This window comes from Pseudomonas sp. JL3 (genome assembly GCF_031570575.1).
GTDB lineage: Bacteria > Pseudomonadota > Gammaproteobacteria > Pseudomonadales > Pseudomonadaceae > Aquipseudomonas > Aquipseudomonas cucumis.
In genome coordinates this window covers 456553-513980 of sequence record NZ_JAKWJK010000003.1, presented here as the reverse complement: position 1 = coordinate 513980, position 57428 = coordinate 456553, and the positions used below count along the sequence as shown (strand labels likewise).

At 59.4% G+C, this 57428-nt stretch carries 50 protein-coding genes and 1 tRNA gene (2 of these 51 only partly in view); 29 read left to right on the top strand and 22 right to left on the bottom strand.

Features of this window, described 5'->3' with window-relative positions:
* On the top strand, positions 1-785 hold the 3' portion of the coding sequence (locus MMG91_RS08695; RefSeq protein WP_074874856.1) for a transglutaminase family protein. It extends 25 nt beyond the left edge of the window; the window shows 785 of its 810 coding nt (coding positions 26-810); the start codon falls outside the window, past its left edge; its stop codon occupies positions 783-785.
* 124 nt (positions 786-909) lie between these two features.
* Here MMG91_RS08695 and MMG91_RS08690 read toward each other — a convergent pair whose 3' ends face one another.
* Positions 910-1731, bottom strand: a complete 822-nt coding sequence (locus MMG91_RS08690; RefSeq protein WP_310659410.1) for a cytochrome c — start codon at positions 1729-1731, stop codon at positions 910-912.
* Between the two features lie 508 nt (positions 1732-2239).
* Positions 2240-2374, bottom strand: a complete 135-nt coding sequence (locus tag MMG91_RS08685; RefSeq protein WP_310659345.1) for a hypothetical protein — start codon at positions 2372-2374, stop codon at positions 2240-2242.
* On the opposite strand from MMG91_RS08685, the gene MMG91_RS08680 reads away from it, so the two are divergent.
* From MMG91_RS08680 to MMG91_RS08670, 3 genes are all read left to right on the top strand, one after another.
* The gene (locus MMG91_RS08680) at positions 2373-3578 is read left to right on the top strand and encodes an acetyl-CoA C-acetyltransferase (RefSeq protein ID WP_310659344.1); all 1206 of its coding nucleotides are present in this window, start codon (positions 2373-2375) and stop codon (positions 3576-3578) included. The genes MMG91_RS08685 and MMG91_RS08680 overlap by 2 nt on opposite strands.
* A 38-nt stretch (positions 3579-3616) precedes the next feature.
* Complete coding sequence (locus tag MMG91_RS08675; protein WP_310659343.1) at positions 3617-5761, top strand: 3-hydroxyacyl-CoA dehydrogenase NAD-binding domain-containing protein; 2145 nt, start codon at positions 3617-3619, stop codon at positions 5759-5761.
* A gap of 107 nt (positions 5762-5868) precedes the next feature.
* Positions 5869-6582, top strand: coding sequence for an amidotransferase (locus tag MMG91_RS08670; RefSeq protein WP_310659342.1), 714 nt, complete (start codon positions 5869-5871; stop codon positions 6580-6582).
* A gap of 68 nt (positions 6583-6650) precedes the next feature.
* Here MMG91_RS08670 and MMG91_RS08665 read toward each other — a convergent pair whose 3' ends face one another.
* The 3 genes from MMG91_RS08665 to MMG91_RS08655 form a co-directional block, all read right to left on the bottom strand.
* On the bottom strand, positions 6651-7622 hold the full coding sequence (locus MMG91_RS08665) for a magnesium and cobalt transport protein CorA (RefSeq protein ID WP_310659341.1): 972 nt from the start codon (positions 7620-7622) through the stop codon (positions 6651-6653).
* A gap of 145 nt (positions 7623-7767) precedes the next feature.
* The gene (locus MMG91_RS08660) at positions 7768-8490 is read right to left on the bottom strand and encodes a 1-acyl-sn-glycerol-3-phosphate acyltransferase (RefSeq protein ID WP_305448908.1); all 723 of its coding nucleotides are present in this window, start codon (positions 8488-8490) and stop codon (positions 7768-7770) included.
* Positions 8491-8703: 213 nt separating this feature from the next.
* Positions 8704-9393 (bottom strand): crotonase/enoyl-CoA hydratase family protein, encoded by a 690-nt coding sequence (locus tag MMG91_RS08655; RefSeq protein WP_123496361.1) that lies wholly within the window; start codon positions 9391-9393, stop codon positions 8704-8706.
* Between the two features lie 308 nt (positions 9394-9701).
* Between MMG91_RS08655 and MMG91_RS08650 the strand changes: the two genes are divergently transcribed.
* The 8 genes from MMG91_RS08650 to MMG91_RS08615 all read left to right on the top strand — a co-directional run bounded on the left by MMG91_RS08650 (position 9702) and on the right by MMG91_RS08615 (position 13196).
* Positions 9702-9791, top strand: a tRNA-Ser gene (locus MMG91_RS08650).
* A gap of 245 nt (positions 9792-10036) precedes the next feature.
* Entirely contained in the window at positions 10037-10357 is a 321-nt protein-coding gene (locus MMG91_RS08645; RefSeq protein WP_038979872.1) for a YbjQ family protein, read from the top strand.
* Positions 10358-10579: 222 nt separating this feature from the next.
* Positions 10580-10774 (top strand): hypothetical protein, encoded by a 195-nt coding sequence (locus tag MMG91_RS08640; protein WP_008072999.1) that lies wholly within the window; start codon positions 10580-10582, stop codon positions 10772-10774.
* 348 nt (positions 10775-11122) lie between these two features.
* A complete protein-coding gene (locus MMG91_RS08635) occupies positions 11123-11488 on the top strand; it encodes a glycine zipper domain-containing protein (protein WP_038979874.1) in 366 nt (121 codons plus the stop codon).
* A gap of 186 nt (positions 11489-11674) precedes the next feature.
* The gene (locus MMG91_RS08630) at positions 11675-12100 is read left to right on the top strand and encodes a hypothetical protein (protein WP_052965390.1); all 426 of its coding nucleotides are present in this window, start codon (positions 11675-11677) and stop codon (positions 12098-12100) included.
* A gap of 127 nt (positions 12101-12227) precedes the next feature.
* Positions 12228-12398 carry a hypothetical protein gene (locus MMG91_RS08625; RefSeq protein ID WP_310659340.1) on the top strand — a complete coding sequence of 57 codons (171 nt, stop codon included), beginning with the start codon at positions 12228-12230 and terminating at the stop codon, positions 12396-12398.
* 107 nt (positions 12399-12505) lie between these two features.
* Positions 12506-12730 carry a hypothetical protein gene (locus tag MMG91_RS08620; protein WP_305448910.1) on the top strand — a complete coding sequence of 75 codons (225 nt, stop codon included), beginning with the start codon at positions 12506-12508 and terminating at the stop codon, positions 12728-12730.
* A 103-nt stretch (positions 12731-12833) separates the two neighbouring features.
* The gene (locus MMG91_RS08615) at positions 12834-13196 is read left to right on the top strand and encodes a hypothetical protein (protein WP_310659339.1); all 363 of its coding nucleotides are present in this window, start codon (positions 12834-12836) and stop codon (positions 13194-13196) included.
* Positions 13197-13317: 121 nt separating this feature from the next.
* Here MMG91_RS08615 and MMG91_RS08610 read toward each other — a convergent pair whose 3' ends face one another.
* Positions 13318-13710 carry a hypothetical protein gene (locus MMG91_RS08610; protein ID WP_310659338.1) on the bottom strand — a complete coding sequence of 131 codons (393 nt, stop codon included), beginning with the start codon at positions 13708-13710 and terminating at the stop codon, positions 13318-13320.
* Positions 13711-13712: 2 nt separating this feature from the next.
* Positions 13713-18581, bottom strand: a complete 4869-nt coding sequence (locus tag MMG91_RS08605; protein ID WP_310659337.1) for an RHS repeat-associated core domain-containing protein — start codon at positions 18579-18581, stop codon at positions 13713-13715.
* Between the two features lie 263 nt (positions 18582-18844).
* On the opposite strand from MMG91_RS08605, the gene MMG91_RS08600 reads away from it, so the two are divergent.
* Positions 18845-19540, top strand: coding sequence for an HAD-IA family hydrolase (locus MMG91_RS08600; protein WP_007902125.1), 696 nt, complete (start codon positions 18845-18847; stop codon positions 19538-19540).
* Positions 19541-19614: 74 nt separating this feature from the next.
* Here MMG91_RS08600 and MMG91_RS08595 read toward each other — a convergent pair whose 3' ends face one another.
* The gene (locus tag MMG91_RS08595; protein WP_310659336.1) at positions 19615-20361 is read right to left on the bottom strand and encodes a 3-oxoacyl-ACP reductase family protein; all 747 of its coding nucleotides are present in this window, start codon (positions 20359-20361) and stop codon (positions 19615-19617) included.
* A gap of 124 nt (positions 20362-20485) precedes the next feature.
* Here MMG91_RS08595 and MMG91_RS08590 point away from each other — a divergent pair, with 124 nt between their 5' ends.
* Positions 20486-21409 (top strand): LysR family transcriptional regulator, encoded by a 924-nt coding sequence (locus MMG91_RS08590; RefSeq protein WP_310659335.1) that lies wholly within the window; start codon positions 20486-20488, stop codon positions 21407-21409.
* Positions 21410-21529: 120 nt separating this feature from the next.
* Here MMG91_RS08590 and MMG91_RS08585 read toward each other — a convergent pair whose 3' ends face one another.
* Positions 21530-22270: a phosphoadenylyl-sulfate reductase gene (locus MMG91_RS08585; protein WP_310659334.1), complete on the bottom strand. Its 741-nt coding sequence runs from the start codon at positions 22268-22270 to the stop codon at positions 21530-21532.
* Positions 22271-22443: 173 nt separating this feature from the next.
* Here MMG91_RS08585 and thrH point away from each other — a divergent pair, with 173 nt between their 5' ends.
* The gene (gene thrH, locus MMG91_RS08580; protein WP_008074130.1) at positions 22444-23061 is read left to right on the top strand and encodes a bifunctional phosphoserine phosphatase/homoserine phosphotransferase ThrH; all 618 of its coding nucleotides are present in this window, start codon (positions 22444-22446) and stop codon (positions 23059-23061) included.
* 128 nt (positions 23062-23189) lie between these two features.
* Here thrH and pabB read toward each other — a convergent pair whose 3' ends face one another.
* The 4 genes from pabB to MMG91_RS08560 form a co-directional block, all read right to left on the bottom strand.
* A complete protein-coding gene (gene pabB / locus MMG91_RS08575) occupies positions 23190-24527 on the bottom strand; it encodes an aminodeoxychorismate synthase component I (protein ID WP_310659333.1) in 1338 nt (445 codons plus the stop codon).
* 214 nt (positions 24528-24741) lie between these two features.
* Entirely contained in the window at positions 24742-25728 is a 987-nt protein-coding gene (locus tag MMG91_RS08570) for an alpha-L-glutamate ligase-like protein (protein WP_305448917.1), read from the bottom strand.
* Positions 25728-27263 carry an inactive transglutaminase family protein gene (locus MMG91_RS08565; protein WP_310659332.1) on the bottom strand — a complete coding sequence of 512 codons (1536 nt, stop codon included), beginning with the start codon at positions 27261-27263 and terminating at the stop codon, positions 25728-25730. Before MMG91_RS08565 ends, MMG91_RS08570 begins: the two co-directional genes overlap by 1 nt.
* A 5-nt stretch (positions 27264-27268) precedes the next feature.
* Complete coding sequence (locus MMG91_RS08560; protein WP_310659331.1) at positions 27269-27805, bottom strand: ATP-dependent zinc protease; 537 nt, start codon at positions 27803-27805, stop codon at positions 27269-27271.
* 298 nt (positions 27806-28103) lie between these two features.
* Here MMG91_RS08560 and MMG91_RS08555 point away from each other — a divergent pair, with 298 nt between their 5' ends.
* The 6 genes from MMG91_RS08555 (at position 28104) to prpD (ending at position 36618) form a co-directional block, all read left to right on the top strand.
* The gene (locus tag MMG91_RS08555; RefSeq protein WP_007902102.1) at positions 28104-28826 is read left to right on the top strand and encodes a GntR family transcriptional regulator; all 723 of its coding nucleotides are present in this window, start codon (positions 28104-28106) and stop codon (positions 28824-28826) included.
* Positions 28823-29713, top strand: coding sequence for a methylisocitrate lyase (gene prpB, locus MMG91_RS08550; RefSeq protein WP_305505526.1), 891 nt, complete (start codon positions 28823-28825; stop codon positions 29711-29713). Before MMG91_RS08555 ends, prpB begins: the two co-directional genes overlap by 4 nt.
* 42 nt (positions 29714-29755) lie before the next feature.
* Complete coding sequence (prpC, locus tag MMG91_RS08545; RefSeq protein WP_310659330.1) at positions 29756-30883, top strand: 2-methylcitrate synthase; 1128 nt, start codon at positions 29756-29758, stop codon at positions 30881-30883.
* A 207-nt stretch (positions 30884-31090) separates the two neighbouring features.
* Complete coding sequence (gene acnD, locus MMG91_RS08540; RefSeq protein ID WP_305448920.1) at positions 31091-33685, top strand: Fe/S-dependent 2-methylisocitrate dehydratase AcnD; 2595 nt, start codon at positions 31091-31093, stop codon at positions 33683-33685.
* Between the two features lie 51 nt (positions 33686-33736).
* On the top strand, positions 33737-34927 hold the full coding sequence (gene prpF / locus MMG91_RS08535) for a 2-methylaconitate cis-trans isomerase PrpF (RefSeq protein ID WP_310659329.1): 1191 nt from the start codon (positions 33737-33739) through the stop codon (positions 34925-34927).
* 206 nt (positions 34928-35133) lie between these two features.
* The gene (gene prpD, locus MMG91_RS08530; protein ID WP_305505528.1) at positions 35134-36618 is read left to right on the top strand and encodes a 2-methylcitrate dehydratase; all 1485 of its coding nucleotides are present in this window, start codon (positions 35134-35136) and stop codon (positions 36616-36618) included.
* A 134-nt stretch (positions 36619-36752) separates the two neighbouring features.
* On the opposite strand, the gene MMG91_RS08525 is transcribed toward prpD, so the two are convergent.
* Positions 36753-37571 (bottom strand): pyruvate, water dikinase regulatory protein, encoded by an 819-nt coding sequence (locus MMG91_RS08525; RefSeq protein ID WP_007902088.1) that lies wholly within the window; start codon positions 37569-37571, stop codon positions 36753-36755.
* A 174-nt stretch (positions 37572-37745) separates the two neighbouring features.
* On the opposite strand from MMG91_RS08525, the gene ppsA reads away from it, so the two are divergent.
* The 8 genes from ppsA (at position 37746) to MMG91_RS08485 (ending at position 45859) form a co-directional block, all read left to right on the top strand.
* Positions 37746-40121 (top strand): phosphoenolpyruvate synthase, encoded by a 2376-nt coding sequence (gene ppsA, locus MMG91_RS08520; RefSeq protein WP_310659328.1) that lies wholly within the window; start codon positions 37746-37748, stop codon positions 40119-40121.
* Positions 40122-40224: 103 nt separating this feature from the next.
* Positions 40225-41214 carry an alpha/beta fold hydrolase gene (locus MMG91_RS08515; protein ID WP_305448924.1) on the top strand — a complete coding sequence of 330 codons (990 nt, stop codon included), beginning with the start codon at positions 40225-40227 and terminating at the stop codon, positions 41212-41214.
* Positions 41215-41388: 174 nt separating this feature from the next.
* Positions 41389-41880, top strand: a complete 492-nt coding sequence (rraA, locus tag MMG91_RS08510) for a ribonuclease E activity regulator RraA (protein WP_305426119.1) — start codon at positions 41389-41391, stop codon at positions 41878-41880.
* 25 nt (positions 41881-41905) lie between these two features.
* On the top strand, positions 41906-42901 hold the full coding sequence (locus MMG91_RS08505) for a zinc transporter ZntB (protein WP_038979912.1): 996 nt from the start codon (positions 41906-41908) through the stop codon (positions 42899-42901).
* 63 nt (positions 42902-42964) lie between these two features.
* Entirely contained in the window at positions 42965-43213 is a 249-nt protein-coding gene (locus MMG91_RS08500) for a hypothetical protein (protein WP_007902080.1), read from the top strand.
* A 2-nt stretch (positions 43214-43215) separates the two neighbouring features.
* Positions 43216-44040 carry a mechanosensitive ion channel family protein gene (locus MMG91_RS08495; protein WP_253551686.1) on the top strand — a complete coding sequence of 275 codons (825 nt, stop codon included), beginning with the start codon at positions 43216-43218 and terminating at the stop codon, positions 44038-44040.
* A gap of 86 nt (positions 44041-44126) precedes the next feature.
* Positions 44127-44717: an RNA polymerase sigma factor SigX gene (gene sigX, locus MMG91_RS08490; RefSeq protein ID WP_032830573.1), complete on the top strand. Its 591-nt coding sequence runs from the start codon at positions 44127-44129 to the stop codon at positions 44715-44717.
* Positions 44718-44824: 107 nt separating this feature from the next.
* Positions 44825-45859: an OmpA family protein gene (locus tag MMG91_RS08485; protein WP_310659327.1), complete on the top strand. Its 1035-nt coding sequence runs from the start codon at positions 44825-44827 to the stop codon at positions 45857-45859.
* A gap of 172 nt (positions 45860-46031) precedes the next feature.
* Here the strand turns inward: MMG91_RS08485 and cobA are convergent, their stop codons facing one another.
* The 8 genes from cobA to MMG91_RS08445 form a co-directional block, all read right to left on the bottom strand.
* Complete coding sequence (gene cobA, locus MMG91_RS08480; RefSeq protein ID WP_310659326.1) at positions 46032-46799, bottom strand: uroporphyrinogen-III C-methyltransferase; 768 nt, start codon at positions 46797-46799, stop codon at positions 46032-46034.
* 10 nt (positions 46800-46809) lie between these two features.
* On the bottom strand, positions 46810-49524 hold the full coding sequence (locus tag MMG91_RS08475) for a molybdopterin-dependent oxidoreductase (RefSeq protein WP_405046523.1): 2715 nt from the start codon (positions 49522-49524) through the stop codon (positions 46810-46812).
* Complete coding sequence (gene nirD / locus MMG91_RS08470; RefSeq protein WP_007902067.1) at positions 49524-49841, bottom strand: nitrite reductase small subunit NirD; 318 nt, start codon at positions 49839-49841, stop codon at positions 49524-49526. Before nirD ends, MMG91_RS08475 begins: the two co-directional genes overlap by 1 nt.
* A complete protein-coding gene (nirB, locus tag MMG91_RS08465; protein WP_310659325.1) occupies positions 49838-52306 on the bottom strand; it encodes a nitrite reductase large subunit NirB in 2469 nt (822 codons plus the stop codon). Before nirB ends, nirD begins: the two co-directional genes overlap by 4 nt.
* A gap of 403 nt (positions 52307-52709) precedes the next feature.
* Positions 52710-54380 (bottom strand): bifunctional protein-serine/threonine kinase/phosphatase, encoded by a 1671-nt coding sequence (locus MMG91_RS08460; protein WP_305448930.1) that lies wholly within the window; start codon positions 54378-54380, stop codon positions 52710-52712.
* 7 nt (positions 54381-54387) lie between these two features.
* A complete protein-coding gene (locus MMG91_RS08455) occupies positions 54388-55599 on the bottom strand; it encodes a NarK/NasA family nitrate transporter (protein WP_305448931.1) in 1212 nt (403 codons plus the stop codon).
* Between the two features lie 259 nt (positions 55600-55858).
* Complete coding sequence (locus MMG91_RS08450) at positions 55859-56434, bottom strand: ANTAR domain-containing response regulator (protein WP_008006986.1); 576 nt, start codon at positions 56432-56434, stop codon at positions 55859-55861.
* A gap of 15 nt (positions 56435-56449) precedes the next feature.
* On the bottom strand, positions 56450-57428 hold the 3' portion of the coding sequence (locus MMG91_RS08445) for a CmpA/NrtA family ABC transporter substrate-binding protein (protein ID WP_310659324.1). Its footprint extends 233 nt past the window's final position; only the last 979 of its 1212 coding nucleotides appear in the window; the start codon falls outside the window, past its right edge; it ends in the stop codon at positions 56450-56452.

Genomic DNA, 57428 nt, shown 5'->3' with positions numbered 1-57428 from the left:
CCACCTATCACTACGAAGATCAGGTGCGGGCGAGCATCCAGTACCTGCGACTGACCCCACACGACAGCGAGCGCCAGCATGTGCTCAGCTGGCAGCTCGACTTGCCGCGCCCGGTGCGTGCGCAACTCGATCCGTTCGGCAACATCCTGCACGTGCTGACCATGGACGAGCCTCACGAGGCCATCATCATCGGCGCCCGGGGCCAGGTGGACATCGACGAATTGCGTGAGGCGGAACATGAAAGCCAGTCGGCGCTGCCGTTCCTGCGCTTCACGCGCCTGACCGAAGCCGACGAAGCCTTGCGCGCATTCGCCGAGAAGGCCTGCAAGCAACGCCGGGATCGTACGGCGCTGATCGATTTGATGCATGGCCTGAACCAGCACATGACCTACACGCCGGGTTCCACCGAAGTGGACACCAGCGCCGCCCAGGCATTCGCCGGGCGTTCCGGGGTCTGCCAGGACCACACCCATGCGTTTCTCGCCTGCGCTCGCAGCCTGGGCATTCCATCGCGTTATGTGTCGGGGTATTTGTACAGCGAGAACAGCGAACACCTGGCCAGTCATGCCTGGGCTGAAGCCTGGCTGGATGACGCCTGGTACAGCTTTGACGTGACCAACGAACTGGCCCGCCCGGAGCGTCACCTGAAACTGGCTGTGGGCCTGGATTACCTCGACGCCTGCCCGGTGCGCGGCATGCGCCGTGGTGGCGGGTGCGAGCAGATGCATGCGAAGGTGTTTGTCTCACCGACGCCGGCGCCGGTGATCTCCGTCCAACAGCAGTAACCTACACCGATCATTCCCACGCTCCGCGTGGGAATGCCTCCACGGACGCTCCGCGTTCGGCTTTGGATGTGACGCAAAGCGTCACGGGCTGCATTCCCACGCGGAGCGTGGGAACGATCACTGACTATGGCTTCACCTTCCGTCCCGCCATATGCTTCAAATACCCCACCAACAACTCCAGATCCCCCTCCGGCAACACCGTCGTCGCGAACGCCGGCATCTTCGCCTGTGGCCACTGACGCAAGCTCTGCGGATCACGAATGTAGCGCTTGAGGAAATCCGCGCCGAAGTACTCGGTCGGGTTGAACGGAATATTCAAGTCCGGCCCGAACTGCGAATCTCCCGCGCCATTCAATCGATGACAGGCCAGGCAGTTCTTCTGAAACAGCGCAAAGCCCTTGTTCACCGGATCGTCCGCCTTCAGCGCAGGATCGGGCAGCAGGGCAGGGAAGCGCTCGGTCACCGGGGCCATGCGCTTGATGCTCGCTACTTGGAACGGCCATTGCTCGGGGCTGATGTTGCCCGCCTGCGGATCGGTCCAGACCAGATAAAACGGCCCCGCACTGTGTTTGCCCTCTGACAACGGCGGCCACGGCTGGGCCGGTTCTTCAATCGCCAACCAGGCCCGCGCGCCTTGGGTATTGAGCAACGGCGCGGCGGCCAGTTCGGCGGCAAAACCGTCCAGGGCCACGGCTTGCAGGTGATCGCCAGGCTTGGTGCCCGTCAACAGCGCCGCCAACGGCACGGCGCGATAGCTCATGTCCCGTTTGTAGGAAACGTCGTTAGTGATCGTGATGGTCTGAACCTGAGGATGCTTGAGCAATTGCTCGGTCTGCCAGGTGCGAGAACTCGCGCCTAGCTCCAGACTCAGCTGTGCGGCAGACAGAGGCATGCTGAGCAGCAAGGCCCCAAATAGAGTGAGCGCTTTCAAGTGATCGCCGTCCATGTCGTGGAAGTGCCGCAAAGGTTGGCACAGCCACGCTGACCCGGGTAGCGAGTCAATCACATTTTTATCAGGCGAAACGAAAACCCTGATGCCCGATCAGCCAATCACCTTGGTCAGGTTCGGCAAAATCAACAACAGTGTTGTGGCGAATAGAATAAGCCCGGCTTGACGTACTTTCGAATGCTTGAACATGGCTTGACCGCCTTTTTTGTTATTTCCTGGTGCCTGCCTGCATATCCATGACGGCAGAGCGCTGCACTTCCTGTAGGACGAGTGCCTCGGCAAAACCCGACGACAACTTCGTACAGGTTTACCTTAGGGCCCGCGTCACGCTTGGCTTAGATCCATTTCGTATGTGTTGAGCACTCATCGCTGTAAAAAAGCATGAGGCTTATGGCCAGCTTCTTGGGCGCCCGTTTGCTAGACAGCTTGGTGATGGGAATCGGTTTATCCGATAGCAGACTACCGTTCGTCTGAGCGTGACCGTCAATGCCAATGAGCACTGCGGTCATTGAATCCACGGCTGCTCAGCATAAGGTGAGGGCATAAAGATCAGGTTCACACGGGCTTCTGTGGGCACCGCCGAAGGCTGGCGATCTTTGATCTTTTGATCTTCATTCACCGTCAGGTTCGAGGACGTCATGACCCAAGCTTTCATATTCGACGCGTTACGCACGCCCCGTGGTAAAGGCAAGGCCAATGGCGCCTTGCACAGCGTCAAGCCAGTGAATCTGGTGGCCGGGCTGCTGACAGCGCTGCAGCAGCGCACGTCCCTGGACACCAGTCAGGTCGATGATGTCGTGCTCGGCTGCGTGACGCCCGTCGGCGATCAGGGTTCCGACATCGCCAAGACCGCCACGCAGGTGGCCGATTGGGACGTCAGCGTGGCCGGCATGCAGCTCAATCGCTTCTGCGCGTCGGGGCTGGAGGCGGTGAACCTCGGTGCGATGAAAGTGCGTTCCGGTTTCGAAGACCTGGTGGTGGTCGGTGGCGTCGAGTCAATGTCCCGCGTGCCCATGGGCAGTGACGGTGGCGCTTGGGCGCTGGACCCGGAAACCAATTTGCACAACCACTTCACGCCCCAGGGTGTGGGGGCCGACCTGATCGCCACGATTGAAGGCTTCAGCCGTCAGGACGTCGATGCCTTCGCCTTGCACTCCCAGCAGAAGGCGGCGCGGGCGCGGGCGAACGGTTCGTTCAACAAGTCGCTGGTGCCGGTGCAGGACCAGAACGGCATCATCCTGCTCGATCACGATGAGTTCATTCGCGTCGAATCGACAATGGAAGGCCTGGGCAAACTCAAACCGAGTTTTGAAATGATCGGGCAAATGGGCTTCGACGCCACGGCATTGCGGGTTTACAGCCAGATCGAGCGGATCAACCACGTGCACACGCCGGGCAACAGCTCCGGGATTGTTGATGGCGCGGCGCTGATGCTGATCGGCTCCGAGGCCAAGGGCCGGGCGCTGGGCTTGCAGCCGCGAGCGCGCATCGTCGCCACGGCGGTCACCAGCACCGACCCGACCATCATGCTCACCGGTCCGGCGCCGGCCACGCGCAAGGCGCTGGCCAAGGCCGGGCTGCGGGTCGAAGACATCGACCTGTTCGAAGTCAACGAAGCGTTCGCTTCGGTGGTGCTCAAGTTCATCAAGGACATGGCCATCGACCCCGACAAGGTCAACGTCAACGGTGGCTCCATCGCCATGGGCCACCCGCTCGGCGCCACCGGCTGCGCGATTCTCGGCACGCTGCTCGATGAACTGGAAACCCGGCGCCTGCGCTATGGCTTGGCGACATTGTGTGTCGGCGGCGGCATGGGCATTGCCACCATCATCGAACGCCTCTGAGCCTGACTTTAAGAAAATCCGACTCAAGGAAAATTGCCATGACCCAAGCCATCCGTTACGAAAAGGGTCAGGACCAGATTGTCGTCCTGACCATCGACATGCCGGGCCAGAGTGCCAACACCATGAACGCGGTCTACCGCGAGGCCATGGCCACCTGCGTCGCCCGACTGGTCGCCGAAAAGGACGCCATTGCCGGCGTGATCATCACCTCGGCCAAGAAAACCTTCTTCGCCGGCGGCGACCTCAATGAACTGATCAAGGTCGGCAAACCCGAGGCCAAAACCTTTTACGACATGGTGCTGACCCTCAAAGGCCAACTGCGCACCCTGGAAACCCTCGGCAAACCGGTGGTCGCCGCCATTAATGGCGCGGCACTCGGCGGCGGTTGGGAAATCTGCCTGGCCTGCCATCACCGTGTGGCGCTGGACAATCCGTCGGTGCTGCTGGGCCTGCCGGAAGTCACCCTCGGCCTGTTGCCGGGCGGCGGTGGGGTAGTGCGCATGGTGCGCATGCTGGGCATTGAAAAAGCCCTGCCGTATCTGCTGGAAGGCAAGAAAATCCGGCCGCAACAGGCGTTGCAGGCGCGGTTGATCGACGAATTGGCCGCCGATCGAGATGAACTGATGGCCAAGGCGCGGGCGTGGATTGTCGCTCACCCGGTCGCTGTGCAGCGCTGGGACGTGAAGGGTTATCAGATTCCTGGCGCCACGCCATCGGATCCGAAGCTCGCGCCGATGCTGGCCATCACGCCATCGATCCTGCGCAGCAAAACCCAGGGCTGCCTGCCCGCGCCGGAGAAAATCCTCTGTGCCGCTGTGGAAGGCGCCCAGGTGGATTTCGATACGGCGCACCTGATCGAAACCCGCTACTTCACCGAGCTGACCACGGGCCAAGTGTCGAAAAACCTTATCGGCACCTTCTGGTTTCAGCTCAATGAGATCAACGCTGGCGGCTCGCGGCCCCAAGGCATCGCGCCTTGCGTGACGAAGAAAGTCGGCGTGCTCGGCGCCGGGATGATGGGCGCGGGCATCGCGTTTGTCAGCGCATCAGCCGGCATCGACGTGGTGCTCAAAGACATCAACCTCGCTGCGGCAGAGAAGGGCAAGGCCCACTCGGCGACGCTGCTGGACAAAAAGGTTGCGCGCGGTCAACTGAGCCGGGAACAACGCGAGGCGATTCTGACGCGAATCCATGCCACCGAGAACGATGCGGATCTGGCCGGCTGCGACTTGATCATCGAAGCGGTGTTTGAAGATCGCGAACTGAAAGCCAAGGTCTCATCAGCCGCGCAAGCAGTCGTCGGCCCGGATGCGGTCATCGCCTCCAACACCTCGACCTTGCCGATCAGCGGCCTGGCCACCGCCGTGCCGGACCAGACGAAATTCATCGGCCTGCATTTCTTCAGTCCCGTGGAGAAAATGCCACTGGTGGAAATCATCAAGGGCGTCCATACCAGCGACGAAACCCTGGCTCGAGGTTTCGATTTCGTCCTGCAAATCAAGAAAACCCCGATTGTGGTTAACGACAGTCGCGGCTTCTTTACCTCGCGGGTGTTCGGCACCTTCACCAATGAAGGCATCGCCATGCTCGGCGAAGGCGTGAGTGCGCCGATGATCGAGACCGAAGCGCGCAAGGCCGGCATGCCTGTCGGACCTCTGGCGATCTCCGACGAAGTTTCCCTCAGCCTCATGAGCCATATCCGCGAACAAACCGCCAAAGACCTGCGAGCAGAAGGGAAAACCCTGATTGAGCACCCGGCGTTTGCCGTGATTGACTTGCTACTCAAGGAATACAAGCGTCCGGGCAAGGCCGCTGGAGGTGGTTTTTACGATTACCCGGCGACAGGGCAGAAGCATTTGTGGCCAGAGCTGAAAACTCATTTCGAGAAAGCCGATGGGCAGATTTCGCCGAAGGACATACGCGATCGGCTGCTGTTCGTCCAAGCCATCGAAACCGTGCGCTGTCTGGAAGAGGGCGTGCTGACTTCGACGGCGGATGCCAACGTCGGCTCGATATTCGGCATCGGCTTCGCGGCCTGGACCGGCGGTGCGCTGCAGTTCATCAATCAGTACGGCGTGAAAGACTTCGTCGCTCGCGCCCAGTACCTGGCCGAGCAGTACGGTGAGCGCTTCACACCGCCTGCGCTGCTGCTGGAGAAAGCCGCCAAAGACGCGTTGTTTTAAGGGACGTTCCAAGGGACCGATGACGCGCTCCGGGGCTTGCCTTGCCACTGTGTTTCAAGGCAGGCTCTGGGGTGTGCATTATTCCCTTCATGTGTCAGGTATTTTTTATGTCGTTACGCATCTGCATTCTGGAAACCGACATCCTGCGTCCGGAACTGGTCGATCAATATCAGGGTTACGGGCAGATGTTCCAGCGTCTGTTTTCGCAGCAGCCCATTGCTGCCGAATTCACTGTGTACAACGTGATGCAGGGCGATTATCCCAGTGATGACGAGACCTTTGATGCGTACCTGGTCACCGGCAGCAAGGCTGACTCCTTCGGCACCGACCCGTGGATTCAAACCCTCAAGACGTACCTGCTGAACCGCTACGAACGCGGCGACAAACTGCTGGGCGTGTGCTTCGGCCATCAACTGCTGGCGCTGTTGTTGGGCGGCAAGAGCGAGCGGGCGACCCAGGGTTGGGGCGTCGGCACCCACAGCTACAAACTTGCGGCCAAGGCGCCGTGGATGAGCCCGCTGAGGGAGGAGTTGACGCTACTGATCAGCCACCAGGATCAGGTCACCGCGCTACCGGAAAACGCTACGGTCATCGCCTCGAGCGATTTTTGCCCGTTCGCCGCGTACCACATCAACGATCAAGTGCTGTGCTTCCAGGGGCATCCGGAGTTCATTCACGATTACTCACGGGCGTTGCTGGATATTCGTCAGCAGCATCTGGGCGAAGAGGTTTATCAGAAAGGTATGGCGAGCCTGGAGTATCCTCACCATGGAGCGACTGTTGCGGAGTGGATGATGCGGTTTGTGGCGCACAAGCCTTAGTCGGATGTTTGATCGTTCCCACGCTCCGCGTGGGAATGCATCCCGTGACGCTCCGCGTCACACCATACTCACAACCACCCCGACCGCTTGAAACTCGCCCACAAACCGACGCACCCAACAGCAATAAACCCCAACACACCGAAATACCCATAATGCCAAGTCAACTCTGGCATGTCCTCGAAGTTCATCCCGTAGATCCCGGCCACCGCCGTCGGGAACGCCAGAATCGCCGCCCATGCCGCAAACTTGCGCTGCACCACGCTCTGCCGTGACGCCTCCAGCAACACCCCGACCTCAATGGTCTGGCTGGCAATGTCCGCCAGCGTTGTCAGGTCTTCCATCTGCCGCGTGACATGGATCTGCACATCGCGAAAATACGGGCGCATGTTCTTGTCGATGAATGGGAAGCTCAGTTTCTGCAATTCCTCACCGATCTCCACCATCGGCGCCGCATACCGGCGCAAACGCAATACATCGCGGCGCAGGCTGTGGAGTTTCTGGATGTCGCGCTCGTTCAGGGAACCGCACATAACGTTTTCTTCCAGCTCATCGATCTCGGCATGGATCGCTTCGCCCATCGGCTGGTAGTTTTCAATCACGAAGTCGAGGATGGCATAAAGTACGAAATCTTCCCCATGCTCCAACAACAGCGGTCGTGCCTCACAACGTTGTCGGACGTACGCGTAGGACGCCGAGTGACCATTACGAGCGGTAATGATGTAACCCTTGCCGGCGAAGATATGAGTCTCGATGAACTCCAGTTTGCCTTCATTGCGGATCGGCGAATACGTAACGATGAACAGGGCATCACCGAAGGTTTCCAGCTTCGGTCGACTGTGTTTTTCCAGGGCGTCCTCGATGGCCAGTTCATGCAGGTTGAACTGGCGTTGCAGGTTGAACAGCTCCTGGGCGTTCGGCTCTTCGAGGCCAATCCACACAAAGTGGCCAGGCTTGGCAGCCCAGGCGGCGCCTTCGTCGAGGGTGATATTGGTGACTTTCTTACCGGCGCTGTAAACCGCAGCAGCAACGACTCTACCCATGATGGTGATTCACTTTTTATTAGCCGCTTTCTGTAAAGACTGGCGGTGCCAGGCAGGATTCAGCTTAACCTTGTCTGCTGCTTGAGAGTCAGCAAAATCTGTAGAGTTCGCAGGCAAAAGAAAACCCGCACAGGGCGGGTTTCTTTCAGGCGGCTTGCAGTTGCCGATCCATCGAGTCGATACACTCGCGCATCTGCTCGCGGCACTGGGCGATCAGCATCGGCATGTCATCCAGACTCAATCCAGCCGTAGGAATCGCCGGCAGCGAACGGATCAGAATCTTCCCACTGCGCCAGCGGTTCAATCGCATGTGTTTGACGTAACTGCTGACACACACCGGCACGATTGGCACGCCTGCCGCAATCGCCATCTGGAATGCGCCTTTCTTGAATGGCAGCAGCTCTTCGCCGAGGTTGCGCGTGCCTTCCGGGAAGACCCAGATCGAGGTGTCTTCATGTTGCAAGGTGCGAGTAGTGGTCAGCATCGACTGGCGTGCCTTGTGCGCATTGCCGCGGTCAATCAACACATTGCCGGCCAGCCAGAACAACTGCCCGAACAACGGCACCCACTTCAGGCTCTTCTTGCCAATGCACACGGTGCGGCGGGGCACCACGTTGCCGAACACAAACAGATCGTAGTTGGACTGGTGGTTAGCAATGATCACGCAGCTGTCAGGCTTATCCATCAACGGCCCGACGTCGGTCTTCACCCGCAAGCGCAAAATGCACATCGCCGGCCACGCATACAGACGCGCGCATAAACGGCTGTTGTCCGGATTAAACGGCCGGCATAGACCGAGGATCACCCCAAGCAGGCCGGCCAGAATAAAGTGCAAGCCCATCAATAACATACGAAACACAAACAGCATTTAAAGGCCCATCGGGACAAAAGGTGGCGCAGTGTACGGATGTGCACTGTTTTCGGCAATTGCCGCTATGGAAGTGGGAGATAGCCGATGTTTGAGCGCATGTTTCCGACTTATGGGTCAGATGCGGCCTAGAGCGCTTGTAAGGTTTTAAACCGGACACGTAAGAAAAAGCCCGACACGATGGTCGGGCTTTTCGGTGCAACGCGTAGGGGCTTAACCCATATGCTCCTGATCCAGGATGATCGCGTTGTCCAGCGTCTCCAACAACGCCTTACGCACTTTCAGTTTGGTGTTTTTGTGGGCGGTCATGTTGAGCTTCTTCAACTGACGAGCCGCCGCCAGCGCTGCGCCTTGCAGCTCTTCGGCCGATACCACCAGATCAAGGAAACCGGCATCCACAGCACTCTGCGGATTGAACATCTCGGCATTGATAACCGCACGATGAAACGCCGATTTGCGCAGACGATCACGCGCCAGCTCGATACCGGCGTGGTGCATGGTCATGCCGATCTGCACTTCGTTCAGACCAATGCTGAACGGGCCGTCGACACCAATGCGGTAGTCCGCCGACAACAGAATAAACGCACCCTTGGCCACCGCATGTCCAGGGCAGGCCACAACCACCGGGAACGGGTGCGACAGCAGGCGACGAGCCAGGGTCGAACCGGCAGCCACCAGTGCAATCGCCTCTTTAGGGCCGGCTGTCATCACCTTCAAGTCATAACCACCCGAAAAAATGCCCGGCTGGCTGGTAATGATCACCACCGCCCGATCCGCTACTGCCCGATCCAGCGCAGCGTTAAACGCAACAATCACATCCGGCGAGATGGCATTGACCTTGCCATTGCTCAAGGTCAGGGTCGCGATACCGTCTTCGAGATGGTAGGAAATCAACTCACTCATGACGCCAATCCTTCTAATAAAGTAGGGCAGACGTTACCCACCGCCGTAGGCCAGGTAAAGCGCCGTGACTGACCACCCGGTCACCCTTTTCCCCGCACGGCAAGCGTTGCCGGCCACGCCAGCCGCGCATTCCCCTCTATATAGAAGAGGGCGCGAAGCCGGAGATTGGCGGGTTTGCCATGGCACGGCACCCACCGGAACAACTAAATCGCTAACCGCATGAAAATTCTGCAAAAAAAGTTTGCCATCAGAAAAGCTTTCGACTACATTAGCGCGCCTCGACAGACAGAACATGTTTGAAGAGATACGGTGAAGTGTCCGAGTGGCTTAAGGAGCACGCCTGGAAAGTGTGTATACAGGAAACTGTATCGAGAGTTCGAATCTCTCCTTCACCGCCAAATTCGATATACACAAAACCCCTGATTTCGAGAGAAGTCAGGGGTTTTGTGGTTTCTGGTGTCCGGATTTTTCAATCATGGCTGCCACTTTTTCAAACCGCCCCCAACGCTGCGTTTCAGGCGTGTTCCGCCCTCCTGTTAGACTGGCAACCGCCCTCGGCGGGACTCGATCTCTATACTCAATTCTCGCGCCGCTTTTTCCGTCGGTTCACCCTATCGACGACAGCTCTGAACAAGGACATTTCATGATCACCACCACAACCCACACCATCGAAGGCCGGCAAATCACCGCTTACCTGGACATCGTCAGCGCCGAGTCGGTGCAGGGCGTTAACGTGATCCGCGACTTGTTTGCCGGGATGCGGGATTTTTTCGGCGGACGTTCTCAGACATTGGAGCGGGCATTGAAGGATGCGCGAATTCAGGCCACCGACGAGATCAAGGAGCGGGCGCGGGCGCTTCAGGCGGATGCAGTGGTAGGGCTCGATTATGAGATCAGCATGCCGTCCGGCAAGGGTGGAATGGTAGTGGTGTTTGTGACCGGCACGGCGGTCAAACTGCGGTAAGTGGTGTGAAGAAATCTTGAGGATGCCGCGGTGCCAAGGACGCGCACATTCTGTTTATTCGCCATCCGGTTTTGTAGGAAGCAAGCCCTGGCCATTCGTCGGGCACGTAACAATCTGAATCACAAGTCCGGGAATGACCGACTAGTCTCAAAATCCTGGGTGGTCGATATTTTCCAGGCAAATAGGGCTTGCCGGTATCGACCCGTTGAGAGGAGCGAAGATATGACTGAGCCGTATATCGAAGACGACGGGGCGGAGTTTCCAATCAATAATTGCGTGCAGTGTGGTCAGACGGACTATGTGCCGAGCTTCGGTGAAGACCGTATCAAAATCAACAAAATAAAATCTACGGTACCTCGAACTCGAGGGCCGAAGTCGAAATTCATGCCCAAGCTGGGTGCGCCTTCCAGGAAGTAAACAGTGATTCGTCGAGCCCCGCCATTGAGCGGGGTTTCTTGTTTTTGAAGGGTAGAAAGCGTGGCTTGGCGGCAATGCGGGAAAACGTCCTACAAACTTTACGAGCACCAGGTTTTTTTTCACAAACTTTTCACACCTGCCTACGTAGTCTCAGCTCATCCGTTAGAAAGCAGTACCCTGGCCCGTCTCCCCAGCGGGCTTTTTTTTGCCTGTCATAAAACCTTTTCCATAAATGCTGTCCAACCGTCGCCAATGACGAGGTTGTTCCGTGTTTGTGTCTGGACTTTGCCTCCTCTAAAGCATTCAATCTCCGGCCTTTCGGTTTCCCCCTTTTTTGAGGTTCTCGTTATGCGTTTGACACTGCCTGCTCTGGTTTTGGGCCTTTTGGTTGCTCAAGGTGCGATGGCTGCCGGTGACGGCACTGCCGCGCTCGGTGGTGGTCTGGGTGGCGCACTGGGTAATGTGGTCGGTCAGAAAATGGGCGGCAGCACAGGTGCAGCGATTGGTGCTGGTGTAGCGGGCGCAGCCGGCAGTGCTGTTGCAGCACGCAAAGGCAGCCGCACCAAAGCGGCCATTGGCGGCGGTGTGGGCGCGGCGGGCGGTTCGGTGATCGGTAACAGCCTGGGCGGCAAGACAGGTTCCACCATCGGCGCCGGCCTGGGTGGCGCATTGGGCGGCGGCGTGGGCAGCAATCTGTCCAAAAAGCGCCACTGATCCTAATGATCCGCTGAAAAAGCCCGGCTTGATGCCGGGCTTTTTCGTTTTGGAACGTTTTTCCATTGTACGGCTCAAATCTCGTACAGTCGGTATTTGCTTTGCTGTTCAACAGACGCAGATGCCAAGCTGACACTTATCCGCGGCACGATCTTCCCCCCGATGCGGAAATTAGAGGTTCATATCATGCGTTTGACATTGTCCACGGTGGTTTTAGGACTTTTGGTCGCTCAGGGTGCAATGGCTGCCGGTGACGGCACTGCTGCAGTGGGCGGTGGTCTTGGCGGCGCGTTGGGTAACGTGGTCGGCGGTCAATTAGGCGGCAGCACGGGAGCAGCAGTGGGCGCTGGCGTCGGTGGTGCGGCAGGGAGCGCGGTCGGTGCGCGCAAGGGCAGTCGAACAGAAGCGGCCGTCGGTGGCGGTATTGGCGCGGCGGGCGGCTCGGTAATCGGCAATAGTTTGGGCGGCTCCACGGGTTCGACTATTGGCGCTGGCTTGGGCGGAGCAGCTGGTGGTGCGGTGGGTAGCAACTTGGGTAATGACAGCGGCAGCTCGCATTCCGGTGGCGGCAAACACAAACACAAGCATAAAAATAAGTACAAGCATCGCTAACTCGATATCGAGTGACATAGAAACCCGGCCCAGCGCCGGGTTTTTCGTTTCTGTCCGTAGGACTCTGGAACGTTTGCCCTTAGGACGCCTCGAACTTCATACACCCCTGAACGTTGCGAGGCATGTCATGACTCCGAAAACCGAAGGCATCGAAGATGAAGGTCCGATCAACGATCCTGGCAACGAAGACCCGGGGTCTCTGATGGACGACGCCACGGTGCCGCTCAACGATGCCGATGACGCAGGCGATGTGGGCAATGTCGAGTACGACGAATACGACGAGGAAGACGACGAGTAACAGGGGTTGCGGTCGGACCGACCGATCGTCCCTCTGATCGAACTGCGTCTATCGTGCTGTCCTCGAAATGTCAGGATCTGCTTTTCAGGTCCATTGAGAGGTGCGTTATGAACGCTGATCCAAAAGAATCCGATATCGACGACGATACCCCCGAATATCCCCTGCCTTCACCCACCGACTCCCTGAGTCGCGATCAGCGCCCGCCCGACGATGACGACACCGGCGTGGAGCAGGTGCCCACCGATACCGATGATGTGAAGCGCGGTGATGTGGAAGCCGACCCCGAAGACCCGGACATTGCCGGGGACGATTTATCGGGAGAACCGAGCTGAAAGCCTGTGCAGCGTTCCACCGCCGCTTGTCGCTTGCGCGGTACCTTTAAAAAGCGACCGCTGCCAGACATCAGGTAAAGCACTCTTTAAAAGGAGGTGCGCCATGATCAGGTCAAAATTGACGACCCTGACGGTGGTCGGCTTATTGTCGATCAGTTCATCAGCGGCGTTTGCTCAATCTTCTGGCCGCGATGCGCCGGTCGACAAGGGCGGGATGCCACCTTATTCGGAAATGAATGCGGGTACCTCGGATGGAAAAAAGGTGCCGCCACCGGACACCATTGGTGGTGGGAATGGCGGCGATGCCAGCGGGAGTAGCACCAGCCCGGGGAAGGGGAGTGGGTCGATGAGCGATGGAAGTTCGATGGGGAGTGGTTCTGGAAGTGGGTCTGGAGAGTCAGGTGGTTCTGAGGGAGGTGGGAGTTCGGGGGGGACAGGCAGTGGCACTGGTGGGGCAGGTGGTTAGACGATCAAGGTATCAAAGCCCAGCAAACAGCTGGGCTTTTCGCATGCGTTGTTTTTACGTCTCTAGCCCCCCATGCTAGTGCATTAGCTAATCAAAGCGCAGAAATTTGGATGCATCGAGTTTATTTTTCTAATGACTCGACCCAGCGTTTGTAGAAAACCCTTTGTTGTTGAATGTCATGTGTGATGTCGTTTTCTTCATAGTCGAAGATGTTGACTGTATCTTCAGTTTCAGTTGATTTTCCCATGTGTAGTTCATATGCAACTAACCCGCTAGACATTTGCGACGACATGCGTGAAGGGTGAACGTTAAGCTTGGCACCTTTGCATAAAAAAAATACATCTGGAAAGTCGGCGCGCAAAAGACCAAGGCATGCGTAAAGATCATGGGCTGTGTAGGTTCTTTTTAAGCCATTTTTCATTATGAAAGTTAATGCCATTTTTTTTCGATCGCATTCGATTGCTGCTTTTTCGGTGACTCCATGAGTCCTTATAGATATTTCTATTGTTTTCATGATTATTTTCTGTACGGATTAGGGGTAGAGTAGCCCACATAGCTGCCATCGGCATTGACTGGTGTGACGCCGATAATGTCTCGGGTGTCAATTCCTCCCGGGAAAGCTATTTCAACCTCGCCCCTATGAGGGGACATCATGCCGAGTTTCTTATTCACATCTATGCCGCGAATATTTCTTATCACATAAACAAACCCGTCGTCATATCCGTAGCCCGTCGCGAACTTTATTGCTTCCTTTTCTGAGGTTGTAGTGCTGACAAATAGACTGGGAGGGCTTCTGTTGTCCAACGCATGCAGGTAGAGATCAGTACTGTCACCCAAAGGCTCAAACCCAGCCTCAAAAATCTCCCAGGATTCTCGCGAATCTCCGCGGTACAAGTAGCGATTTCTTTGTTTCGGGGTAGGAAGATCGGGTTCTCCCTGATCGGATCTGGCGCCTACCGCCGGATCCTCATCCCCAAACGACGGTTTCTTACACCCATCGCCCCCAGGGCAATCACTCAACCCCAACGGATCAACCCACCCCGTCGGATTGCGGGTGTACTGGCACTGGTTCAGCCCACCTGCCAACTTGCTCGGATCCGGCGTCAGGTACCGCCCGACCTCCGGATTGTAGTAGCGATGCCGGTTGTAATGCAGGCCGGTTTCCGCGTCGAAATACTGCCCTTGAAAGCGCAGCGGTTGATCGAGGACCTGATGGGTGTCGCGGTTGAGGCGGGTGAGGCGGCCATAGGCGGTGTATCGGGCGGCCCAGATGATGTCGCCGCTGTAGTCGGTGAGTTCTTGCGGTGTGCCGAGGTGGTCGAGTTGGTAGTAGAACGGGCAGGCTTGGCGCGGGCCTTTGCCGTCGAGCATGGCGAGGGGGCGGAAGGTGCCAGGTTCGTAGATGTAGCTGCGATGGTGATCCTGGCTGTGTTCGGCGACGAGGTGGTCGCCTTGCCAGAAAAATTCGGTGGTTTTGCCGTCGACGGATTTGCTGATACGGCGGCCGAAGGCGTCGTAGCGGTAAGTGGCTTGGCTGCCGTTAGGGAGGGTGGCGCCAATCAGCCGGTGCTGGCAGTCGTAGTGGTATTCGGTGACGAGTTTTTGCGCGGTACCGCGACGCTCGCGGATCAGGTTGCCGAAGGCGTCGTAGTCGTAATGCCGGTCGCCTTGCATCAGCAGGCGATTACCCAGTACCTTCGCAACGCCGGGGTGATCCTGCATCAACAGATTGCCCGCCGGGTCGTGGGCGAAGCTTTCTGGCGGTTGGTCACGGGAATGGCGGACGCGGATCAGGCGGTCGAGGGCGTCGTATTGGTAGCTGCGCTGGCCATGGCGGGTATCGGCGATGTGGTCGAGATTGCCGTTGGCGCTGTAGGCATAGTCGCGACGGTACAGCGGATGTTGAAGTTGGCTGACGGCATGGGCTTTCAGCCGGCCTTGTTCGTCGTAGGCGTATTCGCTGAGCAGCAGGCCCTGTTGGCGGTTTTGTTCGCGACCGAAGGCAAACTGGTGGGTGGTGAGGCGTGTGCCGTTGAGGTCAATGGCCGTCAGCACGCCGCCCTTGGCGTGGTGATAATCGAGTTTGCTGTTGTCCGGCAGGCGCAGGTGGTTGAGTCGGCCGCACGCGTCGTAGCGGTAACGCAAGGTGCCCCAACTTTGGTGCTCGGTGATCAGCCTGTCCTGGGCGTCGTATTCGAATTCCAGCGGATGGTCGTAGCCGTCGTCGACACGGACCAGTCGGCCCAGCGAGTCGTAGCGGTACTTGACCTTGACGCCATCGGGCAGGGTCTTGACCAGCAGACGTCCAGCCGAGTCCCGCTGATAGCCGGTGATCAGCTGTGAGTCGTCATCACCAAACTCGGTTTTCTCCTGCAGGTGGCCGTTGAGGTCATAGCTGTAAGCGGTGCGACGGTCGTCGAAGCCGGTTTCCTGTCGGATCAGGCCGGCGGGCGTGTAGTCCAGGCGATACTTTTCACCGGATTCATTTTCGATTTCCGTCAGCCGTAACTGCGCGTTGTCGTAGCGATAACGCAGTTGCGTGCCATCGGGATTGATCCGGCGGCTGACCAGGTGCAGATCGTCGGCGTATTCGTAGCGGGTGATGCGGCCCAATTCATCGCGTTCGGCGGTGATTTTGCCGTAGGCGTTGTAACTGAAGGTGCGAGTGGCGCCGGTAGGCAGCGTCGTCTGAACCAGTCGGCCGACGGCATCCCATTGGTACTGGGTGAGCGCACCGTGTTCGTCCTGACGAGTCGTCTGCCGGCCTAGCGCGTCGTAGGAAAAGCGCCTCTGACCACCGTCCGGCAAGGTCTCTTCGAGCAACTGCCCCAAGGCATTCCAGACAAACACATGCCGGCTGGTGTCCGGGTAGCGGATCGACAGCAAACGCCCCTGAGCGTCGTAGTGATAGTGGGTGACCTGCCCGTCCGGATCGGTCGCTTCGGTGACGTCCCCCTGAACATTGCGCTGATATTTCCACACCGTTTTGCCGCGATAGCGCGCGTGCAGGAAACCGTTGCGGTATTCGTAGGCTGTCGGCTCGTCTTGCGGCGGAATCAGCGCCACCAACCGTCCGACTTCGTCGTAGCGGTATTCAGTGACGGCGCCGAGCGGATCCTGCTCGGCAATCAGTCGACCCTGATCGTCGTAGGCCTTGAGCTGCTCGCCACCGTCCAGCTCAACCCGGCGCACCAGCCGTGCCTGGTCGTCGTGGACGTAAACCTCTTCGCTGCCATCGATGTTCTGGACCGTAACGCTACCTTGGTCATCCCAGGCATAGCGCGCTTCCATCTGCGCAAACGACGCCCAATGCCGGACGCAGCGCGCCGCCTTGCCGGACCGTTCCCACTCCCAGAAGAAACTCGCCCCACCGACCAGTTGTCGCTGCAGGATCACGTGTTGATCGTCGTAGTCGTAACGCTCGCTTTCCCCGGCAGCGTTGGTCGCTTCGATCAAGCGTTGGCGAGCGTCGTAGCGATAGAAAACCAGCGTCTGCTCTGTACGCCAGGCTTCGCCCAAAACATCGCAGGAGTGAAACGACTGGTATTCGACGGCAATGAGGTGCCTGCGCTCATAGCACAACAGCAGCGAACGACCGGCGCCGTTATCGAGGCGTTGAATGCGCTCCTGACGGTCGCGGGTGATGCGCAAGCGGTTGTTGTAGGCGTCGCTGATCGCCGTCAGCCGACCGTTATGAAAGTGGTAAAAACGCGTGTCGTCGCCAGCCTGGGCGAGGATCAGTTCGTCGGGCTCGTCCCCGAGGTAAATTGCCGCCCGCGACAGGCTATTGTGGATCGCCGGGCGCTCGACGCTCGGCAGCGGAAACGTCGTGCGGCGGTTTTCATGGTCGACCCAGACGACCTGTTCATCGTCCAGCTCTAGCCGCTGCGCCAGCGAATGGCTCCAACCCCAGCCCAGCCCGCAATCGATCTCGGCGGCGCTGGTGCGATAGAGCCGGGTGAAGTCGAACGGCAGGATGCCGTCCAGGGAACCGTCGGTGAGGGTCAGCAGTTCTTCACCGGTGACCATCGACACGGGGCAGCCATTTTTGCAGGTGGACGGCGCGCAAGTAGCGCTGTCGCCGTTAGGGTTTTTCGCCTGATCCGGGACGTCGTCGTGAGGTTCATGACGGCCGAGCCGGGTCATGGCTTCGGACTTGTCACGAGCAATGGCGACCGGATTGTTCACCTGTACGGCAGGAGAGTCGCCAGCATGGATCTGTAACGGAACCGTCGGTGCCGGTTTCAGTGGTGCATTCCGCGCGCTGACCACGAGCGGTTTGAGCACGCCAGCGTGGGTTGTCAGGTCAGATCTGGCCGTCAGTTCGGCCAACCGTAAACTGGCCGCCGCCAACCATTGCCGAGCCCGCTTGGACTTGACCTTGTCCAGGACTTTGGCGCTCATGCCGAGTTTCAGGCCCGTAGGGCCGGTGAGGCGCACCAGCAGGAAACTGATCAACAGTTCTGTACGAATTTGCGCCACGACTTCGGCGATGTACTGCGGCGGCAGCATCCTCAGCCAACTGGTAAAAGCCGCGAGATGGATGAACATCAACGGCTCATCGCTCAACATCAGCAGCACATTGGCGATGGCTTCAGCCGAAGCGTTCAGTAGCGTTTCAAGCTCGCCTTGGGTCAGGTACTCAAGGAGTTTTTCGCTGTTGGTTTGCAGGTCTGCCAGCAGGGCGTAGACCTGCTTCACGTCATCCCACAAACCGTGCAGCGAACGCTCGAAACCGCGCCAGTCGGCCTGTTGCAGCATGCCGTAGCGCTGGGTGAACCCTGCCTCGGAAAACCCTGCCCACAAGGGCTGGAATTCGCTCGACCATTCATTGCGCAACCAGCCTTCGAGCTCGCCGATCACGTCTTGATAGGAGGCATAGAGCGCTTTGACGTGATGAGCGGAAACATCGGGAAAGAAAGTGATGCGATAGCGCTGACCACGCCAGCATTCGGGGATTTCGAGGATGCCGCTGGGGCCGATGGTTTTGTGGACGGGCTCACCGAACGCCAGTTCGCCATTACGCTGCGAGATAACCGGTTCGAGCATCACTGGCGTATCACCGATCGGCACGAAACGCGCGGCTTCAAACAGGTGCACCAGGGTCAACGGACCGCTGGCGGGGCACATGGCGAGCGTCGAACTGACAGGGGCGTTGGAGTCCTTCGGTGCGCTGAGCCGGACTTCGTTACCGACCTTGAATACCTGCTCGACGTTCAGCGCCCCACCGGTCCAGAAGTTTTCCGCCCAGGCTTCGTAGTCGTTGAGGCAGAGTCGAAAATCACCGAGTAACGCTTCGACATCAGGCTGCTCGGGGTTCATGGCGGCGACCACCAGCAGGCCGATGGCATTGTTCAAGGCCAGGACCTTGTCAGGTTCGAACATTCGCAGTCCCTCGCGCTGATTAATCTGGAGCGCAAGACTTTGCGGGGGATCAACGAGGAAAGAAGTCGGGAAAGGAGGTGTTTGGTGTAGGGGAAATCGCTAAATCATCGCGGGCGTCTCGACACCGTTTTTTGTGTCCGCCTGGCATTGCCCGTTGCTCTCTGCCAACCGCGCTCGCTATGCTGCTGAACCCTTTAATCCATCACGGACCCGGTCGTGCCTGCGCCGCTCCTGGGATGTCATGAGAAAACGGATCAGATGCGATGAATGCACCCCTGGATGAGTTCGGCCCGATCAAGGCCGTGATTTTCGATATGGACGGCTTATTGCTGGACACCGAGGGCATTTACACCGAGGTCACGTCCATCATTGCCGGGCGTTATGGCCGGACCTTCGACTGGAGCGTCAAACAGAACATCATCGGTCGAGGCGCGGGTGATCTGGCGCGCTATGTGGTCGAGGCGCTGGACCTGCCGATTACAGCCGAAGAGTTTCTGGTGATCCGCGAACCGCTGATGCGCGAGCGTTTTCCGACGGCACTGGCGATGCCTGGCGCAGAGGAGCTGGTTCGGCACTTGAAGGCCAACAACATTCCTATTGCGGTGGGCACCAGTTCTTCACGTCAGTCGTTCGGCCAGAAAACCACCTTGCACCGCGACTGGTTCGCGCTGTTCGACTTCATCGTCACTGCGGATGACCCGGAAGTGGGCGCGGCCAAACCGGCGCCGGATATCTTCCTGACGGCGGCGCGGCGCCTGGGTGTCGCGCCTGAGGATTGCCTGGTGTTCGAAGATTCACCGTTCGGCGTCACCGCAGCGAAAGCGGCGGGGATGACGGCGATTGCGATTCCGGATGCGGCGATGGCCGACGAAAAGTACGCACACGCCGATGGCATTCTTCGTACGTTGAAGGCGTTCAAGCCCAGCGCATGTGGCTTGCCGGCACTTGAGTGGGCCTGACCTCTCGAGAATGACGGGCACAAAAAAACGCCGGCAACCTGTTGCCGGCGTTTTTGTTTCAATCGAACTGTGTATCAGGCGCCGAAACCACCGTCGATGGTCAGGCTGGCACCGGTGATGTAGCCGGCTTCGGGACCAACAAGATAAGCGACGAAGCTGGCGATTTCTTCCGCTCTTCCGTAACGACCCACGGCCATCAGCGGGATCAGGCTTTCAGCAAAGTCGCCGCTGGCGGGGTTCATGTCGGTGTCGACCGGGCCCGGTTGCACGTTGTTGATGGTGATACCCCGTGGGCCGAGGTCGCGAGCCAGGCCTTTGGTCAGGCCGACCAGCGCCGATTTGCTCATGGCGTACGGGCCACCACCGGCGAAGGGCATGCGCTCGGCATTGGTGCTGCCGATGTTGATGATGCGACCGCCTTCGGTCATATGTTTGGCCGCTTCCTGTGTGGCAATGAACACACTGCGCACGTTGATGGCCAGGGTCTGATCGAAGTCTTCAAGTTTGAAGTCTTCCAGCGGTGCAACGGCCAGAACGCCTGCGTTGTTGACCAGGATGTCCAGGCGACCGAAGGCTTCGACGGTGGCATTAACGGCATTGCGAATGGCGACGGCATCGGCGCTGTCGGCCTTGATGGCCAAGGCTTTGCCGCCTGCGCGGGTGATGCTGTTTTGCAGTTCTTCGGCTTTGACGGTAGAGCTGACGTAAGTGAAGGCGACGGTAGCGCCTTCTGCGGCCAGCCGTTTGACGATGGCAGCACCGATGCCGCGTGAACCGCCTTGAATCAGAGCTACTTTACCGCTGAGGTGTTGAGTGGTCATGTCGATCTCCATAAATTCAAGGCGGGCTGCCTTGTTGTCGGAGTTGAGTATCGGCCTCGCATTACCCTGCGGGTAGACCGCCGTTGCTATAGTCTGTGTAAACCAAAAGTTTATAGTGGCGCTTATGGAAACCTTCAGCAGTATCGAATGCTTCGTGCGTAGCGCCGAGGTCGGCAGCTTCGCCGAAGCTGCGCGGCGCTTGAGTCTGACGCCGGCGGCAGTAGGCAAAAGCGTCGCCAAGCTGGAGGCGCGATTAGGTGTACGGCTTTTTCAGCGCAGCACGCGCAGCCTGACGCTGACTGAGGCCGGCCAGCTGTTTCTCGGCGAAGTCAGCGCCAGCCTGCACACAATCCAGAACGCCGTGGCCAACCTGGCCAGCGCCGAAGGACGTCCGGCAGGCACATTGAAAGTCAGCATGGGCACGGTGTTCGGGCGTTTGTACATCGTGCCGTTGCTGGGCGAGTTTCTGCGGCGCTTTCCGGCGATCAACCCGGACTGGCATTTCGATAACCGCCAGGTCGACCTGATCGCCCAGGGTTTCGATGCGGCAATTGGTGGCGGATTCGAACTGCCTCAGGGCGTGGTAGCGCGCAAGCTGACGCCTGCCCATCGGGTATTGGTGGCTTCAACCGAGTACCTGGCGAAGCACGAGGCGATCGTCGAGCCCGATGACCTCAAACACCACGATGGCATCTTGATACGCTCGCCGCAGACGGGGCGCGTGCGTTCCTGGCAGTTGACCAGTCGCGCCCGGCAACACAGCCCGCTGACGCTCAAGGCGCGGATGACCATGAGCGATTCGGAAGCCGCTTGTGCCACGGCGGCCCAGGGTTTGGGCATCGCGTTGGTCAGCATGCCGTTCGCCGTCGGCTATCTGGATGCGGGGACGTTGCAGCGGGTGTTGCCTGACTGGTACGTCGACGACGGCAACATCTCCATCTATTACGCCGAACACAAACTGCTGCCGGGCAAGACCCGGGCATTTGTCGATTTCATCATTGAGCAGTTTGCGGAGCAGGGGTTGGGACAGCGGTTCAGTGCGCTTTGAACCTGGCTGAGACCGAGGTGCAGCGTTCGCGGGCAAGCCATATTCCCACAGGGTTTTGAGTCGTATCGTAATGATGTAGATGAGACAAAACCTGTGGGAGCGTGGCTTGGACTGTGATTTTTAAGCTTTGGATTTGCTGATGATGTTTCCGGCATGCAGCCCGCATTCTTTCTGCGTGGCTTCTTCCCACCACCAACGACCTTCGCGCTCATGCTGGTTCGGCAATACCGGGCGGGTGCAAGGCTCGCAGCCGATGCTGATGAAGCCGCGCTCATGCAGGCTGTTGTACGGCAGCTCCAGCATGCGGATGTAGCCCCAGATCTCTTCGCTGGTCATTTGCGCCAGCGGATTGAATTTGTACAGAGTGCGTTCCGGGGTGGAGAACGCGGTATCGATTTCCAGCACCGCGACCGCACTGCGGGTGCCCGGGCTCTGGTCCCGACGCTGGCCGGTGGCCCACGCCGTCACGCTGGACAGTTTGCGACGCAACGGCTCGATCTTGCGGATGCCGCAGCACTCGCCATGGCCGTCCTTGTAGAAGCTGAACAGGCCTTTTTCCTTCACGAAAGGTTCGAGTTTGGTGTAGTCCGGCGATACCACTTCGATATCGATCTTGTAGTGCTCGCGCACCTGTTCGATGAAGCGATAGGTCTCGGGGTGCAAGCGGCCGGTGTCGAGGCTGAACACTTTGACGTTCTTGTTCAGCTTCCAGGCCATGTCCACCAGCACCACATCCTCGGCGCCGCTGAAAGATATCCACAGGTCATCACCGAACTCGGCGAACGCGAGTTTCAGGATGTCCTGAGCGGATTTGTTGGCATAGGTCGTGGCGAGTTCCACGACATCGAACGATGGGCTCATCAGGGCGGCTTCCTACAGGTCGGTGGCGCTGGGCGCTCTATATGCGCCGATGGTAACAAAATCCTGCAGCAGCTGGTGCACCCTCTGCGTTGCACAGAGGAGGGCGAGTCGCTAGAGTTCGGCAGTCCTTTTGCTCGCTCGACTCAATAAACAGTACAAAATGGGAGTGTCTTGTGGAAATTGCCTGTCTGGATCTTGAAGGTGTGCTGGTCCCGGAAATCTGGATCGCCTTTGCCGAAAAAACCGGGATCGACTCCCTCAGGGCCACCACTCGGGACATTCCCGACTACGACGTGTTGATGAAGCAGCGGTTGCGGATTCTCGACGAGCACGGCTTGAAGCTTTCCGATATCCAGGAAGTGATCGCCACGCTCAAGCCTCTGGAAGGCGCCAGTGAATTTGTCGACTGGCTGCGTGAGCGCTTTCAGGTGGTGATTCTGTCGGACACCTTTTACGAATTCTCCCAGCCGCTGATGCGTCAACTGGGCTTCCCGACCTTGCTTTGCCATCGTCTGATTACCGACGATGCCGGGCGGGTCACGGGCTATCAGTTGCGTCAGAAAGATCCCAAGCGTCAGTCGGTGTTGGCGTTCAAGAGCCTCTACTACCGAGTGATCGCGGCGGGGGATTCCTACAATGACACGACGATGCTGGGCGAGGCCGATGCCGGGATTCTGTTCCACGCACCGGACAATGTGATTCGCGAGTTTCCACAATTCCCGGCGGTGCACAGCTTTGCCGAGTTGAAGCAAGAGTTCATCAAGGCTTCCAATAGGGCTTTGAGTCTGTAATTGCCGTTGCTGATCGTTCCCACGCTCTGCGTGGGAATGCAGCCTGGGACGCTCCGCGTCCCAAAGCGGACGCAGAGCGTCCATTGAGGCATTCCCAGGCGGAGCGTGGGAGCGATCATGGTGTCGGGTTACAGGTTTTGAAGGGTGTCGAGCAACACCTTCACCTTGGTTATCGATTCCTGATATTCCGCCTGCCAGTCCGAATCCGCGACGATCCCGCCGCCGCCCCAGCAGCACACCTGCCCATCCTTGACCAGCAAGCTGCGGATAGCGATGGAACTGTCCATCTCCCCGCGCACGTCCAGATACAGCAATGAGCCGCAATACAACCCACGACGGGTCGGTTCCAGCTCATCGATGATCTGCATGGCCCGAATCTTCGGCGCCCCGGTAATCGAGCCGCCAGGGAAGCTGCCGGCGATCAGATCCAGCGCATCCTTGTCATCCGCCAGCTCGCCGGTAACGCTGCTTACCAGGTGATGCACGTTCGGATAGCTTTCCAGGCTGAACAACTCCGGCACCCGCACCGAGCCGATGCGGCAGGTACGGCCGAGGTCGTTGCGCAGCAAATCGACGATCATCAGGTTTTCTGCGCGGTCCTTGGGGCTGGCCAGCAGTTCGGCGGCGTTCGCCGCATCTTCAGCGGCGGTCAGACCGCGGGGGCGGGTGCCTTTGATCGGGCGGGTTTCGACGTGGCGCTCGCTGACTTTGACGAAACGCTCCGGCGACAGGCTCAGCACGGCGTCGCCGTCGGGCAGGCTCTGGAAACCGGAAAACGGTGTCGGGCACGCCGCCCGCAGCGCGCAGTACGCCGCCCACGGATCACCTTGGCATTGCGCGCGAAAGCGCTGGGCGAAGTTGACCTGATAGCAGTCGCCGGCCTGGATGTACTGCTGAATGCGTTCGAAGGCTTGTCGATAGTCGTCAGCGCTCAGGTCGGCACTCATCGGGGCGTCCAGTTTGAAAGGCTCGATCTTCTGAGGTGCAGGCAGCGTGAACAGTTCGATCAGCCGCTGTCGTTCGCTGTCGATCAACGCCGGGTGGAACACCAGTTGGCTGGTGGCGAGGTGGTGATCGCTGATCAGGGCCCAGTCGTACAGCCCGAAACGTGCGTCCGGCAATTGCAAATCGTCCCGCGCCTGGCTCGGCAGGTTTTCCAGATGCCGGCCGAAGTCATAGCTCAGATAACCGATCAGGCCACCGGCGAAAGGCAGGTCGAAAGGAACACCGGCTTCGCCAAGTCGCGTCAGAGTGTCGCGAAGACGTTGCAGGAAATGGCTGCCGCTTTCATCCGGTAACACGGCCAGTTGCTCCTGCGGCCAGGCGCTGAGCAGGTCATAACGCCCACGCTCGGCGCTCGGCCGGCCGCTGTCGAGCAGCACGGCGCCGGGGGCATGACGAATCGCCGCGAAGTACTCGGCGGGGTTGGCACGATAGGGCAGCGGGTGTACAGAACAGGTCAACATGGGCGGGGCAGATCAGCCATCGAGGCGGGGGAGCGATTGTAGTCCTCTGCAGGATTCGCTCCTAGAGGGGATGTCGGGGATTGAACTGTTGGTGCCAGGGTTGAAAGATTGGGTGGCTGTTAGTCAGCCTTCGCGGGCAAGCCTTGCACCTACAGGTACAGCGGCGTCCTTGTAGGAGCGAGGCTTGCCCGCGAATGTCGCACCTCGGTCTTGATCAACCCTCAACCGCAGGAATATGCCCAAACATTTCCTGAACGAACTCCACGCGTTCCTGCACCGTTTCGGTTATCCCGCGGGCCTTCAATTCTTCCAGTCGCGCTTCGACCGCGTGGGTACGTAACGTCAACCCGCAATCGTTGGCGATCTGAATGTTCAAACCGGGCCGGGCGTTAAGCTCAAGAATCAACGGCCCTTTCTCCTGGTCGAGCACCATGTCGACACCGATGTAACCCAGCCCGCACAGCTCATAGCAGCCGGCAGCGAGCTTCATGAAACCGTCCCAATAGGGCAGTTGCACGCCGTCCACTGCGTTGGTGGTGTCCGGGTGTTTGGTGATGATGTTGTTCAGCCAGGTGCCGCGCAACGTCAGCCCGGTCGCCAGATCGACACCAACACCAATGGCGCCCTGGTGCAGGTTGGCCTTGCCGCCGGACTGGCGGGTCGGCAGGCGCAGCATGGCCATCACCGGATAGCCCATCAGCACGATGATGCGAATGTCCGGCACGCCTTCATAGCTGATGCTTTTGAAGATCTGGTCCGGGGTCACGCGGTATTCGATCAGTGCGCGGTCACGGTGACCGCCGAGCGAGTACAGGCCGGTCAGGATGCTGGAAATCTGGTGCTCGATTTCCTCGTGACTGATGATCTTGCCCGACACCGTGCGATAGCGGCCCTCGAAGCGGTCGGCGATCACCAGAATGCCATCACCGCCGGCGCCTTGGGCCGGTTTGACCACGAAATCGTTGCGCCCGCCGATGATGTCGCCGAGGTTGTCGATTTCCTTCTCGGTGGAGATCACCCCGTACAGCTCCGGCACGTGAATGCCGGCGGCGATGGCGCGCTCCTTGGTGATGATCTTGTCATCGACGATCGGGTACAGGCTGCGCTTGTTGTACTTGAGCACGTAGTCTGCGTTGCGCCGATTGATCCCCATGATGCCCCGGGCCTCCAGGGCTTTCCAGGTCTTCCAGAGACCGAACATCAGGCGTCAGCCTTCTTGAGGAAAGCCTTGAAGCGCACCAGTTCGGTCAGGCGGTAACCGCGATAGCGACCCATGGCCAGCATGAAGCCCACCAGAATCAGCAGAATCGCCGGGAAGGTGAACACGAAGTACACCAGCTCAGGCACGCTCATGATCAGGTGCGCCAAAGAGGCGGCGAACAGCGTGCCGATCGCCACTTTCATGGCATGGCCGCCACCACGCTCTTCCCAGGTGATCGACAGGCGTTCAATGGTCATGGTCAGAATCACCATCGGGAACAGCGCCACCGACAGCCCGCGTTCCAGGCCAAGTTTGTGACTGAACAGACTGATAGCCGCGATCAGCACCACCACGAAGGTCAGCACCACCGACAGCCTCGGCAGCATTTGCAGTTTCAAGTGTTCAAGGTAGGAGCGCAGCGACAGCCCCAACGTTGTGATGATTGTAAATAGCACGATGCCGAAACCGAGCTGGGTTTCCCGGAAGGCGAGGGCGATCAGCACTGGTGTAAAGGTGCCGAGTGTCTGAATGCCGATCAGGTTGCGCAGAATCAGGATCACCAGCACGCCGATCGGGATCATCACCATGATCATGAAGGTCTGCTGGGTTTGCAGCGGCAAGCCGTACAACGAGTATTCGAGGAAGTTGGCGTCGGAGTTTTCGTCGGTCAGCTTGGCCAGGCGAATGGCGTTCATTTCGCTGTTATTCAGGCTGAAAGTGACGTTGGCTTTTTTGCCGCCATCGACGGTGATCAGGTTTTCGTCGCCGGTCCACCACTGCAAGCGGTCGGTGGGCAGGCCCTGTTCGCCGGTTTCCGGGTTGAAGTACAGCCAGTCGGTGCCGTTGAAGCTGCGCAACCAGAGTTCAGGCATTTGTGGCTGATCGGCCACCAGGCGAATGGTGTGGACCTTTTCGATCGGCACGTGGGCGATGGACAGTACCAATTCGACGATTTTGGCTTTGTTCGCGGTGGACGGATCGCCGCCCAGCAGCAGTTTCACGTTGTCGTCGTTGAGGTTGTTAACGCGCTTGATGGCTTCGCCGATGAAGGTTTCGACGTCGGCCGAGTGCTGGCGGATCGGCGCGAGCAGGGCTTCGGCGGCGATTTTTTCCGGGCCTTCGACGGCGATGCTGTCGCGGAAGGTCGGGCCTTTGACCTTGGATTTTTCGCCGCTGTAGCGCTTGGTCAGCACCAGTCGGTAATAAAGGGTCTGGTTGCCCTTGGCCCGACGCGCTGACCAGGTGACCTTGCGGTTGCCGTCGACACGGTTCACCGCCACGCCATAATTATTGGAAATGAAACTCTCGTTGAGGCTCACGTAGTCGCGGCTCAGCGGCGGCACGAACATCTGGATCTTGATCGGATCCTTGGCGTTGGCGACGAACTCGACCTTGGCGTCGATGTTCCACAAGTCGTCGGTAGCGTCTTCGGTCACCGGAATTCCGAGCACGAAAATCTGATAGGCCGTAACTGAAATGCCCAGCACCACCAGGATGGCGATCAGCAATTTCAGATGGAGGGTAAGAGAGCGCATTGGAATTACTCTGCGGTATGTGCGTTGGTGGCGCAGGCGGGTTTGCCAGCAGCGTATTTAAGACTGGGGTCGACCAGCGCATCGAAGCGTTTGAGTGCTTCGGAGCCGATCAGGAGCGGGTATTGGAAGGCACTGCGGTCGGTCAAGTTCACTTCGATGCTACGTAAAGCCGAACCCATGCAGATATCCAGCTCAATGACCGGACGGGCGGTGTACTTCTTGCCTTCTTCCGGGTCGTAGTCACCGGCCCGGCGCTTGATCTTGCTGACACGGGCCAGCGGTCGTTCGATCGGGTGCGAATGCGCGGCGTCGATAGCCAGATAGAAGCGCACCCAGGATTCGCCATTGCGTTTGAAACGTTTGATGTCGCGGGCACTCAGCGAAGCGGTTTTCGCTCCGGTGTCGAGTTTGGCGGCGACTTCCAGATTGATGCCATCCAGCGAAGCGTACTCATTGAGGCCGTACACAGTCTTTTCCCCTGCCGCGGCGAAACCTGGCAGGCCAAAAAGACAAAGGAATGTGGTGAAGGGCTTGAGTCTCATAAATCCTGGTGCGCAGCGGTCCGTTCTTCAATTCAAGGCCCTGGCATTGCTGCACAAGCTCCCTCGTATGCCTATCCGCTTTTTATGACAGGCAATGCAGATGACAAGCAAATGCGGGCGGCATTCTAGCACGGTGGGTTTATGGCGCCAGCGCTGGCCGACGGCTATAACTTGAGGGGTTGCTGCCTTATGGTGCAAGGAGGTTATTAGACGATTGTCGACAATATCGATTTATCCTTTGACGTAATCAGCCATATTCGCTAGTTTTTGCGGCATTGGTTTTCAAGGTGTCGACAATATGCTGGATCAACTCGATCCCCCGGTCACAGTTCAGGACGACTCGGAAACACTTTCCGAAAACGTCTTCCGACGTATTCAGGCGGCCATCGTCAAGGGCGAGATCGCCCCGGGCAGCAAGATCTCCGAGCCAGAGCTGGCGCGCACCTACGGCATTAGCCGCGGGCCGCTGCGTGAGGCCATTCACCGTCTGGAAGGCCAGCGCCTGCTGGTTCGCGTGCCGCACGTCGGGGCGCGGGTGGTGTCGCTGAGCCACGCTGAACTGCTGGAGCTCTACGAGATTCGCGAATCCCTGGAAGGCATGGCGTGCCGTCTGGCGGCTGAACGCATGACCGTTGAAGAAATCGACGAACTGCGCCGGGTGCTCGAAACCCACGAACGCGATGCAGCGTTTCAGGCAGGCGTCGGCTATTACCAGCAGGAAGGCGATTTCGACTTTCATTACCGGATCATCCAGGGCAGCGGCAACCGCACTTTGACCCAGATGCTCTGCGGCGAGCTCTATCAACTGGTGCGCATGTACCGCATCCAGTTTTCCACCACGCCCAATCGGCCGCGCCAGGCGTTTGCTGAACACCACCGAATTCTCGATGCCATCGCCGACCGTGACGGCGAACTGGCCGAGTTGTTGATGCGCCGTCACATCGGCGCCTCCAAACGCAATATCGCCCGTCATTATCAGGACGGCGCTAACCCGACAGCCACTGAACGAGGTGAGTCATGAGTTCCAACAAGAGCACTCCAGGCCAGCGTTTCCGCGATGCGGTCGCCAGCGAACATCCGCTGCAAGTGGTTGGCGCGATCAACGCCAACCACGCACTACTGGCCAAGCGCGCCGGTTTCAAGGCTATCTACCTGTCGGGTGGCGGGGTAGCTGCCGGCTCCCTCGGCGTGCCGGACCTGGGGATTACCGGTCTGGATGATGTGCTGACCGACGTGCGTCGCATCACTGACGTCTGCGACTTGCCACTGTTGGTGGACGTGGACACCGGTTTCGGTTCCTCGGCGTTCAACGTCGCCCGTACCGTGAAGTCGATGATCAAGTTCGGTGCGGCGGCGATTCACATCGAAGACCAGGTCGGCGCCAAGCGCTGCGGTCATCGTCCTAATAAGGAGATTGTCACGCAGCAGGAAATGGTCGACCGCATCAAAGCGGCCGTCGATGCTCGCACCGACGACAGCTTCGTGATCATGGCTCGCACCGACGCCCTGGCGGTGGAAGGTCTTGAATCTGCGCTGGATCGCGCAGCGGCATGCATCGAAGCCGGCGCCGACATGGTGTTCCCGGAAGCGATCACCGAGCTTGAGATGTACAAGCTGTTCGCCAGCCGCGTGAAAGCGCCGATCCTGGCCAACATCACCGAATTCGGCGCGACGCCGCTGTACACCACCGAGCAGCTTGCGGCCGCTGACGTGTCGCTGGTGCTGTACCCGCTGTCGGCATTCCGCGCGATGAACAAGGCTGCGGAAAACGTCTACACCGCGATCCGCCGCGACGGCACGCAACAGAACGTCATCGACACCATGCAGACGCGCATGGAGCTTTACGATCGCATCGATTACCACACCTTCGAGCAGAAGCTCGATGCGTTGTTTGCCGCGAAGAAGTAAGTCGAGAACTCCCTGACAAATTCAAGAAAACTGGAGACAGCAATGGCCGAAGCAAAAGTACTCAGTGGCGCCGGGCTCCGTGGCCAGGTTGCCGGGCAAACCGCACTGTCCACCGTGGGCCTGTCGGGCGCAGGCCTGACCTATCGCGGCTATGACGTTCGCGACCTGGCGGCTGACGCACAATTTGAAGAAGTGGCTTACCTGCTGCTGTATGGCGAACTGCCGACCAAGGCACAACTCGCTGCCTATACCCAGAAACTGAGCAAGCTGCGTGACCTGCCGCAAGCGCTGAAAGAAGTACTGGAACGCATCCCCGCCGACGCCCATCCGATGGACGTGATGCGCACCGGTTGCTCGTTCCTGGGCAACATCGAACCGGAGAAAGACTTCTCCGAGCAACACGACAAAACCGACCGCCTGCTGGCCGCGTTCCCGGCGATCATGTGCTACTGGTATCGCTTCAGCCACGACAGCAAACGCATCAATTGCGTGACCGATGAAGCCTGCATCGGCGGCCATTTCCTGCACCTGTTGCACGACAAGAAGCCGAGCGAATTGCACGTCAAGGTGATGAACGTTTCGCTGATCCTCTACGCGGAACACGAGTTCAACGCCTCGACCTTCACCGCCCGAGTGTGCGCCTCGACCCTGTCGGATCTATATTCCTGCATCACGGCGGCCATTGGCTCCCTGCGCGGCCCGCTGCACGGCGGCGCCAACGAAGCAGCGATGGAAATGATCGAGCGCTTCTCGTCGCCTGAAGAGGCGGTCGAGGGCACCCTCGGCATGCTGGCGCGCAAGGAAAAGATCATGGGCTTCGGTCATGCGATCTATAAAGACAACGATCCGCGCAATGAGGTGATCAAGGGCTGGTCGAAAAAACTCGCCGACGAAGTGGGCGACACGGTGTTGTTCCCGGTTTCCGAAGCCATCGACGCAACCATGTGGGAACAAAAGAGACTGTTCCCGAACGCCGACTTCTACCATGCCTCGACCTACCACTTCATGGGCATTCCGACCAAGTTGTTCACACCGATCTTCGTCTGCTCGCGCCTGACCGGCTGGGCAGCGCACGTGTTCGAGCAGCGTGCCAACAACCGCATCATCCGCCCGAGCGCCGAGTACGTCGGCGTCGAACAGCGCAAGTTCGTGCCAATCGAACAACGCTGACCGGGGGAGCGCGCCGATACCGGTTATTGGGTGCAACGAAAAACCCTGTGGGAGCGGGCTTGCCCGCGATGACGGACTGACATCCAACATTGATGTCGACTGATACACCGCTATCGCGGGCAAGCCCGCTCCCACAGTGGAGTGTGTTTGCTTCAATAGCTGCGCCAGGCGCCCACCCTTTGTAACCACCGTGACCGAGTCCTGACGATGAACACTGAATTCCGCAAACCGCTGCCCGGCAGCCACCTGGATTATTTCGACGTCCGCGCGGCGGTCGATGCCATTGCACCTGGCGCCTACGACACCTTGCCGTACACCTCCCGCGTGCTGGCGGAAAACCTCGTGCGTCGCTGTGACCCGGCCACGCTCACTGAATCCCTGAAGCAATTCATCGAGCGCAAACGCGATCTCGATTTCCCATGGTTCCCGGCCCGCGTGGTGTGCCATGACATTCTTGGCCAGACCGCCCTGGTGGACCTTGCCGGCCTGCGCGACGCCATCGCCCTGCAAGGCGGCGATCCGGCGCAAGTAAACCCGGTGGTGCCGACTCAGTTGATCGTCGACCATTCCCTGGCCGTTGAACGCGGTGGCTTCGATCCCGAGGCGTTCGAGAAAAACCGCGCCATCGAAGACCGTCGCAACGAAGACCGTTTCCACTTCATCAACTGGACCAAAAAAGCCTTCAAGAACGTCGACGTGATCCCGCCCGGTAACGGGATCATGCACCAGATCAATCTGGAGAAAATGTCGCCGGTGATCCAGGTGCGCGACGGTGTGGCTTTCCCCGATACCTGCGTCGGCACCGACAGTCACACGCCGCACGTCGATGCACTGGGCGTGATTGCTATTGGTGTTGGTGGTCTGGAAGCGGAGAGCGTGATGCTCGGGCGCGCATCGTGGATGCGTTTGCCGGAAAGCGTGGGCGTCGAACTTACTGGCAAGCTGCAACCGGGCATCACCGCCACCGACATGGTGCTGGCGCTGACCGAATACCTGCGCAAACAAAAAGTCGTCGGCGCGTGGCTGGAGTTTTTCGGTGAAGGAGCTTCCGCGCTGACCCTGGGCGACCGCGCGACCATTTCCAACATGGCCCCGGAATACGGCGCCACGGCGGCAATGTTCTACATCGACCAGCAGACCATCGACTACCTGAAACTCACCGGCCGTGAAGACGAGCAAGTGCAGTTGGTCGAGAATTACGCCAAGCAAACCGGTCTCTGGGCTGACAGCCTGAAAGGCGCGCAATACGAGCGCGGCCTGACGTTCGACCTGTCCTCGGTGGTGCGCAACATGGCTGGCCCGAGCAACCCGCACGCCCGTGTAGCGGTTTCGGATCTGGCGGCGAAAGGCATCTCCGGGAAGTGGGAAGACGTACCGGGTCAAATGCCGGACGGCGCGGTGATCATCGCCGCCATCACCAGTTGCACCAACACCAGCAACCCGCGCAACGTGATTGCCGCAGGTCTGCTGGCGCGCAACGCCAACAAGCTCGGTCTGACCCGCAAGCCGTGGGTCAAATCCTCGCTGGCGCCGGGTTCGAAAACCGTGGCGCTGTATCTGGATGAAGCCGGCCTGACCAAAGAACTGGAGCAACTCGGCTTCGGCGTCGTGGCCTTCGCCTGCACCACGTGCAACGGCATGTCCGGCGCACTGGACCCGGTGATCCAGCAAGAAATCATTGACCGCGATCTGTACGCCACGGCCGTACTCTCCGGTAATCGTAACTTCGACGGGCGGATTCACCCGTACGCCAAAAACGCGTTCCTGGCTTCGCCGCCATTGGTGGTGGCTTATGCCATCGCCGGGACCATTCGTTTCGACATCGAAAAAGATGTGCTGGGCGTGGTTGATGGCAGGGAAATCCGCCTGAAAGACATCTGGCCGAGCGACGAAGAAATCGACGCGGTGGTCAAGGCCTCGGTGAAACCGGAGCAGTTCCGCCAGGTGTACATCCCGATGTTCGCCATCCACGAAGACACCGGTCCGAAGGTCACGCCGCTGTATGACTGGCGAGAGATGAGCACCTACATCCGCCGTCCGCCGTACTGGGAAGGCGCGCTGGCCGGCGCTCGTCCGCTCAAGGGCATGCGCCCGCTGGCGGTGCTGCCGGACAACATCACCACCGATCACCTGTCGCCTTCCAACGCGATCATGCTCGACAGCGCGGCGGGCGAATACCTGGCGAAAATGGGCCTGCCGGAAGAAGACTTCAACTCCTACGCCACGCACCGCGGTGACCACTTGACCGCGCAGCGCGCAACCTTCGCCAACCCGAAACTGTTCAATGAAATGGTTCAGGAAAACGGCAAGGTCAAGCAGGGTTCCCTGGCGCGGGTCGAGCCGGAAGGCAAAGTGATGCGCATGTGGGAAGCCATCGAAACCTACATGGAACGCAAGCAGCCGCTGATCATCATCGCCGGCGCCGACTATGGTCAGGGTTCGTCCCGTGACTGGGCGGCCAAAGGCGTGCGTCTGGCGGGTGTGGAAGCGATCGCCGCTGAAGGTTTCGAGCGCATTCACCGCACCAACCTGGTGGGCATGGGCGTGTTGCCGCTGGAGTTCCAGCCGGGCACCGACCGTCACACCCTGGCCATCGACGGCAGCGAAACCTACGACGTGATCGGCGACCGTACCCCGCGTGCGACGCTGACGCTGGTGATCAACCGCAAGAACGGCGAACGCGTCGAAGTGCCGGTGACCTGCCGCCTCGACACCGCCGAAGAAGTGTCGATCTACGAGGCCGGCGGCGTGTTGCAGCGTTTCGCTCAGGACTTCCTCGAAGAATCGGCGGTTGCCGTTTAACACGACGAGCCGCGCGGGATTTAAGTCCCGCGCTGGCCGAGAAGGATCAATATGGCTCACGCACCTCAAATTAAAATCCCCGCCACCTACATGCGCGGCGGCACCAGCAAAGGCGTGTTCTTCAGCCTGAAAGACCTGCCCGAAGCGGCACAGATTCCCGGCCCGGCTCGCGATGCGTTATTGCTTCGAGTGATCGGCAGCCCCGACCCTTACGACAAGCAAATCGACGGCATGGGCGGTGCAACGTCCAGCACCAGCAAAACCGTGATCTTGTCGAAAAGCATCAAGGCCGATCACGACGTCGATTACCTGTTCGGTCAGGTCTCCATCGACAAGCCTTTCGTCGACTGGAGTGGCAACTGCGGCAACCTGTCGGCGGCGGTCGGTTCGTTCGCCATCAGCAATGGCTTGGTGGACGCCAGCCGCATTCCGCACAACGGTGTGGCGGTGGTGCGCGTGTGGCAGGCCAACATCGGCAAGACCATCATCGCCCATGTGCCGATCACCAACGGTGAGGTCCAGGAAACCGGCGATTTCGAACTCGACGGCGTGACCTTTCCGGCGGCCGAAGTGCAGCTCGAATTCATGGACCCAGCGGCGGAAGAAGAGGGGGGCGGTGGTTCGATGTTCCCCACCGGCAATCTGGTGGATGACCTCGAAGTGCCGGGCGTCGGAACGCTCAAGGCCACCCTGATCAATGCCGGCATTCCGACCATTTTCATCAATGCCGAAGACATCGGCTACACCGGTACCGAATTGCAGGGAGCGATCAACGGCGACCTGAAAGCCCTGGCGATGTTCGAAACCATCCGCGCTTACGGCGCGCTGCGCATGGGGCTGATTGAGCATCTGGACGAAGCGGCCAAGCGTCAGCACACCCCGAAGGTGGCGTTCGTCGCCCCACCTGCGGATTACATTGCGTCCAGCGGCAAGGCGATTGCGGCCACCGACATTGACTTGCTGGTGCGTGCGCTGTCCATGGGCAAACTGCACCACGCGATGATGGGCACGGCAGCGGTGGCCATTGGCACGGCGGCGGCGATTTCCGGCACGTTGGTGAACCTGGCGGCGGGCGGCATCGAACGTAATGCTGTGCGCTTCGGTCATCCCTCCGGCACCTTGCGCGTGGGCGCCGAGGCCAGCCAGATCAACGGGGAATGGACCGTGAACAAAGCCATCATGAGCCGCAGTGCGCGGGTGTTGATGGAAGGTTACGTCCGGGTGCCGGGGGATTGTTTCTAAACCCGACCCTGAACCAAATGGGGGAGCGGGTTTGCTCGCGAAGGCGGTGTATCAGAGGGCAGTATTGATTTCGACTGACACGCCCTCTTCGCGAGCAAGCCCGCTCCCCCAGTTAATTGCATTTCAATAACAAGAATGGCGCCACCAACTAAGATTGATCCTGAACCGAGGTCCCATCAGCGAACCACTGACCGAGTGAATCGAACATGAGCGCCAACGTCGACCTGAACAATCGCCCCGACTACGACACGGTCCTGCAGGACATCGCCGACTACGTCCTCAATTTCAAAATCGAATCTACCGAGGCGCTGGATACCGCCCGCAATTGCCTGATGGACACCCTCGGCTGCGGTCTGCTGGCCCTGCGTTTTCCCGAATGCACCAAGCACCTGGGGCCCATCGTCGAAGGCACTGTCGTCCCCTTCGGTGCTCGCGTGCCGGGGACCAGTTACCGTCTCGATCCGGTCAAAGCCGCCTGGGACATCGGTTGCATCGTCCGCTGGCTCGATTACAACGACACCTGGCTCGCCGCCGAATGGGGTCATCCGTCCGATAACCTCGGCGCCATTCTCGCGGTGGCCGACCACCTGTCGCAAAAACGCCTGGCCAATGGCGATGCACCGCTGACCCTTCGCGTGGTGTTGGAAGCCATGATCATGGCCCATGAGATTCAAGGCGTGATTGCACTGGAAAACTCCTTCAACCGAGTTGGCATCGATCACGTCATCCTGGTGAAAGTCGCCTCGACCGCCGTCACCGCCAAGCTCATGGGCGCCAATCGCGAGCAACTGCTGTCGGCGTTGTCCCATGCCTTTGCCGACGGCCAGGCACTGCGTACTTACCGGCATGCGCCAAATGCCGGGTCGCGCAAATCCTGGGCGGCAGGGGACGCGTCCAGCCGTGGCGTGCGTCTGGCGGACATTGCGATGCGCGGGGAAATGGGCATTCCCGGTGTACTGACCGCCAAACAATGGGGGTTCTACGACGTGTTGTTCAGCCATACCAACAATGACCTGGCGCTCAAGCCTGAAGACAAACGTGCCTTCAGCTTTTCCCGGCCGTTCGGCAGCTACGTGATGGAAAACGTGCTGTTCAAGATCAGCTTTCCCGCCGAGTTTCACGCGCAAACCGCCTGCGAGGCCGCTGTCACCTTGCATCCATTGGTCAGGAACCGTCTGCACGAAATCGACAGGATCGTCATCACCACCCACGAATCGGCGATCCGCATCATCTCCAAGGTCGGCCCGCTGGCCAACGCTGCGGACCGCGACCACTGCATCCAGTACATGACCGCCGTGCCCCTGGTGTTCGGTAATCTGGTGGCCGAGCAATACGAAGACGACTTCCACGCCGTGCATCCGATCATCGACGTGCTGCGCGACAAAATGGTCATCGTCGAGGACCCGCGCTTCACCCGCGAATACCTGGAGCCGGACAAACGCTCTATCGCCAATGCGCTGCAGGTGTTCTTCAAGGACGGCTCCAGCACCGAGAACGTGGTGGTGGAATACCCGATCGGCCATCGTCGTCGCCGCGCCGATGGTATTCCGCTGCTGGAAGAGAAGTTCAAGGCCAACCTGGCGACGCGCTTCACGGCTCAGCGCAGTGCCGAGATCTTCGCGTTGTGCAAGGACCAGGCTGCGCTTGAAGCGACCCCGGTGAACCGGTTTGTGGATTTGTTCGTGATCTAGTCACACCGCGTCATTGTGCAATCGCGGGCAAGCCCGCTCCCACAAGTTCTCCATTGTTTGCAGATTTTGCATTCAACACAGATCCCTGTGGGAGCGGGCTTGCCCGCGATGGCGGTGTAACTGTCGCCGGATATTTACTTGAACCGCCGCTCCACACCTTTCTCTACTAAAATCTTCGCCGAAATCTCTTCCACGGAGAAATGCGTGGAATTGATGTGGGCGATGTTCTCGCGGCGAAACAGATTCTCCACCTCGCGCACTTCGAATTCACACTGCGCGTAGCTCGAATAGCGGCTGTTGGGCTTGCGTTCATTGCGGATCGCGGTGAGGCGGTCCGGGTCGATGGTCAGGCCGAACAGCTTGTGATGATGGGCGCGCAGGGCGGTTGGCAGTTGCAGGCGCTCCATGTCGTCTTCGGTCAGCGGGTAATTGGCCGCGCGGATGCCGAATTGCATGGCCATGTACAAACACGTCGGGGTTTTGCCGCAACGCGACACGCCTACTAGAATCAGATCAGCTTTATCGTAATAGTGGGTGCGGGCGCCATCGTCGTTGTCGAGGGCAAAGTTCACTGCCTCGATACGCTCCATGTAATTGGAGTTGCCGCCGATGGAGTGGGATTTACCGACGGTGTAGGAAGAATGCTCGGTCAGTTCCTGTTCCAGCGGGGCCAGGAAGGTCGAGAAAATGTCGATCATGAAACCATTCGACGTTGCGAGAATCTCACGAATGTCCTGATTGACGATGGTGTCGAAAATAATCGGACGAAAACCATCGTTTTCGGCGGCTTTGTTGATTTGTTGTACCATGGCCCGCGCTTTATCCGCGTTGTCGATGTAGGGCCGCGTGATCTTGCTGAAGGTAATGTTTTCGAACTGCGCCAGCAGGCTTTGACCGAGGGTTTCGGCCGTAATGCCCGTGCCATCGGAGATAAAGAAAGCAGATCGTTTCATTTGCACCTTGGGCCTTAAGCTAGTGACGATTCTTGGATATAGTAGGCGCGATTTGTCGGCCGCCAGTGGCCAGCATTCTCACTTATTTTCCAGGTCCAGGCCATACAGCCGGCAAATGCTCCCCCGAGTCGCCGGCTTCTGAGCTTTTCCAACACAGTTAGTGGAGAGATCACCTTGGTAGAGTACGTAGTTTCCCTCGATAAGCTCGGCGTCCATGATGTAGAGCATGTGGGGGGCAAGAACGCATCCCTGGGCGAGATGATCAGTAACCTTGCAGGTGCCGGTGTATCGGTGCCCGGTGGCTTCGCCACGACAGCTCAGGCGTATCGTGATTTCCTGGAACTGAGCGGTCTGAACGACCAGATCCACGCCGCCCTCGACGCGCTGGATGTCGACGATGTCAACGCCCTGGCCAAAACCGGTGCCCAGATCCGTCAATGGATCATGGAAGCCGAATTCCCCGAGAAGCTCAACGCCGAGATCCGCACCGCGTTCGCCACGCTGTCGGCCGGCAACCCTGACATGGCCGTTGCCGTGCGCTCTTCCGCTACCGCCGAAGACTTGCCGGACGCTTCCTTCGCCGGTCAGCAGGAAACCTTCCTGAACATCCGTGGCGTCGAAAACGTTATTCGCGCCGCCAAAGAGGTGTTCGCTTCCCTGTTCAACGACCGTGCAATTTCCTACCGCGTCCACCAGGGCTTCGACCACAAGCTGGTTGCCCTGTCGGCCGGCGTGCAGCGCATGGTCCGCTCCGAAACCGGTACCGCCGGCGTGATGTTCACCCTCGATACCGAATCGGGCTTCCGTGACGTGGTGTTCATCACCGGCGCTTACGGCCTGGGTGAAACCGTCGTACAAGGCGCGGTGAACCCGGATGAATTCTATGTCCACAAAGGCACGCTGGAAGCCGGTCGTCCGGCCATCCTGCGACGCAACCTGGGCAGCAAAGCCATCAAGATGATTTACGGCGAAGTGGCCACGGCCGGTAAATCGGTCAAGACCATCGACGTGGACAAGGCTGATCGTGCACGTTTCTGCCTGAGCGATGCCGAAGTCAGCGAGCTGGCCAAACAAGCGATGATCATCGAAAAGCACTACAAGTGCCCGATGGACATCGAATGGGCCAAAGACGGTGACGACGGCAAGCTCTACATCGTTCAGGCCCGTCCTGAAACCGTGAAGAGCCGCACTTCGGCCAACGTCATGGAACGTTACCTGCTGAAAGAAACCGGCACCGTGCTGGTGGAAGGTCGCGCCATCGGCCAGCGCATCGGCGCCGGCAAAGTGCGGATCATCAAGGACGTGTCCGAGATGGACAAAGTCCAGCCGGGCGATGTTCTGGTTTCCGACATGACCGACCCGGACTGGGAGCCGGTCATGAAGCGCGCCAGCGCCATCGTCACCAACCGTGGCGGTCGTACCTGCCACGCGGCAATCATCGCTCGCGAGCTGGGCATTCCGGCCGTGGTCGGTTGCGGCAACGCCACTCAGCTGTTGAAAGACGGCCAGGGCGTGACCGTTTCCTGCGCTGAAGGCGACACCGGTTACATCTTCGAAGGCGAATTGGGCTTCGACATCAAGAAAAACTCCGTGGATGCCATGCCGGATCTGCCGTTCAAGATCATGATGAACGTCGGCAACCCGGATCGCGCCTTCGACTTCGCGCAACTGCCGAACGCCGGTGTGGGCCTGGCCCGTCTGGAATTCATCATCAACCGTATGATCGGCGTGCACCCCAAGGCGCTGTTGAACTACGATGGCCTGCCGCCAGAAATCAAGGACAGCGTCGACAAGCGCATTGCCGGTTACAACGACCCGGTCGGCTTCTATGTCGAGAAACTGGTCGAGGGCATCAGCACCCTGGCGGCAGCGTTCTGGCCGAAAAAGGTCATCGTGCGTCTGTCGGACTTCAAGTCCAACGAATACGCGAACCTGATCGGCGGCAAACTCTACGAGCCGGAAGAAGAGAACCCGATGCTGGGCTTCCGTGGCGCTTCGCGTTATATCAGCGAATCGTTCCGCGACTGCTTCGAGCTCGAATGCCGTGCCCTCAAGCGCGTGCGCAACGAGATGGGCCTGACCAACGTTGAAATCATGGTGCCGTTCGTCCGTACCCTGGGCGAAGCGAGCCAGGTCGTTGACCTGCTGGCCGAAAACGGTCTGGCCCGTGGCGAAAACGGTCTGCGCGTGATCATGATGTGCGAACTGCCGTCCAACGCAATCCTGGCTGAAGAGTTCCTCGAGTTCTTCGACGGCTTCTCCATCGGCTCCAACGATCTGACCCAGCTGACACTGGGCCTGGACCGTGACTCCGGGATCATCGCGCACCTGTTCGACGAGCGTAATCCTGCGGTCAAGAAGCTGCTGGCCAATGCTATTCAGGCGTGCAACAAGGCTGGCAAGTACATCGGCATCTGCGGTCAGGGTCCTTCGGATCACCCGGATCTGGCAAAGTGGCTGATGGAGCAGGGCATCGAAAGCGTTTCGCTGAACCCCGATTCCGTACTGGAAACCTGGTTCTTCCTGGCTGAAGGTCAGGCTCCGGCCTGATTCGTGAATGAAGCCTCGGTCCAGTGGTAGTGTGGGTCGAGGCTTTAAGACTCAAGTAGGGCGGGCTCCATCTGGATGCCGCCCTTTTTTGTGCAAGAGCATTATGCAAAGCAGCAGCAACCTATTTCCTGTCGCCCTGATCAGCGCCGAGCGGCGCGGTGATCTGAGCGAAGACGTCTATCGTTTGAAACCCGGTAACAGCCCCGACGGCACCGTCGAACTGGCTGTGACACGCCTGGGCCTGGCCGACGAGCCGGCGGTGCGTGGCGTGCCGGTGATTTTGTTGCACGGCAGTTTTTCCAATCGACGGTTCTGGTTCTCTCCCAAAGGTCTGGGGTTGGGGGCTTATCTGACGCGTCTGGGCTTCGATGTGTGGATTCCGGAAATGCGCGGTCATGGCCTGTCTCAGCGCAACCAGAACTATCGCCAGAACCGCGTCGCCGACTACGCACGTTACGATTTGCCGGCCATTGGCGCGTTCGTGCGCGAGCAAAGCGGCCAGGTTCCACATTGGATCGGTCATTCGCTGGGTGGCATTACGCTGGCGGCGGCGCTGGGTGGGGAATACATCGGCGAGCCTGTCGTGGCTTCTGCTGCGTTTTTCGGTACGCAGGTCAGCCGCACTTACTGGCCGTTGAAGTTTCCTCCGGTGGAGTGGAGCGGGCGCTTCATTCTCAAGCGGTTTGCCCAACTGTCGGGTTCCCGGCTCAAGCGCGGCCCGGAGGACGAGCCAATAGGCCTGGCCTTGGAAAGCATGCGTTGGTACGGGCTGTTCGGGCGTTTTGGCGACGCCGACAAGGATTGGTGGGCGGGTTTGGCCGAGGTTCAGTTACCGGTGTTGGCCGTGAGCGCCGCGGGCGATCATCAGGACCCGACCTGGGCCTGCCGCAAGCTGTTCGATCAGGTCGGCTCCGAGCACAAGCAATTCATCACCCTTGGCCGCGAGCAAGGCTTTGGCGATAATTTCGGTCATGTGGAAATGCTGGTCAGCAAGTCTGCGCAGACCGAAGTCTGGCCGTTGGTGGCGCGTTGGCTGGCGGATCAACAGACACCTTTGCTGGGCGGGAAGCCGGATTTGGCCGCGGCCGTTTGAGTCTGATGCTCTAACAAGGGCATTTCGCTCTGAACGGCTTGCGGCTAAGATATGACGCATTAAGCAGTTCTGGTCACTTTTGGTGAACGATTCGATCGGCGCGTTTGCAGCCGTTCAACCTTGGCCCGCCTCTGCGGTCTACTCGATTGTCTTCCTTTTTACAGGAGTTTCTCGATGAACCATTACCTCACGCCTGACCTGTGCGACGCCTATCCGGAGCTGGTGCAGGTGCTGGAACCGATGTTCAGCAATTTCGGTGGCCGTGATTCTTTCGGTGGCGAAATCGTGACCATCAAATGTTTCGAAGATAATTCGCTGGTCAAGGAGCAAGTCGCGCTCAAGGGTAACGGTAAAGTGCTGGTGGTAGACGGTGGCGGTTCCCTGCGCCGCGCGTTGTTGGGCGACCTGCTGGCCGAGAAAGCCGCCAATAACGGTTGGGAAGGGCTGGTGATCTACGGCTGCATCCGCGACGTCGACGTCATCGCGCAAACCGATCTGGGGGTTCAGGCCCTGGCCAGTCACCCGATGAAAACCGACCGGCGCGGTGTGGGTGAACTCAATATTGCCGTGACCTTCGCGGGTGTGACCTTCCACCCGGGTCACTATGTTTATGCGGATAACAACGGCGTGATCATTTCGCCAAGCCCACTGAAGATGCCTGAATAAAGCGCGTTTCATTAAAGGGGTGAGGATGTTCGAGGAAGAAAACGCGCAGTGGGGGCTGGTGCATGCCCTGGTGCTGGACGGTAAAGGCGGTGCGCGTTCGATAGCCCGGACTGAACTCGATGACTTGCAGTTGCAGGCCCATGAAAGCCTGTGGCTGCACTGGGATCGCAGTCATCCGCAAACCCAGACCTGGCTGCGTAAATACAGCGGTCTGAGTGAATTTAGTTGCGACTTGTTGCTGGAAGAGAACACCCGGCCGCGTCTTTTGCCACTGCCGGACTCCGAGCTGTTGCTGTTTCTGCGCGGGATCAACCTCAATCCAGGTGCCGAGCCGGAAGACATGGTTTCGGTGCGGATTTTCGGTTCGGCCCAGCGGGTGATCTCCCTGCGTCTGCGGCCGTTGCGCGCCACCGACGAGTTGCTGGTGCAACTGGCCGAAGGCAAAGGGCCGAGAACCGCTTCCGAACTGATCCTTTATATGGCGCAATACCTCACTAACAAAGTGCAGGATCTGGTCAGCTGCCTCTCGGAAATCGTCGACGAGGAAGAAGAAAAGCTGGATACCGACGAACGGTATACACCGGAGCATGGCGCCGTTTTGCAGATCCGTCGCAGAGCAGCCGCACTGAAACGTTTTCTGGCTCCGCAGCGGGATATTTTCGGTCAGCTGACGCGGATAAAACTGCCATGGTTCGTTGAAGACGATGGCGATTACTGGAACGAATTGAACAACAGCCTGACCCGTTATCTCGAGGAGCTGGAATTGACCCGGGAGCGCGTGGGGCTGGTCCTGGAGGCCGAAGACCGGCGTCTGAGCGTGCGCATGAACCGCACGATGTACCGCTTCGGGATCATCACCGGGATCTTTTTGCCGATGAGTTTCCTGACCGGTCTTTTGGGCATCAACGTCGGCGGTATTCCGTTCTCCACCAGCCCTTATGGCTTCCTGATCGCCTGCTTGCTGGCAGGCTCGGTAGCGCTGGGGCAGTGGTGGCTATTCCGACGTTTGCGCTGGTTCTGAAGATGAGTCATGTGACCCGACCAAATTTGACCGCGTCTTTCACAGATATCACGAGAGGTGCGTATGCACGATCCGTTTGAACAATCTTTGCGTGACATGCTCAAAGCTTCGCCGTCCAGCCGTGACGACGATGCTTGCCTGGGTCGCGTGCTGAAAACCGCCAACCGCCAGGTCGGTGCCGGCGATCTGTTCAGTCTGCTGGGCCGCTGGTTGCCCGCGCTGATGATCGCCCTGAATAACGGATCGGCCCATATCTCGCCGGTTTCCCGTCTTCGTAAACCTACCGCACGCACTGCTGATAAGGCTGATTGAATATGGAACTTGATCTCTGGACTCAGAGCCTCGTCACTGCAATGACTGCGTTATGGACCAAGGTTGCGAACTTCATTCCCAACCTGTTTGGCGCACTGGTTGTGCTGCTGCTGGGTTTTGTCGTAGCCAAACTGCTGGACACGCTGCTCTCCAAATTGCTTGCCAAGCTGGGCCTCGATCGCTTGATGGGCGGCACCGGACTGACCAAGTTGCTGTCCCGCGCCGGCCTTCAGGTGCCTATCTCCACATTGATAGGCAAGATCGTTTATTGGTTCGTTCTGCTGATTTTTCTGGTTTCTGCCGCAGAATCACTTGGACTTGAGCGAGTTTCGGCTACGCTGGACATGTTGGCGCTGTATTTGCCGAAAGTATTCGGCGCTGCGCTGGTGCTGTTGGTGGGTGTCTTGCTGGCGCAACTGGCCAATGGGCTGGTGCGTGGCGCGGCAGAAGGCGTAGGGCTTGATTACGCCGCGGGCCTGGGGCGAATTGCCCAAGGCCTGGTGATCATCATCAGTATTTCGGTTGCGATCAGCCAGTTGGAGGTCAAAACTGACCTGCTCAACCATGTAATCGTGATCGTTTTGATTACCGTTGGTCTGGCGGTTGCGCTGGCCATGGGCTTGGGAAGCCGGGAAATTGCCGGTCAGATTCTTGCGGGAATCTATGTGCGTGAGTTGTATCAGGTTGGGCAACAAGTGCGTGTTGGTGAGGTCGAAGGTCAGATCGAAGAGATCGGCACGGTTAAAACCACCGTGCTGACCGATGAGGGTGAGCTAGTCTCTCTCTCGAATCGGTTTCTCTTGGAGCAGCATGTGAGTAGCCGCTAACCCGGCAAATCCTGCTAATGTATGCCGCCGCAAAATGTCCTGAAGGATTGCGGCGGACATTGACCTGACTGTCGGCCAGACTTGTTTTGAATAAAGCTCAATCGCTCTCCACGCGCTACGACCCCCGCGAGCTCTCTGATGAGGAGTTGGTCGCGCGCTCGCATACCGAGCTGTTTCACGTAACGCGCGCTTATGAAGAACTGATGCGGCGTTACCAGCGAACCTTATTTAACGTTTGTGCACGGTATCTCGGGAACGATCGTGACGCAGATGATGTCTGTCAGGAAGTGATGTTGAAGGTGCTCTACGGCCTGAAGAACTTCGAGGGGAAATCGAAGTTCAAGACATGGCTATATAGCATCACGTACAACGAGTGCATCACGCAGTATCGGAAAGAACGGCGAAAGCGTCGCTTGATGGACGCTTTGAGTCTGGACCCCCTGGAGGAAGCATCTGAAGAAAAGATGCCGAAACCTGAGGAGAAGGGCGGACTTGATCGCTGGCTGGTGTATGTGAACCCGATCGACCGTGAAATTCTGGTGCTACGATTTGTCGCAGAGCTGGAATTTCAGGAGATCGCAGACATAATGCACATGGGTTTGAGTGCAACAAAAATGCGTTACAAACGCGCTCTAGACAAATTGCGTGAGAAATTTGCAGGCATTGCTGAAACTTAGTTCGGCGCAAATATCTCTTACGTGTAGGCAAGTTCTGATAGACTTGCCGCCGAGTTGTCCCCCGGTTTGCGGGACTGCTTCACAATCACCAGATGGGGATTTAACGGATGAAACTGAAAAACACCTTGGGCTTGGCCATTGGTTCTCTTATTGCTGCCACTTCGTTCGGCGCTCTGGCACAAGGCCAAGGCGCAGTTGAAATCGAAGGCTTCGCTAAGAAAGAAATGTTCGATAGCGCTCGTGACTTCAAGAACAACGGCAACCTGTTCGGCGGTTCGATCGGTTACTTCCTGACCGACGACGTTGAACTGCGTCTGGCCTACGACGAAGTGCACAACGCACGTGCTGAAGATGGCCGTAACATCAAGGGCTCCAACACCGCTCTGGATGCTCTGTACCACTTCAACAACCCGGGCGACATGCTGCGTCCGTACGTATCGGCTGGCTTCTCCGACCAAAGCATTGGTCAGAACGGCAAAAGCGGTCGTAACGGTTCCACCTTCGCCAACGTTGGCGGCGGTGCCAAGCTGTACTTCACCGACAACTTCTACGCCCGTGCCGGCGTTGAAGCTCAGTACAACATCGACCAGGGCGACACCGAGTGGGCTCCTAGCGTCGGTATCGGTGTGAACTTCGGTGGCGGCTCCAAGCCTGCTGCTGCTCCAGTTCCAGCACCAGCTGAAGTCTGCGCCGACAGCGACAACGATGGCGTTTGCGACAACGTTGACAAGTGCCCGGACACCCCAGCCAACGTAACTGTTGACGCTGATGGCTGCCCAGCAGTTGCTGAAGTTGTTCGTGTTGAGCTGGACGTGAAGTTCGACTTCGACAAGTCGGTAGTCAAGCCTAACAGCTACGGCGACATCAAGAACCTGGCTGACTTCATGAAGCAGTACCCATCCACCACTACTACTGTTGAAGGTCACACTGACTCCGTCGGTCCTGACGCTTACAACCAGAAACTGTCCGAGCGTCGTGCAAACGCCGTTAAGAACGTTCTGACCAACCAGTACGGTGTTGAATCGTCCCGCGTTCAGTCTGTTGGCTACGGCGAATCCCGCCCAGTTGCTGACAACGCTACTGATGCTGGCCGCGCTGTAAACCGTCGCGTAGAAGCGCAGGTTGAAGCTCAAGCTAAGTAATTAGCTCGCAGCTCTGGAAAAGCCCGGCTTAGGCCGGGCTTTTCTTTGTCTGCGATTTGGGGTTCAGCGAGGGTTTGGCGGTGTTCCGAAAAGATCCCAGCCTGCGGCAGCTCCTACATTGGTTCGGCCTTCACTACTGTAGGCGCTCGCGCAAGCTGCGATCTTTCAATCCTTACAAAGATGAACACTGAGCCCATGTAGGCGCTGCCGCAGTCTGCGATCTTTTGATCTCATCGCAGGCCGCCACAGCACCGATCACCAGAATCGCCGGGCTTTTGAGCTGGAAGTCGCAGGCATCGTCTTCCATGGCTGCCAAGTCGCTCCGACATTCCCGTTGGTACGGCAGGGAAGCATTTTCGATCATCGCCACGGGTGTATCGGCTGCCATTCCGCCGGCCAGCAGTTGCTCGCGAATCTCACTAAGCTTCGCCACACCCATGTAGATCACCAGTGTGGTGCCCCCTTGAGCCAGGGCCTGCCAGTTCAGGCTGCTGTCATCCTGAGTGTGCGCCGTGACCAGTGTCACGCCACGCGCGACGCCCCTCAGTGTCAGCGGAATATCGCATTGGGTGGCGCCGGCAAGACCAGCCGTGATGCCATTGACCAGCTCAACCTCGACGCCACGCTCACGCAGCCACTGCGCTTCCTCACCGCCGCGCCCGAAGATGCACGGATCGCCACCCTTGAGCCGCACCACGCATTTGCCGTGACGGGTATAACGCAACATCAGGCGATGAATGAAGGCTTGAGGCGTTGAGCGACAGCCACCGCGCTTGCCCACAGGAATAATTCGCGCGCTCGGACAATGCTCCAGCACCGCGTCATTGACCAGATCGTCGATCAGCACTACGTCCGCTTCGCGCAACGCTCGAACCGCCTTGAGGGTCAGCAATTCAGGGTCGCCAGGACCCGCACCCACCAGCCAGACTTTTGCGTTCATAGTGTTTTCCTCACGAGGTGACGGCGACTGGCTGCGCAGTGGCGGCCAGCAAACGCTTGATTTCCGGAACGCAGGAGCCGCATTGCGTGCCGCAGCCCAATTCTTGTTTCAAACCCTGCAAGTCCAGGCCACGGCTGATACCGGCACAGACCGCGTTCTGGCTCACGTTCATGCAGTTGCACAGGGTTTTGGTGCCCGATGCCGAACTGCCAGCGCTGCCCGGTGGCGCACTCAAGGGCGCCAGCAGCCAACGACGTAGCTGTTCGTCGGCGCGACCTTCGAGCCACAGGCTTTGCAGCCAGTGCTGGGCGAGTGTTTCACCGGCCAGGCGAATCGCGGTGATCCGACCGTTCTCGATCCGTACCCGCTTGCCGATCGAGCGCCGAGGATCGTCGTAGGCCAAAACCGGGCCGTCGTTGAGCCCCAGACATTGATCGATATCACGCAACAGCTGCGGCTCTGGCGCGGTGGCGCTGGCGGCGCGTATCAGCAGTGCAGGGCGTTCACGGCCGGTAAGGCTGAGGCTTGCGTAGGAAAACGCCTCGCAGAGCGGTCGCAGCGTCTCCAAGTGCTGTTGAACATCACCCTCTATCAGGGCGAAAAGCTGCCAGGGCAAGTGCACAGGCTCGAGTCGTACACCGCTGTGTTTGAGTTCCGGTTGCTTCGACAGCGGGTCGAAGGCGGGAAGGGTCAGGGTATTCACGCCGCCCTTGAGAAAACGGTCGCCCCAATGCATCGGCAGGAAAGCCTGGCCCGGACGTACGCTGTCGTCGCTGCTGACCGGCACGATCACCGAGCCCCGGCGACTTTTCAGATTGATCAGATCGCCAGATTGCAGGCGATGCCGACGCAGTTCATCCGGGTGCAGGCTCAACACGGCTTCGCTGACATGGCCGAACAACTGCGCAGCGGTGCCGGTGCGGCTCATGCCGTGCCATTGATCGCGCAGGCGGCCCGTGATCAGGGTCAGCGGGAAGCGCGCATCGCGTTGCTCCTTGGCGGCGCGATACGGGTCGGTGACGAACTGTGCGCGCCCGCTGGCGGTCGGGAAAACTCCATCCAGGTACAGTCGCGCCGTGCCTTCGCGGGCACCGGCGGGGAAGGGCCATTGCTGCGGACCGAGCTGGTCGATCAGCGCATGGCTGATGCCGGACAGGTCGAGGTCGCGGCCGCGAGTCAGGTGTTTGTATTCATCGAAGACCTGTGCCGGGGTTTCAAAGGCAAACAGGCTGGTTGCTCCAGGGCGCAGATGTTTTTCCAGGCGCTGTGCGAAATCCACCGTGATCGCCCAGTCGGGCCGTGCTTCACCGGGTGCGCCGATGGCCTGTCGGACGTGGGAAATGCGCCGTTCGGAGTTGGTGACCGTGCCGTCCTTTTCACCCCAACTGGCGGCGGGCAGCAGCAGGTCGGCGAACGCGGCGGTTTCAGTGGTGCAAAAGGCTTCCTGCAACACCACGAACGGACAGGCTTGCAGTGCTTCGCGCACAACGGTCTGATCCGGCAGCGACTGTGCAGGGTTGGTGCAGGCGATCCACAGGGCTTTGATCTTGCCGCTGCGCATCTGCTCGAACAGTTCGATGGCGGTCAGCCCGGTGTTCGCGGGCAGTTGATCAACACCCCAGTAGTCGGCTACTTGCGCGCGGTGTTCGGCATTGGCCGCTTCGCGATGACCTGGCAGCAGGTTCGACAAACTGCCGGTTTCCCGACCGCCCATGGCATTCGGCTGACCAGTCAGTGAGAAAGGTCCTGCACCGGGCCGGCCGATTTGCCCGGTGGCCAGGTGCAGGTTGATCAACGCGCTGTTCTTCGCGCTGCCGGCGGTGGACTGATTCAGCCCCATGCACCACAGCGACAGAAAGCTCGGTGAAGTGCCGACCCATTGCGCGCATTGATGCAGTTGCTCGACGCTGATGCCGCAGAGTTGCGAAACCATTGTCGGGGTGTAATCGCGCACCAGGTTTTTCAGCTCGGCCAAGCCTTCGGTGTGGGCCTTGATGAAGTCGCGGTCGACCCAGTCTTCCCACAGCAAGAGATGCAAAATCCCATGGAACAAGGCGACATCGGTGCCGGGCAGGATCGCCAAATGCATGTCAGCCAAATCGCAGGTGTCGGTGCGCCGAGGGTCGATGACGATGACTTTCATCTGTGGCCGGCGGGATTTGGCTTCTTCCAGGCGACGAAAGAGGATCGGATGGGCATAGGCCATGTTGCTGCCGACGATCATCACGCAGTCGCTCAATTCCAGGTCTTCGTAGTTGCAAGGCGGAGCATCAGCGCCGAGGCTGCGCTTGTAGCCGACCACTGCCGAAGACATGCACAGCCGCGAATTACTGTCGATGTTGTTGGTGCCCACCAGCGCTCGCGCCAGTTTGTTAAAGGCGTAGTAATCCTCAGTCAGCAACTGCCCGGAGATATAGAATGCAACGCTGTCCGGGCCGTGCTCGGCGATGGTTTCGGCGAAGACGCTGGCGGCGTGATCGAGCGCAGTGTCCCAGTCGGTGCGGCTGCGGGCCAGGCCTTTGCCCAGGCGCAGTTCCGGGTATAACGCCCGTGCCGCCAGGTCGCCGGTCAGGTGCAGGGTCGAACCTTTGCTGCACAATTTGCCGAAGTTGGCCGGGTGTGCCGGATCGCCGCTGACGCCGAGAATGCGCTCGCCGTCGTGCTCGATCAGCACGCCGCAGCCGACTCCGCAGTAGCAGCAGGTGGAGGCGGTGATCTGGTTCATCAGCTTGCTTCCCGCAGGGCCAGCAGCACCCGGCCATTCTCGACCCGTGCCGAGTGATGGTGGGCGCAGCCGATATCCGGGGCCTGGGCCTCGCCGGTTTCCAGGTCGATCTGCCAGTTGTGCAGCGGGCAGGCCACCCGTTTGCCGTAGATCAAACCCTGGGACAGCGGCCCGCCCTTGTGCGGGCAGCGGTCGTCGAGGGCGAAAACCTCATCGTCGCTCGTACGAAAAATCGCGATGTCGCCTTTCGGGCCGGCGATGATCCGCGAGCCCAGGGTGTTGATCTCTTCCAGTGCGCAGATATCCAGCCAGTTCATACCGACACCTCCAGGTTCTTCACGGGAATGACCTCGAATTCTTTTTTCAGCAGCGGCTGTTCGAGGCGTTCCTTCCACGGATCCTGTTCGAACGACAGGGAGAATTGCAGGCGATCGTTCAAGGCCTTGCGCCGCTCGGGGTCTTCCAGCACGGCTTTCTTGATGTGTTCCATGCCGACCCGTTGCAGGTAATGTACGGTGCGCTCCAGGTAGAAGGCTTCTTCGCGGTACAGCTGCAGGAATGCGCCGTTGTATTCGCGTACTTCTTCGGCGGTTTTCAGCTTGACGAAAAACTCTGCAACTTCGGTTTTGATCCCGCCGTTGCCGCCGATGTACATCTCCCAGCCGGAATCCACGCCGATAATTCCGACGTCTTTGATCCCCGCTTCCGAACAGTTGCGTGGGCAACCGGAGACGGCCAGTTTCACTTTGTGCGGCGACCACATGTTGAACAGGTCGTGCTCAAGCTCGATGCCCAGTTGCGTGGAGTTCTGGGTGCCGAAGCGGCAGAACTCGCTGCCGACGCAGGTTTTCACGGTGCGGATGGATTTGCCGTAGGCGTGGCCGGACGCCATGTCCAGGTCTTTCCAGACGCCTGGCAGGTCCTGCTTTTTGATCCCCAGCAAGTCGATGCGCTGGCCGCCGGTGACCTTGACCATCGGCACGTTGTACTTGTCGGCCACGTCGGCAATGCGTCGCAACTCTGAAGGATTGGTCACACCGCCCCACATCCGCGGGACTACAGAGTAAGTGCCGTCTTTCTGAATGTTGGCGTGGGCGCGTTCGTTGATCAGGCGTGATTGTGGATCGTCCTTGGCTTCGCCCGGCCAGGTGGAAATCAGGTAGTAGTTGAGCGCCGGACGGCACGTGGCGCAACCGTTAGGGGTGCGCCAGTTCAGGTAGCTCATGGTGCCGGCGATGGTCAGCAGGTGCTGGTCGCGGATGGCCTGGCGGATTTGCCCGTGGTTGAGGTCGCTGCAACCGCAGATGGCTTTTTCGCTTTTCGGTTTGACATCCGCCGCACCGCCCACGGTGTTGATCAGGATCTGCTCGACGAGGCCGGCGCAGGAGCCGCAGGAGCTGGCGGCCTTGGTGTGTTTCTTCACGTCGTCGACGCTGAACAGACCGTGTTCCTGGATGGCCTTGACGATGGTGCCTTTGCACACGCCATTGCAGCCGCAGACTTCGGCGGTGTCGGCCATGCTCATGGCTTTGTCCTGGCCCTGGTGTCCTACATCGCCCAAGGCCTGCTCCATAGACGAAGAGCCGCCGAACATCAGGTGATCGCGGATTTGCCGGATGTCATGGTTCTCACGGATCTGCCGGAAATACCAACCACCATCTGCCGTATCGCCGTACAGACAGGCGCCGACCAGCACGTCATCCTTGATCACCAGTTTTTTGTAGACCCCGCCGATCGGGTCGGAGAGGGTGATGGTCTCGGTGCCTTCGCCGCCCATGAAGTCGCCGGCGGAAAACAGGTCGATGCCGGTGACTTTCAATTTGGTCGACGTCACCGAACCCTTGTAGGTGGCGAAACCCAGTTGGGCGAGATGGTTGGCGCACACCTTGGCCTGTTCGAACAGCGGCGCGACCAGGCCGTAGGCGATTCCACGGTGGCTGGCGCATTCGCCGATGGCATAGACCCGAGGGTCGTAGGTTTGCATCGTGTCGTTGACCAGGATCCCGCGGTTGCATGGGATGCCGGATTTTTCCGCAAGCTCGGTGTTGGGGCGAATACCGGCGGCCATCACCACCAGATCGGCAGGAATGATGTCGCCATTCTTGAACTGCACCGAGCCGACCCGGCCATTGCCGGTGTCGTGCAGGGCTTGGGTCTGTTCGCACAGGCGGAAATGCAGGCCGCGGGCTTCCAGAGCGGTTTGCAGGAGTTGGCCACTGGTTTTGTCCAGTTGCCGTTCCAGCAGCCATTCGCCGATGTGCACCACGGTGACGTGCATGCCGCGCAGCATCAGGCCGTTGGCGGCTTCAAGACCCAGCAGGCCGCCGCCGATGACCACGGCATGCTTGTGGGTCTTGGCGGTGTCGATCATCGCCTGGGTGTCGGCAATGTCGCGGTAGCCAATCACGCCCTGCAAGGTATTACCGGGGATCGGCAGGATGAACGGGGTCGAACCGGTGGCAATCAGCAGGCGGTCGTATTCGGCCTCGGTGCCGTCTTCGGCGATAACCCGACGTTTGACCCGGTCGATCTCCACCACTTTGCGGTTGAGCAGCAGCTTGATGTTGTTTTCCAGGTACCAGTCCAGATCGTTGAGCACGATCTCTTCGAACGTTTGTTCGCCAGCCAGTACGGGCGACAGCAGGATGCGGTTGTAGTTGGTATGGGGTTCGGCGCCGAAGACCGTGATGTCGTACAGCTCATTGCTCAGCTTGAGCAGTTCTTCCAGGGTACGAACCCCGGCCATGCCGTTACCGATCATCACTAGTTTTAGTTTTTTCATCAGGTTCTCCGGGGAGCTCGGGCCTGCCTCATCAGGGCATTCAGGCCTTGCTCGACAAAATTTTGCGCAAACAAAAAAAGGCGTCCCGCTAGTTAACTAGCGAGGACGCCTTTGTCCTTGTCCCGTTCTCTCGGGCAGCGCAGCCTTCTACGTTGAAGGTTGGGCTTTATGTATGTTGGGAAAGGTAATGCAGTGGTTGTGCCAAGTCGCGCAAATGCCGAATTTATGGGCTCTCACCGTGGGGGGAGGGTGTTTGCGTGCACCGGTTCAATGCGCGATGCCCGGTTTTGAAGCAGAAAGATCAAAAGATCGCAGGCTGCGCCAGCTCCTACAGGAGATCGTGGGCACCCGTAGGGGCTGCCGCAGGCTGCGATCCTTTGATCTTTTGGGTGAAGTGAAAAACTCAACCATGAAACAGCAAAAACAGCAGCACCAGATTCACCAGCAACGACACCAGCGCCAACGTCCGCCAGACCTTCAACGGTTCGCGCTCCAGCAACGGCCTGGGGCGTACGCTCAAGCTGCGTCGTTCTCCCTGTTCCAGTAGCAACAACCATTCTTCCGCCGTTTCAAAACGCTGATCCGGAGCCGCCGCCACCGCGCGCTCCAGGCTTTGCGCGATCCATTCCGGCAGGTCGGGCCGGTAGCGACTGGCGCTGACAGGCACACCAAACCGAGGACGCTGGAATGCTTCGATTTCGCCGTAGGGATAATGCCCGGTCAGCAGGTAATACAAGGTCACGCCGACCGCATACAAATCCTGTTGTGGTGTAGGAGCGTCACCTCGAAAGGCTTCCGGTGCGATATAGCTGGGCGTTCCGGGAAGGGCGCAAGCTTGATCTTCGGACAGCCCGGGGCAGTAGGCGAGGCCGAAATCCAGCAGGCGCAACTCGCCGTCGTCCCCCAACAGCAGGTTCTCCGGTTTGATATCGCGATGCAGAATCTGCCGTCGATGCAATATGCCGATGGCCCGCAGCAAGCGTTCGGCCAGGTCCAGCCATTGAGCCAGTGGCAGCGTTGCGACACGCTCATGCAGCTCCGCCAGGGTTGACCCGGAATATTCCCGCATCACGTAGTACAAATGCTGACGCTGACTGGCGGCATGGACTTCAGGAAAATGCCGCCCGGCCACACGCTTGAGAAACCATTCTTCCGACAACAATGCCTGCCCGGCCTGGTGATCGTCACGGAGTGCACTGGGCAAGGTTTTCAGCAGCCAGGGCTGTTGTTGTGCGTCGCGCACCCGGTAGAGCAGCGATTGCTGGCTCTGGCCGAGGATCCCTTCGACCTGCCAGCCTTCGAAAGTCTGGCCCGGCTTCAGTGCAGGCGGGAGTGGCCATTGCTGCAGATGAATCAGCGCGTCGCCAATGCTGGTTTCGCCGAGGGCATCGACCCGCACCAGCAGGGCGCTGGCATTGTCCTGACTGCCGGCCAGGTGCGCCGCGCTGACCAGGGTCTGCGCAGCACTGTCCAGATCAGGTTGATCGCGCAGAATCGCCGCAATGGCCGTGTCGCCCAGCACGGCCCAGATGCCGTCGCTGAGCAGCACGAAACTCTCGTTCAGGCGCAGTTCGCCATCGAGAAAGTCCAGCACCAGGTGTTGATCCAGCCCCAAGGCCCGTTTGAGCACATGCTGCATGCCCGGCTGGTCCCAGACGTGATCCTCACTCACCCGTTGCAGCGTGTCGGCGTGCCAGCGATAAACCCGGCAATCGCCGACATGCGCCAAGGTGAAGCGCCGGCCGCGCATCACCAAGGCACTGACCGTGGTCAGCAGCGGTTGCCCGCCGCCGTTAGCCTGCAACCAGCGATTTTGCGCCAGCAGCAGGCGATCCAGTGCCTGGGCGACACCCCAGGTTTCCGGGGTCGCGTAGTAGTCCAGCGCCAAGGCCTGCAAGGTTGAACGGGCCGCGAGACCGCCGTCGGCACATTGGCTGACGCCGTCGGCGATGGCGAACAGGTAACCCTTGCTTGCCGCCAGCGCCGGGGCCGGAGTGACCAGGCGCAGAGCGTCCTGGTTCTCCTCGCGGGGGCCGATGGCGCTGTGTTCGGCGAAGCTCAGTTGCAGGCTCATTCAGTCCTCACACCCGTGCTGCGGTGACGGCGGCCGAGCCCCAAGTGGTTCTCCAGCGACGTTTCACACCGTGCAGACCAAACCAGGCGAGTACGCCGAGGCTGGCGAACAACCACAAGGCCATTTGATAGCTGCCGGTGCTTTGCTTGATCGCGCCCATACCGGCTGCCAGTGCGAAACCACCGATGCCGCCGGCCATGCCGATCAGCCCGGTCATTACACCGATCTCCCGACGAAAACGCTGCGGGACCAACTGGAATACCGCACCGTTGCCTGCACCCAAACCGAGCATGGTGCAGACGAAAAGCGCCAACGCGGCGTAGGAACTCGGCAGATTGAAACCCACTGTCGCAATGCAGATCGCTGCTACGGTGTACATCGCCAGCAGGGTACGAATCCCGCCGAAGCGATCCGCCAGCGCGCCGCCCAACGGACGCATCAGGCTGCCACCGAACACACAAGCCGCAGTGTAGTAGCCGGCGGTCACTGGGCTCAGGCCGTATTGGTCGTTGAAGTAGCCGGGCAGGGCGCTGGCCAGACCGATGAAGCCACCGAAGGTCACGCTGTAGAAAAACATGAACCACCAACTGTCGCGGTCACCCAAGGCCTTCAAGTAGTCGGACATGGACTTGGCTTTCGGGCGCTCAGGCGCATTCTTGGCCAACCAGTAGAAGACGATCAGGGTCAGGATCAGCGGGATCAGGGCGAAGCCGAACACATTGCTCCAGCCAAATGCGGCAGCCAGTACCGGGGCGATCAGCGCAGCGAGCACGGTGCCTGAGTTGCCGGCACCGGCGATGCCCATGGCTTTGCCTTGATGCTGGGGCGGATACCACTGCGAGGCCAATGGCAGGGCGACGGCGAAGGACGCACCGGCCATGCCGAGGAACAGGCCCAGCAACAGCGCTTGCTCGTAACTGTGGATGCCGACTTTCCAGGCGACGAACAGGGCGCAAATCACGATCACCTGGCCGATTATCCCGGCGGTTTTTGGCGACAGGCGATCAGCCAGCAGGCCCATCGCAAAGCGCAACACGGCCCCGGCCAGAATCGGCGTGGCCACCATCAGCCCGCGCTGTTGGGTGGTCAGCTGCAAATCGGCGGCGATCTGCACCGCCATTGGGCCGAGCAGGTACCAGACCATGAAACTCAGGTCGAAATAGAGGAAGGCTGCGAACAGTGTCGGGGTATGGCCGGATTTCCAGAAGCTTGAATTCATCGCGCACCTCAGCTGTCAGGCGTATCAAGAAGGAGTCATGAGCTTGCAGGTGGGGCGCCACAACGGCCGCACCACCAGCCCCGGTCTCTGGGGCCAAAACGGAAAAACGCCGCTACCCGATCCGCCAAGGGGGCGAATGAGGTGAGCGACGTCTTTGTCGTAGGTGGGGCAACCGCCGTTGGTTACCTTGCAGGGATTTACTTAGCGAGATCTGTGCCAACAAGTGAGATCGAGTCGCCTGCACAGGCTCCGCAAGGCTTCAGCCAAGCAACTCACTCATGGCAATAATCTGCTCCGCCACCTGTATCAGCTTCTGCTGGCGGCTCATGGCTTGGCGGCGCATCAGGGTGTAGGCCTCTTCTTCGTTGCAGTCCTTCATCTTCATCAGCAGCCCCTTGGCCAGCTCGATGCGCTTGCGCTCGGCCAGTTGCTGGTCGCGGGCGTGGAGTTGCGCGCGCAGGGCCTGGTCGCTTTCAAAGCGCGCCATGGCCACGTCGAGAATCGGCTGCAAGCGTTGTGCGTGAATGCCTTCGACGATGTAGGCACTGACGCCGGACTTGATCGCGCGGCGCATCACGTCGGGGTCGTGCTCGTCGGTGAACATCACAATCGGCCGTGGTTGGTCACGGGTCACCAGCACCACTTGCTCCATCACATCGCGGCTCGGTGACTCGGTATCGATCAGGATTACGTCCGGACGCACCGTTTCGACGCGCGCGGGGAGGTCAATGGTCAGGCCGGACTCGTCGATGACCTCGAACCCGGCTTCGGTCAGGGCCGCTTTCAGACGCCCGACTTTTTTCGCAGTGTCATTGATCAGCAGGATACGCAACATATTCGTAGGCTCCTGTCAGCGGCTGGCGAGAAGGGGAACGCTGTCGCTCATGGCGTGCAGCGTGAAGCTGCGGGCATAGCCGGCCGGGTCCGAGCCGTCCCAGACTTTGCCGTCGATCAGTTGACTGCTGCGCATTTCCTGATTCCGGGCGGGCACACCGACAGCGGTGGCGGCCTCACGGTATAAGTCTAGTTGCTGGACCTGACGGGCCACGCCGAGGTAATCCGGGTCGTCACGCAACAAACCCCAGCGCCGGAACTGGGTCATGAACCACATACCGTCGGACAAATACGGAAAATTGACCTCGCCACCACCGTGGAAACGCATCGCGTGCGGGTCTTGCCAGCGATTGCCCAGGCCGTCGGCGTAGTCACCGAGCAAGCGCGGTTCGATGCAATCGAGCGGTGCATCCAGATACTCAGGCGCGCTTAACAGTTGCGCGGTACTGCGACGATTTTCGCGGCTGGCTTCGATGAATCGGCTGGCTTCGAGGATCGCCATCACCAATGCCCGGGCGGTATTGGGGTATTGCTCGACGAAGGCGCGGGTGCAGCCGAGGACTTTTTCCGGGTGATCGGGCCAGAGGGTCTGGCTGGTGGCCATCGTAAACCCGAGATTCTGCTGCACCGCGCTGGCAGCCCACGGCTCGCCGACGCAGAAACCGTCGATGCGCCCGGCTTGCAGGTGCGCGACCATTTGCGGCGGCGGCACCACCACGCTGTCGACATCCTGCAAAGGATGAATACCCTGGCTCGCGAGCCAGTAATACAGCCACATGGCGTGGGTGCCCGTGGGAAATGTCTGAGCGAAGGTCAGTTTTGGGCGACTTTGGTGCACGTGCCGGTCCAGTGCTTCAGGACTGGTCACGTCCAGGGCCTGTAAACCGTGGGAGAGGTTGATGCTCTGGCCGTTCTGGTTCAGGCTCATGAGCACGGCCATGTCGGTGGAGGCTACGCCGCCGATGCCCAGGTGCACGGCGTAAATCAGGCCGTAC

Excerpts from the sequence above, each read along its gene's own strand:
- MMG91_RS08690 (WP_310659410.1), bottom strand. The coding sequence starts at position 1,731 with ATGGACGGCGATCACTTGAAAGCGCTCACTCTATTTGGGGCCTTGCTG.
- MMG91_RS08680 (WP_310659344.1), top strand. The coding sequence starts at position 2,373 with ATGACCCAAGCTTTCATATTCGACGCGTTACGCACGCCCCGTGGTAAA.
- MMG91_RS08685 (WP_310659345.1), bottom strand. The coding sequence starts at position 2,374 with ATGACGTCCTCGAACCTGACGGTGAATGAAGATCAAAAGATCAAAGAT.
- MMG91_RS08675 (WP_310659343.1), top strand. The coding sequence starts at position 3,617 with ATGACCCAAGCCATCCGTTACGAAAAGGGTCAGGACCAGATTGTCGTC.
- MMG91_RS08670 (WP_310659342.1), top strand. The coding sequence starts at position 5,869 with ATGTCGTTACGCATCTGCATTCTGGAAACCGACATCCTGCGTCCGGAA.
- MMG91_RS08665 (WP_310659341.1), bottom strand. The coding sequence starts at position 7,622 with ATGGGTAGAGTCGTTGCTGCTGCGGTTTACAGCGCCGGTAAGAAAGTC.
- MMG91_RS08660 (WP_305448908.1), bottom strand. The coding sequence starts at position 8,490 with ATGCTGTTTGTGTTTCGTATGTTATTGATGGGCTTGCACTTTATTCTG.
- MMG91_RS08655 (WP_123496361.1), bottom strand. The coding sequence starts at position 9,393 with ATGAGTGAGTTGATTTCCTACCATCTCGAAGACGGTATCGCGACCCTG.
- MMG91_RS08645 (WP_038979872.1), top strand. The coding sequence starts at position 10,037 with ATGATCACCACCACAACCCACACCATCGAAGGCCGGCAAATCACCGCT.
- MMG91_RS08640 (WP_008072999.1), top strand. The coding sequence starts at position 10,580 with ATGACTGAGCCGTATATCGAAGACGACGGGGCGGAGTTTCCAATCAAT.
- MMG91_RS08635 (WP_038979874.1), top strand. The coding sequence starts at position 11,123 with ATGCGTTTGACACTGCCTGCTCTGGTTTTGGGCCTTTTGGTTGCTCAA.
- MMG91_RS08630 (WP_052965390.1), top strand. The coding sequence starts at position 11,675 with ATGCGTTTGACATTGTCCACGGTGGTTTTAGGACTTTTGGTCGCTCAG.
- MMG91_RS08625 (WP_310659340.1), top strand. The coding sequence starts at position 12,228 with ATGACTCCGAAAACCGAAGGCATCGAAGATGAAGGTCCGATCAACGAT.
- MMG91_RS08620 (WP_305448910.1), top strand. The coding sequence starts at position 12,506 with ATGAACGCTGATCCAAAAGAATCCGATATCGACGACGATACCCCCGAA.
- MMG91_RS08615 (WP_310659339.1), top strand. The coding sequence starts at position 12,834 with ATGATCAGGTCAAAATTGACGACCCTGACGGTGGTCGGCTTATTGTCG.
- MMG91_RS08610 (WP_310659338.1), bottom strand. The coding sequence starts at position 13,710 with ATGAAAACAATAGAAATATCTATAAGGACTCATGGAGTCACCGAAAAA.
- MMG91_RS08605 (WP_310659337.1), bottom strand. The coding sequence starts at position 18,581 with ATGTTCGAACCTGACAAGGTCCTGGCCTTGAACAATGCCATCGGCCTG.
- MMG91_RS08600 (WP_007902125.1), top strand. The coding sequence starts at position 18,845 with ATGAATGCACCCCTGGATGAGTTCGGCCCGATCAAGGCCGTGATTTTC.
- MMG91_RS08595 (WP_310659336.1), bottom strand. The coding sequence starts at position 20,361 with ATGACCACTCAACACCTCAGCGGTAAAGTAGCTCTGATTCAAGGCGGT.
- MMG91_RS08590 (WP_310659335.1), top strand. The coding sequence starts at position 20,486 with ATGGAAACCTTCAGCAGTATCGAATGCTTCGTGCGTAGCGCCGAGGTC.
- MMG91_RS08585 (WP_310659334.1), bottom strand. The coding sequence starts at position 22,270 with ATGAGCCCATCGTTCGATGTCGTGGAACTCGCCACGACCTATGCCAAC.
- pabB (WP_310659333.1), bottom strand. The coding sequence starts at position 24,527 with ATGTTGACCTGTTCTGTACACCCGCTGCCCTATCGTGCCAACCCCGCC.
- MMG91_RS08570 (WP_305448917.1), bottom strand. The coding sequence starts at position 25,728 with ATGTTCGGTCTCTGGAAGACCTGGAAAGCCCTGGAGGCCCGGGGCATC.
- MMG91_RS08565 (WP_310659332.1), bottom strand. The coding sequence starts at position 27,263 with ATGCGCTCTCTTACCCTCCATCTGAAATTGCTGATCGCCATCCTGGTG.
- MMG91_RS08560 (WP_310659331.1), bottom strand. The coding sequence starts at position 27,805 with ATGAGACTCAAGCCCTTCACCACATTCCTTTGTCTTTTTGGCCTGCCA.
- MMG91_RS08555 (WP_007902102.1), top strand. The coding sequence starts at position 28,104 with ATGCTGGATCAACTCGATCCCCCGGTCACAGTTCAGGACGACTCGGAA.
- prpB (WP_305505526.1), top strand. The coding sequence starts at position 28,823 with ATGAGTTCCAACAAGAGCACTCCAGGCCAGCGTTTCCGCGATGCGGTC.
- prpC (WP_310659330.1), top strand. The coding sequence starts at position 29,756 with ATGGCCGAAGCAAAAGTACTCAGTGGCGCCGGGCTCCGTGGCCAGGTT.
- acnD (WP_305448920.1), top strand. The coding sequence starts at position 31,091 with ATGAACACTGAATTCCGCAAACCGCTGCCCGGCAGCCACCTGGATTAT.
- prpF (WP_310659329.1), top strand. The coding sequence starts at position 33,737 with ATGGCTCACGCACCTCAAATTAAAATCCCCGCCACCTACATGCGCGGC.
- prpD (WP_305505528.1), top strand. The coding sequence starts at position 35,134 with ATGAGCGCCAACGTCGACCTGAACAATCGCCCCGACTACGACACGGTC.
- MMG91_RS08525 (WP_007902088.1), bottom strand. The coding sequence starts at position 37,571 with ATGAAACGATCTGCTTTCTTTATCTCCGATGGCACGGGCATTACGGCC.
- MMG91_RS08515 (WP_305448924.1), top strand. The coding sequence starts at position 40,225 with ATGCAAAGCAGCAGCAACCTATTTCCTGTCGCCCTGATCAGCGCCGAG.
- rraA (WP_305426119.1), top strand. The coding sequence starts at position 41,389 with ATGAACCATTACCTCACGCCTGACCTGTGCGACGCCTATCCGGAGCTG.
- MMG91_RS08505 (WP_038979912.1), top strand. The coding sequence starts at position 41,906 with ATGTTCGAGGAAGAAAACGCGCAGTGGGGGCTGGTGCATGCCCTGGTG.
- MMG91_RS08500 (WP_007902080.1), top strand. The coding sequence starts at position 42,965 with ATGCACGATCCGTTTGAACAATCTTTGCGTGACATGCTCAAAGCTTCG.
- MMG91_RS08495 (WP_253551686.1), top strand. The coding sequence starts at position 43,216 with ATGGAACTTGATCTCTGGACTCAGAGCCTCGTCACTGCAATGACTGCG.
- MMG91_RS08485 (WP_310659327.1), top strand. The coding sequence starts at position 44,825 with ATGAAACTGAAAAACACCTTGGGCTTGGCCATTGGTTCTCTTATTGCT.
- cobA (WP_310659326.1), bottom strand. The coding sequence starts at position 46,799 with ATGAACGCAAAAGTCTGGCTGGTGGGTGCGGGTCCTGGCGACCCTGAA.
- MMG91_RS08475 (WP_405046523.1), bottom strand. The coding sequence starts at position 49,524 with ATGAACCAGATCACCGCCTCCACCTGCTGCTACTGCGGAGTCGGCTGC.
- nirD (WP_007902067.1), bottom strand. The coding sequence starts at position 49,841 with ATGAACTGGCTGGATATCTGCGCACTGGAAGAGATCAACACCCTGGGC.
- nirB (WP_310659325.1), bottom strand. The coding sequence starts at position 52,306 with ATGAAAAAACTAAAACTAGTGATGATCGGTAACGGCATGGCCGGGGTT.
- MMG91_RS08460 (WP_305448930.1), bottom strand. The coding sequence starts at position 54,380 with ATGAGCCTGCAACTGAGCTTCGCCGAACACAGCGCCATCGGCCCCCGC.
- MMG91_RS08455 (WP_305448931.1), bottom strand. The coding sequence starts at position 55,599 with ATGAATTCAAGCTTCTGGAAATCCGGCCATACCCCGACACTGTTCGCA.
- MMG91_RS08450 (WP_008006986.1), bottom strand. The coding sequence starts at position 56,434 with ATGTTGCGTATCCTGCTGATCAATGACACTGCGAAAAAAGTCGGGCGT.